This is a genomic window from Niveibacterium sp. COAC-50 (assembly GCF_013184235.1).
GTDB classification, from domain to species: domain Bacteria; phylum Pseudomonadota; class Gammaproteobacteria; order Burkholderiales; family Rhodocyclaceae; genus Niveibacterium; species Niveibacterium microcysteis.
Window position 1 is genome coordinate 112,819 of record NZ_JABCJM010000004.1, and the last position, 55,969, is coordinate 168,787.

At 65.5% G+C, this 55,969-nt stretch carries 55 protein-coding genes and 2 tRNA genes (2 of these 57 running past the window's edge); 42 read left to right on the forward strand and 15 right to left on the reverse strand.

The window, feature by feature from the left end:
- From HH302_RS16060 to HH302_RS16145, 18 genes are all read left to right on the forward strand, one after another.
- A protein-coding gene (locus HH302_RS16060; protein ID WP_172203263.1) for an RDD family protein crosses the window boundary here: on the forward strand, positions 1-652 show its 3' portion. The gene continues 35 nt to the left of window position 1, outside the view; only the last 652 of its 687 coding nucleotides appear in the window; the start codon falls outside the window, past its left edge; its stop codon occupies positions 650-652.
- Entirely contained in the window at positions 649-1,632 is a 984-nt protein-coding gene (locus HH302_RS16065) for a stage II sporulation protein M (RefSeq protein ID WP_172203264.1), read from the forward strand. The genes HH302_RS16060 and HH302_RS16065 overlap by 4 nt, the downstream gene beginning before the upstream one ends.
- Complete coding sequence (locus tag HH302_RS16070) at positions 1,622-3,127, forward strand: DUF4129 domain-containing protein (RefSeq protein WP_172203265.1); 1,506 nt, start codon at positions 1,622-1,624, stop codon at positions 3,125-3,127. Before HH302_RS16065 ends, HH302_RS16070 begins: the two co-directional genes overlap by 11 nt.
- The gene (locus HH302_RS16075; RefSeq protein WP_172203266.1) at positions 3,124-4,341 is read left to right on the forward strand and encodes a DUF4350 domain-containing protein; all 1,218 of its coding nucleotides are present in this window, start codon (positions 3,124-3,126) and stop codon (positions 4,339-4,341) included. The genes HH302_RS16070 and HH302_RS16075 overlap by 4 nt, the downstream gene beginning before the upstream one ends.
- On the forward strand, positions 4,338-5,309 hold the full coding sequence (locus HH302_RS16080; RefSeq protein WP_172203267.1) for a MoxR family ATPase: 972 nt from the start codon (positions 4,338-4,340) through the stop codon (positions 5,307-5,309). The genes HH302_RS16075 and HH302_RS16080 overlap by 4 nt, the downstream gene beginning before the upstream one ends.
- A 7-nt stretch (positions 5,310-5,316) precedes the next feature.
- The gene (locus HH302_RS16085) at positions 5,317-6,624 is read left to right on the forward strand and encodes a DUF58 domain-containing protein (RefSeq protein ID WP_172203268.1); all 1,308 of its coding nucleotides are present in this window, start codon (positions 5,317-5,319) and stop codon (positions 6,622-6,624) included.
- A 31-nt stretch (positions 6,625-6,655) separates the two neighbouring features.
- Positions 6,656-7,954 (forward strand): DUF6445 family protein, encoded by a 1,299-nt coding sequence (locus HH302_RS16090; RefSeq protein ID WP_172203269.1) that lies wholly within the window; start codon positions 6,656-6,658, stop codon positions 7,952-7,954.
- A 64-nt stretch (positions 7,955-8,018) separates the two neighbouring features.
- Positions 8,019-8,462 (forward strand): tol-pal system-associated acyl-CoA thioesterase, encoded by a 444-nt coding sequence (gene ybgC / locus HH302_RS16095; RefSeq protein WP_172203270.1) that lies wholly within the window; start codon positions 8,019-8,021, stop codon positions 8,460-8,462.
- Entirely contained in the window at positions 8,459-9,136 is a 678-nt protein-coding gene (gene tolQ, locus HH302_RS16100) for a protein TolQ (protein WP_172203271.1), read from the forward strand. The genes ybgC and tolQ overlap by 4 nt, the downstream gene beginning before the upstream one ends.
- Positions 9,137-9,215: 79 nt before the next feature.
- Positions 9,216-9,635 (forward strand): ExbD/TolR family protein, encoded by a 420-nt coding sequence (locus tag HH302_RS16105; RefSeq protein ID WP_172203272.1) that lies wholly within the window; start codon positions 9,216-9,218, stop codon positions 9,633-9,635.
- Between the two features lie 12 nt (positions 9,636-9,647).
- Positions 9,648-10,490 carry a cell envelope integrity protein TolA gene (tolA, locus tag HH302_RS16110; RefSeq protein ID WP_253946180.1) on the forward strand — a complete coding sequence of 281 codons (843 nt, stop codon included), beginning with the start codon at positions 9,648-9,650 and terminating at the stop codon, positions 10,488-10,490.
- An 18-nt stretch (positions 10,491-10,508) separates the two neighbouring features.
- The gene (gene tolB, locus HH302_RS16115) at positions 10,509-11,804 is read left to right on the forward strand and encodes a Tol-Pal system beta propeller repeat protein TolB (protein WP_246479685.1); all 1,296 of its coding nucleotides are present in this window, start codon (positions 10,509-10,511) and stop codon (positions 11,802-11,804) included.
- Between the two features lie 45 nt (positions 11,805-11,849).
- Positions 11,850-12,368, forward strand: a complete 519-nt coding sequence (gene pal, locus HH302_RS16120) for a peptidoglycan-associated lipoprotein Pal (protein ID WP_172203273.1) — start codon at positions 11,850-11,852, stop codon at positions 12,366-12,368.
- 2 nt (positions 12,369-12,370) lie between these two features.
- Positions 12,371-13,108, forward strand: coding sequence for a tol-pal system protein YbgF (gene ybgF / locus HH302_RS16125; RefSeq protein ID WP_172203274.1), 738 nt, complete (start codon positions 12,371-12,373; stop codon positions 13,106-13,108).
- Positions 13,109-13,140: 32 nt separating this feature from the next.
- Complete coding sequence (queE, locus tag HH302_RS16130) at positions 13,141-13,773, forward strand: 7-carboxy-7-deazaguanine synthase QueE (protein WP_216661947.1); 633 nt, start codon at positions 13,141-13,143, stop codon at positions 13,771-13,773.
- Positions 13,774-13,815: 42 nt separating this feature from the next.
- Complete coding sequence (gene queC / locus HH302_RS16135; protein WP_172203276.1) at positions 13,816-14,502, forward strand: 7-cyano-7-deazaguanine synthase QueC; 687 nt, start codon at positions 13,816-13,818, stop codon at positions 14,500-14,502.
- 72 nt (positions 14,503-14,574) lie between these two features.
- Positions 14,575-14,650: transfer RNA gene (locus HH302_RS16140), tRNA-Lys, on the forward strand.
- Between the two features lie 23 nt (positions 14,651-14,673).
- Positions 14,674-14,749: transfer RNA gene (locus tag HH302_RS16145), tRNA-Lys, on the forward strand.
- Positions 14,750-14,802: 53 nt separating this feature from the next.
- On the opposite strand, the gene HH302_RS16150 is transcribed toward HH302_RS16145, so the two are convergent.
- Positions 14,803-16,335, reverse strand: coding sequence for a helicase HerA-like C-terminal domain-containing protein (locus HH302_RS16150; RefSeq protein WP_172203277.1), 1,533 nt, complete (start codon positions 16,333-16,335; stop codon positions 14,803-14,805).
- Positions 16,336-16,494: 159 nt separating this feature from the next.
- Here HH302_RS16150 and HH302_RS16155 point away from each other — a divergent pair, with 159 nt between their 5' ends.
- From HH302_RS16155 to HH302_RS16205, 11 genes are all read left to right on the forward strand, one after another.
- The gene (locus HH302_RS16155; protein WP_172203278.1) at positions 16,495-17,220 is read left to right on the forward strand and encodes a YebC/PmpR family DNA-binding transcriptional regulator; all 726 of its coding nucleotides are present in this window, start codon (positions 16,495-16,497) and stop codon (positions 17,218-17,220) included.
- Between the two features lie 50 nt (positions 17,221-17,270).
- Positions 17,271-17,510 (forward strand): hypothetical protein, encoded by a 240-nt coding sequence (locus tag HH302_RS16160; RefSeq protein ID WP_172203279.1) that lies wholly within the window; start codon positions 17,271-17,273, stop codon positions 17,508-17,510.
- A 7-nt stretch (positions 17,511-17,517) separates the two neighbouring features.
- Positions 17,518-18,375: a DMT family transporter gene (locus HH302_RS16165; RefSeq protein ID WP_172203280.1), complete on the forward strand. Its 858-nt coding sequence runs from the start codon at positions 17,518-17,520 to the stop codon at positions 18,373-18,375.
- Positions 18,376-18,939 carry a crossover junction endodeoxyribonuclease RuvC gene (gene ruvC / locus HH302_RS16170; protein ID WP_172203281.1) on the forward strand — a complete coding sequence of 188 codons (564 nt, stop codon included), beginning with the start codon at positions 18,376-18,378 and terminating at the stop codon, positions 18,937-18,939.
- A 73-nt stretch (positions 18,940-19,012) separates the two neighbouring features.
- Positions 19,013-20,086, forward strand: coding sequence for a hypothetical protein (locus HH302_RS16175; protein WP_172203282.1), 1,074 nt, complete (start codon positions 19,013-19,015; stop codon positions 20,084-20,086).
- Positions 20,087-20,572: 486 nt separating this feature from the next.
- A complete protein-coding gene (locus tag HH302_RS16180; protein WP_172203283.1) occupies positions 20,573-21,541 on the forward strand; it encodes a hypothetical protein in 969 nt (322 codons plus the stop codon).
- Between the two features lie 153 nt (positions 21,542-21,694).
- Positions 21,695-22,456 carry a (Fe-S)-binding protein gene (locus HH302_RS16185; protein ID WP_172203284.1) on the forward strand — a complete coding sequence of 254 codons (762 nt, stop codon included), beginning with the start codon at positions 21,695-21,697 and terminating at the stop codon, positions 22,454-22,456.
- Positions 22,453-23,865, forward strand: a complete 1,413-nt coding sequence (locus HH302_RS16190; protein WP_172203285.1) for a LutB/LldF family L-lactate oxidation iron-sulfur protein — start codon at positions 22,453-22,455, stop codon at positions 23,863-23,865. Before HH302_RS16185 ends, HH302_RS16190 begins: the two co-directional genes overlap by 4 nt.
- Positions 23,862-24,470 (forward strand): LUD domain-containing protein, encoded by a 609-nt coding sequence (locus tag HH302_RS16195; RefSeq protein WP_172203286.1) that lies wholly within the window; start codon positions 23,862-23,864, stop codon positions 24,468-24,470. The genes HH302_RS16190 and HH302_RS16195 overlap by 4 nt, the downstream gene beginning before the upstream one ends.
- A 97-nt stretch (positions 24,471-24,567) precedes the next feature.
- A complete protein-coding gene (gene nirJ / locus HH302_RS16200) occupies positions 24,568-25,770 on the forward strand; it encodes a heme d1 biosynthesis radical SAM protein NirJ (protein ID WP_172203287.1) in 1,203 nt (400 codons plus the stop codon).
- Positions 25,770-27,317, forward strand: coding sequence for a cytochrome D1 domain-containing protein (locus HH302_RS16205; RefSeq protein ID WP_172203288.1), 1,548 nt, complete (start codon positions 25,770-25,772; stop codon positions 27,315-27,317). Before nirJ ends, HH302_RS16205 begins: the two co-directional genes overlap by 1 nt.
- Positions 27,318-27,362: 45 nt before the next feature.
- Here HH302_RS16205 and HH302_RS16210 read toward each other — a convergent pair whose 3' ends face one another.
- Positions 27,363-32,240 carry an EAL domain-containing protein gene (locus HH302_RS16210; protein ID WP_172203289.1) on the reverse strand — a complete coding sequence of 1,626 codons (4,878 nt, stop codon included), beginning with the start codon at positions 32,238-32,240 and terminating at the stop codon, positions 27,363-27,365.
- 245 nt (positions 32,241-32,485) lie between these two features.
- On the opposite strand from HH302_RS16210, the gene HH302_RS16215 reads away from it, so the two are divergent.
- Positions 32,486-33,292 (forward strand): mechanosensitive ion channel family protein, encoded by an 807-nt coding sequence (locus tag HH302_RS16215; protein WP_172203290.1) that lies wholly within the window; start codon positions 32,486-32,488, stop codon positions 33,290-33,292.
- Positions 33,293-33,336: 44 nt separating this feature from the next.
- On the opposite strand, the gene HH302_RS16220 is transcribed toward HH302_RS16215, so the two are convergent.
- Positions 33,337-34,677 (reverse strand): AmpG family muropeptide MFS transporter, encoded by a 1,341-nt coding sequence (locus HH302_RS16220; RefSeq protein WP_253946181.1) that lies wholly within the window; start codon positions 34,675-34,677, stop codon positions 33,337-33,339.
- 230 nt (positions 34,678-34,907) lie between these two features.
- Here HH302_RS16220 and HH302_RS16225 point away from each other — a divergent pair, with 230 nt between their 5' ends.
- From HH302_RS16225 to HH302_RS16235, 3 genes are all read left to right on the forward strand, one after another.
- Positions 34,908-36,950 carry a ribonucleoside triphosphate reductase gene (locus HH302_RS16225; RefSeq protein ID WP_172203291.1) on the forward strand — a complete coding sequence of 681 codons (2,043 nt, stop codon included), beginning with the start codon at positions 34,908-34,910 and terminating at the stop codon, positions 36,948-36,950.
- Positions 36,951-36,971: 21 nt separating this feature from the next.
- Positions 36,972-37,163, forward strand: coding sequence for an anaerobic ribonucleoside-triphosphate reductase (gene nrdD / locus HH302_RS22770; RefSeq protein WP_172203292.1), 192 nt, complete (start codon positions 36,972-36,974; stop codon positions 37,161-37,163).
- A gap of 108 nt (positions 37,164-37,271) precedes the next feature.
- Positions 37,272-38,000 (forward strand): anaerobic ribonucleoside-triphosphate reductase activating protein, encoded by a 729-nt coding sequence (locus HH302_RS16235; protein ID WP_172203293.1) that lies wholly within the window; start codon positions 37,272-37,274, stop codon positions 37,998-38,000.
- A 56-nt stretch (positions 38,001-38,056) separates the two neighbouring features.
- On the opposite strand, the gene HH302_RS22495 is transcribed toward HH302_RS16235, so the two are convergent.
- Complete coding sequence (locus tag HH302_RS22495) at positions 38,057-39,484, reverse strand: carbonic anhydrase (protein WP_172203294.1); 1,428 nt, start codon at positions 39,482-39,484, stop codon at positions 38,057-38,059.
- A 77-nt stretch (positions 39,485-39,561) separates the two neighbouring features.
- The gene (locus HH302_RS16245; protein ID WP_172203295.1) at positions 39,562-40,428 is read right to left on the reverse strand and encodes a DMT family transporter; all 867 of its coding nucleotides are present in this window, start codon (positions 40,426-40,428) and stop codon (positions 39,562-39,564) included.
- Positions 40,429-40,501: 73 nt separating this feature from the next.
- On the opposite strand from HH302_RS16245, the gene HH302_RS16250 reads away from it, so the two are divergent.
- Entirely contained in the window at positions 40,502-41,191 is a 690-nt protein-coding gene (locus HH302_RS16250; protein ID WP_172203296.1) for a Crp/Fnr family transcriptional regulator, read from the forward strand.
- On the opposite strand, the gene HH302_RS16255 is transcribed toward HH302_RS16250, so the two are convergent.
- The 5 genes from HH302_RS16255 to HH302_RS16275 form a co-directional block, all read right to left on the reverse strand.
- Positions 41,179-41,841, reverse strand: a complete 663-nt coding sequence (locus HH302_RS16255; RefSeq protein ID WP_172203297.1) for an HD-GYP domain-containing protein — start codon at positions 41,839-41,841, stop codon at positions 41,179-41,181. The two genes, HH302_RS16250 and HH302_RS16255, sit on opposite strands and share 13 nt — an antisense overlap.
- 152 nt (positions 41,842-41,993) lie before the next feature.
- Positions 41,994-43,286: an ABC transporter substrate-binding protein gene (locus HH302_RS16260; RefSeq protein ID WP_172203298.1), complete on the reverse strand. Its 1,293-nt coding sequence runs from the start codon at positions 43,284-43,286 to the stop codon at positions 41,994-41,996.
- 172 nt (positions 43,287-43,458) lie between these two features.
- Positions 43,459-44,733 (reverse strand): hypothetical protein, encoded by a 1,275-nt coding sequence (locus HH302_RS16265; protein WP_172203299.1) that lies wholly within the window; start codon positions 44,731-44,733, stop codon positions 43,459-43,461.
- Between the two features lie 11 nt (positions 44,734-44,744).
- Complete coding sequence (locus HH302_RS16270; RefSeq protein WP_172203300.1) at positions 44,745-44,966, reverse strand: DUF2249 domain-containing protein; 222 nt, start codon at positions 44,964-44,966, stop codon at positions 44,745-44,747.
- Positions 44,966-45,418, reverse strand: a complete 453-nt coding sequence (locus HH302_RS16275; RefSeq protein WP_172203301.1) for a hemerythrin domain-containing protein — start codon at positions 45,416-45,418, stop codon at positions 44,966-44,968. Before HH302_RS16275 ends, HH302_RS16270 begins: the two co-directional genes overlap by 1 nt.
- A 188-nt stretch (positions 45,419-45,606) precedes the next feature.
- On the opposite strand from HH302_RS16275, the gene HH302_RS16280 reads away from it, so the two are divergent.
- From HH302_RS16280 to HH302_RS16295, 4 genes are read left to right on the forward strand one after another with little or no spacing between them, the layout of a single operon-like run.
- Complete coding sequence (locus HH302_RS16280; RefSeq protein WP_172203302.1) at positions 45,607-46,032, forward strand: cytochrome c; 426 nt, start codon at positions 45,607-45,609, stop codon at positions 46,030-46,032.
- Between the two features lie 12 nt (positions 46,033-46,044).
- On the forward strand, positions 46,045-47,445 hold the full coding sequence (locus HH302_RS16285) for a cbb3-type cytochrome c oxidase subunit I (RefSeq protein WP_172203303.1): 1,401 nt from the start codon (positions 46,045-46,047) through the stop codon (positions 47,443-47,445).
- Between the two features lie 39 nt (positions 47,446-47,484).
- Positions 47,485-48,099 (forward strand): cytochrome c oxidase subunit 3, encoded by a 615-nt coding sequence (locus HH302_RS16290; protein WP_172203304.1) that lies wholly within the window; start codon positions 47,485-47,487, stop codon positions 48,097-48,099.
- The gene (locus HH302_RS16295; protein ID WP_172203305.1) at positions 48,096-48,413 is read left to right on the forward strand and encodes a cytochrome C oxidase subunit IV family protein; all 318 of its coding nucleotides are present in this window, start codon (positions 48,096-48,098) and stop codon (positions 48,411-48,413) included. Before HH302_RS16290 ends, HH302_RS16295 begins: the two co-directional genes overlap by 4 nt.
- 6 nt (positions 48,414-48,419) lie before the next feature.
- Here HH302_RS16295 and HH302_RS16300 read toward each other — a convergent pair whose 3' ends face one another.
- Complete coding sequence (locus HH302_RS16300) at positions 48,420-49,034, reverse strand: pyridoxamine 5'-phosphate oxidase family protein (protein WP_172203306.1); 615 nt, start codon at positions 49,032-49,034, stop codon at positions 48,420-48,422.
- Positions 49,035-49,141: 107 nt separating this feature from the next.
- Between HH302_RS16300 and HH302_RS16305 the strand changes: the two genes are divergently transcribed.
- Positions 49,142-49,828 carry an alpha/beta hydrolase gene (locus HH302_RS16305; protein WP_172203307.1) on the forward strand — a complete coding sequence of 229 codons (687 nt, stop codon included), beginning with the start codon at positions 49,142-49,144 and terminating at the stop codon, positions 49,826-49,828.
- 48 nt (positions 49,829-49,876) lie between these two features.
- Here the strand turns inward: HH302_RS16305 and HH302_RS16310 are convergent, their stop codons facing one another.
- From HH302_RS16310 to HH302_RS16325, 4 genes are read right to left on the reverse strand one after another with little or no spacing between them, the layout of a single operon-like run.
- Positions 49,877-50,848, reverse strand: a complete 972-nt coding sequence (locus HH302_RS16310) for a TIGR00266 family protein (RefSeq protein WP_172203308.1) — start codon at positions 50,846-50,848, stop codon at positions 49,877-49,879.
- 17 nt (positions 50,849-50,865) lie between these two features.
- On the reverse strand, positions 50,866-51,546 hold the full coding sequence (locus tag HH302_RS16315) for a TIGR00266 family protein (protein WP_172203309.1): 681 nt from the start codon (positions 51,544-51,546) through the stop codon (positions 50,866-50,868).
- An 11-nt stretch (positions 51,547-51,557) separates the two neighbouring features.
- Positions 51,558-52,220, reverse strand: coding sequence for a TIGR00266 family protein (locus HH302_RS16320; RefSeq protein ID WP_172203310.1), 663 nt, complete (start codon positions 52,218-52,220; stop codon positions 51,558-51,560).
- A 53-nt stretch (positions 52,221-52,273) separates the two neighbouring features.
- Positions 52,274-53,434 carry a M48 family metallopeptidase gene (locus HH302_RS16325; protein WP_172203311.1) on the reverse strand — a complete coding sequence of 387 codons (1,161 nt, stop codon included), beginning with the start codon at positions 53,432-53,434 and terminating at the stop codon, positions 52,274-52,276.
- Between the two features lie 446 nt (positions 53,435-53,880).
- Between HH302_RS16325 and HH302_RS16330 the strand changes: the two genes are divergently transcribed.
- The 3 genes from HH302_RS16330 to HH302_RS16340 form a co-directional block, all read left to right on the forward strand.
- Complete coding sequence (locus tag HH302_RS16330) at positions 53,881-54,687, forward strand: PEP-CTERM sorting domain-containing protein (RefSeq protein ID WP_172203312.1); 807 nt, start codon at positions 53,881-53,883, stop codon at positions 54,685-54,687.
- Between the two features lie 101 nt (positions 54,688-54,788).
- The gene (locus HH302_RS16335) at positions 54,789-55,592 is read left to right on the forward strand and encodes a CbbQ/NirQ/NorQ/GpvN family protein (protein WP_172203313.1); all 804 of its coding nucleotides are present in this window, start codon (positions 54,789-54,791) and stop codon (positions 55,590-55,592) included.
- 13 nt (positions 55,593-55,605) lie between these two features.
- On the forward strand, positions 55,606-55,969 hold the 5' portion of the coding sequence (locus tag HH302_RS16340; RefSeq protein ID WP_172203483.1) for a hypothetical protein. It continues 2 nt past the right edge of the window; only the first 364 of its 366 coding nucleotides appear in the window; the start codon lies at positions 55,606-55,608; its stop codon straddles the right edge of the window (only 1 of its three bases is visible, at position 55,969).

Here is a 55,969-nt window from a genome sequence, read left to right on the forward strand (position 1 = left end):
GCTGATCGCCCTGCGGCTGCATTGCGCGGGGCCGGTCGCCCGGGCGCTGGCATGGTTTGTCGACCTCGCGATCCGATTCGGCATCTATCTGGCGCTGGCCTTCCCGCTCAGCGCCTTCGGCAAGGCGGGCACCGGTCTGATCTTGGTTGGTGCCTTCCTGATCGAATGGTTCTACCCGGTTTTGTTCGAAGTGCTTGCCGGCGGCGCAACGCCCGGCAAACGTGCAGTCGGGCTGGTCGTGCTGAATGCGGACGGCAGCCCGATCGGATGGGCTGCATCGATGACGCGCAACCTGTTGCGCGTGGTCGACTTCCTGCCCTTCTTCTACGCCATCGGTCTGGTTTCGATGCTCGCCACGCGGGAATTCCGCCGCCTCGGCGACATCGTTGCCGACACCGTGGTGACCTACCGGCGTGCCGCGGTCGCCCTACCGGTCGCGCCCGATGCGCCCCGCTGGCGGCCACACCAGCCGATGTCGCGCACCGCGCAGCGTGCGGTACTGGCCTTCGCCGAGCGCGCACCGCGACTCTCACCGGAACGCGCGGAGGAACTCGCTGAGCAGGCGCCGATGCTGACCGATGACGCCCACGGCGCGCTTGCGGTGTCACGGCTTTACGGCCTCGCACACTACCTGAGTGGGCGCGAGCAATGAGGCAGGAACAGTTCGAAGCGCGCTTCGGTGCGCGCTGGGACGCCTTCGAACAGTGGCTCACCTTCGCGCGCCTGCCGCGGCGCCAGCGCGCCAAGCAGCCCGCCCCCTTCGCCGATGACAATATGGCACCGCGCTACCGCGAGATCTGCCAGCACCTGGCGCTTGCCCAGTCGCGCGACTACGGTCCCGCGCTGACTGAGCGGCTGCATCGGCTGGCCCTTGAAGGGCACGATCGCCTGTATGGCACGCCGGGGGGTGGCATGCGCCGTTTCGGCCAGTACCTCGCTGGCGGCTTTGCGCGCGATGTGCGGCGTGAATGGCGCGTCGTGCTCGCTGCGCTGCTTGCCTTCGCGCTGCCCTATGTCGCCACGATGATTGCAGTGCGGCTATCGCCCGATTTCGCCTACATCGTGTTGCCGGCGGAGCAGCTCGCACAGTTCGACACGATGTACGGCCCCGACGCCGCGGAGCTCGGCACGGCGCGTGGCGCACGCGACGACCTGACGATGTTCGGCTTTTACATCTACAACAACATCGGGATCGGCTTCCGCACCTTCGCGAGCGGGTTGTTCGCAGGCCTCGGCACACTGCTGATGTTGCTCTACAACGGTGTGTTCATGGGCACTGTCGAGGGCCATGTGGTCAACCTCGGCCATGCGGTGCGCTTCTATTCCTTCGTGGCCGGACACAGCAGTTTCGAACTGAGCGCCATCGTGCTCTGCGGCGCTGCCGGCCTGCGGTTGGGGCTCGCGCTGCTGGCGCCCGGCGAGCGTATCCGCGGCGCCGCGCTGCGCTTGGCGGCGCGCAGCGTGATCGGCGTCGTGGCGGGCGCAGCCGCAATGCTTGTCATCGCCGCCGCGCTGGAAGCCTTCTGGTCACCGCGCACGCTGCCGCTGCAGATCAAGATTGCTGTGGGCTGCTTCAACTGGTTGCTGGTGCTGGGCTATCTGCTGCTTGCGGGGAGACGCGATGCGCCCTGAGCAGTTGGCGCTGGTGCTGCGCCCACGCAGCGGCCTTGAAGCGGTGGACCTCGGGATGCGGCTGGTGCAAGCCCATGCGCGCAGCATCTTCGCAAGCAGCTTCGCGGTCGTTCTGCCGCCTGCGCTGCTGATCATCGCCCTGGTTGGTTACGGGCTGGAAATGCCCACCCTGGCCGGGATGCTGATCTGGTGGCTGAAGCCGCTCTACGATCGCGCGCTGCTGCACGGCCTGTCACACGCCGTGTTCGGCGAACAGCCCGGCGTGCGCCAAACCTGGCGCGCACTGCCGGGGCTGATCCGCCGCAGTGCGCTGTTGCCGGCGCTGCTCTGGCGACGGCTCGACCCGCTGCGCAGCACGCGGCTGCCGGTGGATCAGCTCGAAGGGCTCAAGGGCCGCATCGCGCGCGATCGCCGCCGCATTGTCGCCAACCGCGTTGGCGGCGCCGGGTTCGGCCTGATGTTCTGCTGCACCAACTTCGAGTACGTACTGTTGCTGGGCGTCATCGCGTTGATCGAGAACCTGCTGCCCGAACGGGTTTCGATCCTCGAACACATCTGGCCCGCGATGACTGGCAACGACGTTGTCGATCCGCAGCAGGTGCTTTGGGTTGAGCTCGGCTTCAACCTCAGTTACGCCTGCGTGGTCGCGCTGATCGAACCGTTCTATGTCGCAGGGGGTTTTGCGCTCTACCTCAAGCGCCGCACCGACCTTGAGGCCTGGGACGTGGAGCTGCTGTTCCGCCGCCTTGCGAGCGAAGGTGCCAAGCGGCTCACCATGCTGGCGCTGGCGGTAGCTTGCGGCACCCTGATGCTGCCGCTGCCAGACGCCCAAGCGGCCGAGCCGCAACGTGAGGCCGCCATCAGAAAGGCCCCGTCTGTCATCGCCGATGTCCTGAAAGCGCCCGAGTTCGGCAAGCACCGCAAGCGCCAGGAGCTCCAACTGCGCACAGAACCGGACGCGCCCGCCAAGGACGCGCCGGGCTGGTTCAAGCGATGGCTCGAGTTCTGGCGCGGCGCGGGCCGCTGGATGGCCGAAGGCCTGCGCGTTGCGGGCTGGATCGGCATCGCGATTGTGGCCGCGATACTGCTGCGTCTGCTGCTGCGACAGCTCGGCGTGGTTCGTGCCCGTCGCACCCCTCCGCCACCTCCGGCAGAAGTCGCGGGCCTGGACATCCGCCCTGAATCGCTGCCCGACGATGTGGCCGACGCCGCACGCCAGTTGCTCGCCGCCGGCCGTCACCGCGAAGCGCTGGGCCTGCTCTACCGCGGCGCCCTGTCGCGTCTGGCGCATCAGGCACACATCCCCTTCGCACGTGGCGATACCGAAGGCGATTGCCTGATGCGCGTAACCCGTGCGGGCAGTGGCATGCGCGCCTACTTCGCGCTGCTGACGCGCACCTGGCAAACCGTCGCCTACGCCCATGCCGAGCTGGCCGAAGGCGAAGGCGACGCGCTCTGCGCCGGCTGGCGCGAGGCCTTCGGAGGCCGCCAGTGAGCCGCGACCGTCGCCTGGCGATCTTGCTGGTGATCGGCCTGATCGTGATCGCCAGCGCCTGGCTACTGCCGCGCCTCGAATGGGTCGAGGTCGATGTGCCGGCCCGCCCGAGCGGCGAGGCGCTGCGCGATGACGCGCTCGCCGCGCGACGCATGATTGCGGCTTTGGGCTACCGCACCCGCGTCATTCAGGACGCGACCGAGCTGGCCCGCCTGCCGCAACACGCCACGCTCTGGCTCAACCAGGCTTTGCCGGACGCCGCAGCGGGGCGAACCAGTGAGCAGATCGCCGCCTGGGTAAATGCCGGCGGCCACGCAGTGATCGCCGTGCCCGGTTCGTGGCAACCCCAACGCCTGTCAAAATCGTTTGGCATTCAGGCGCTCGGCATGCACGTGGCCAAATCCGGCGCACGCATCGACATTGAGGGGCGCCCGATGCTGGTCGGTATCCGCCAGTGCGACGTATTCACCACGAGCCACCCTGTCATGTGGCAGGCCACCGTAAAGGGCTACAAACCCCGACGCGGTGACGACGAAGACGATGAGCCCGACGAGAGCAACGCGCACGCCAAGGCGCCTGCCGGCAAGGCGCTCGACACCGCAGAAGCGATCGCCGTCGCCCGCTTCCGCGTTGGCAAGGGCGCGTTGACCGTGCTGTGTGACGACCGCCCGATGCTCAACCCCAACATCGGCCAGCAGGACAACGCGCGCTTCGCCGCAGCGGTGCTGCTCGAGGGCGATCGTGACGAAGTCATCTTCGCCACGCAACCGGAATACCCAGCCCTGCCACTATGGCTGTGGCAGCGCGCGCCGCTGCTGATTCTGTCACTTGGCACACTGGTGATGCTTCTGTTGTGGCGAGCCGGCATACGCTTCGGCGCCTTGCAGGCGGTTCCCCCTGCTTCACGCCCCGGCCTGCAACTTCACTTGCGTGCGCTCGCCGCCTTCCTGCTGCGTCAGCGCCAATATGAGGCCCTCTTGCGCGGCCCGCGCGACGAAGTCCGACGGCTGCTGGCCAAACTGCCCGGCAACACCGCCGAACAAATCACCGACGCGGCGAAGCGCGCGGCACTCACGCCAGAAGCCATCACCGAAGCGCTGGAAACGACGCCGCGCGACGCCCATCACTATCTGCGCCAGGCAACCACCCTGGCGCAGCTCGACACTCGGCTGCGCGCTGCGCGCCCCGGTTCTGCACGAAGGAAGACACGATGACATCTCCGCTTTCCCTCAGCGATGCCCACCGCCTCGCCCGCGCGCTGCACGACGAAGTCAGCCGCGTCTTCATCGGTCAGCGGCAGGTGGTGGATGAAACGCTGTGTGCGCTGTTCGCGGGCGGCCATGTGCTACTCGAAGGCGTTCCCGGTCTGGGCAAGACCTTGCTGGTGAAAGCGCTGGCGAAGGCCTTCGAAGGCAGCTTCTCGCGCATCCAGTTCACGCCCGATCTGATGCCGGCCGACGTAACCGGCCATACCCTCTACGACGCACGCAGCGGCCAGTTCCTGACGCGACGCGGGCCGGTCTTCGCCAACCTGCTGCTGGCCGATGAAATCAACCGCGCCCCGGCCAAGACACAAGCCGCGCTGCTGGAAGTGATGCAGGAGGGCCAGGTGACGATCGATGGCAAGGCCGAGCCGCTTCCGCCGCCGTTCCTGGTGCTCGCGACACAAAACCCGATCGAGCAGGAAGGCACCTACGCGCTGCCCGAAGCCCAGCTCGACCGCTTCCTGCTGAAGGTGCTGATCGACTACCCGGCGCACGCCGACGAACGCGCGCTGGTTGCCTGGGCGACCGGCGGGCGTGTTGCGGACCGGCTCGAAGTCGATGCGGTCAACACCGTCACCAGCACCGACCAGTTGCTAGCGATGCAGCAACTGGTCGCCCACCTGCCGGTCGACGACGCGGTGCTCGACTATGCCGTTCGGCTCACCCGCGCAACGCGTGACTGGCCCGGCATCGCGATCGGCAGTGGCCCACGCGGCGCGATTGCACTGGTGCGCGCTGCGCGCGGCCGTGCGCTGCTCGCTGGCCACGACTATGTGCTGCCCGACGACATCAAGGCCGTCGCGCCCGCCGCGCTGCGTCACCGCGTATTGCGCTCGGCCGAGGCCGAAATCGAAGGCGTCGAAATGGCGGCATTGCTGGACGACCTGCTCACGCGGGTCGACGCGCCACGCACCTGAGCGCTTGATGCTGCTGCCCTCCCGCCCCCTGCTGCTGATCGTCGCCGCACTGGCCGCCGCCGCGCTGGCGCCGACGCTTTGGCCCTGGCTGCTGTCGGCGTGGCTGATCGTCGCCGCGGGCCTTGCCGCGCTGGCGGCCGTCGACGCCGCGCTGAGCTGGTGGGAACACGCACCCAGCGCCGCACGACGGGTTGAACACGCCCTGCCGCTGGGCGAGAGCTCGCCCGTGACGCTGACGATCGGATGGCATGGCAAGCGGCCGCGATCAGCTTCCGTCTGCGACCATGCGCCGGCCGCCTGTGATATGCATGGCATGCCGGTGGCGATCGAACTCTCGGCCAGTCGCGCGGCTGTCGTTACCTATCGGCTGCATCCGAAAGCGCGTGGCGAGCACCATTTCGGCCCGGTCGCGCTGCGCGTCCGCTCGCCGCTCGGGCTCTGGCAACGCCAGCACCGCATCGAGGTTGCCAACCGCGTGCGCGTCTATCCCAACTTCACGGTGTATAGCCGCCATGCCTTGCTCGCCGCCGATGCTCGCAGCGCCGCCAGCGGCGTGCTCAAGCGTCGCCGTCGCGGCCAGGGGCTCGATTTCGAGCAGTTGCGTGAGTACCGCGAAGGCGATAGCCCGCGCCAGGTGGATTGGCGCGCCACCTCGCGGCTGGGCAAGCTGATCTCTCGCGAGTACCAGGACGAACGCGACCAGCGCATCATCCTGATGCTTGATGCCGGACGCCGCATGGGCGCACGCGATGGCAGCCTGTCGCATTTCGATCATGCACTCGACGCGCTACTGCTGCTCGCCCAGGTCGGCCTGCGGCACGGCGACGCTGTCGGCTTGCACACCTTGGGCGGCCACAGCCGCATGCTGGCGCCGCACAAGTCACGCAGCACGCTGACGCGCATCCTCGACGCGGTGTACGACCTCGAACCGACGCTCGAAGCCTCGGACTTTGAAAAAGCCGCGCAGCAGTTGCTGGCGCGCGACAAGAAGCGGGCGCTGGTGGTGATTCTCACGAACCTGCGCGACGAGGACGACGACAACCTGCTCGCCGCGGCACGCCTGTTGGGCAGCCGGCATCTGGTGCTGGTGGCCAGCCTGCGCGAACGTGCATTGGACGCGATCGTCGATATGCCGGTCGGAGATCTCGACAGCGCGGCGCTACACGGCGCCGCCCACGATTACCGCAGCCGCCGCGAGGCGTGCTTTCGCCGCTTGCGCCAAGCCGGCGTGCTCTGCCTCGACACCACGCCCGAATCGCTCGCAATTACAACAGTCAACCGCTATCTGGCGGTCAAGGCAGAGGGTCGCCTCTGAGACTTTCCGGCGCGGTGGGTAAAATGCGCCGATGAAAGCACGTCAGCCAGATCCGAATCTGTTCCTCGCGCAAGGAATGGCCTTGCATCAGCGGGGCCGCCTGCCAGAGGCGGTTCAGGCCTACCAGGCCGCTCTTCGCGCCGCCCCCAACCTGCATGCTGCGAGCAAGTACCAGGGCCTGGCGCTTTTCCAGATGGGCTTAAGGGAGCCCGGGCTGGCGATGATGCGCCGCGCTGCAGAACAACTGCCGGACGACGCATCGGCCTTCTTCAACCTCGGGCAGGCGCTGTGCGAAATCGGACGTGATCGCGAAGGCCTCGCAGCGTTTGTACGCGCAGCCGAGATCGACCCGACGGAGACCGATACGCGGCGACGCATCGCCCAGCTTGCTGAGCGACTGGGCGACCGAGCGCTTGCGATCACGCATCTGCGCGCCGTCGCCGAGCAACAGCCGGACGCCGCTGATGTGTGGGACGCGCTGTCGCAGCTTTGCTATTTTGAAGGCCAGCTCGAAAGCGCCGTGGATGCACATCGGCGCGCGGTGGCACTCAATCCAAAGATTCTCGATCAGCGACGCATCGGCTACGCGGATCCGGATCCGGCGCTCGCGCCACGGACCATCCAGTTGCAGCCGGACGCAGCACGCCATCCGTCGATGGCCAAGCCGGAGGCGCTTGCCGCCTTCGCCGAGGCAACCGGCCTCGCGATCATCGACGACGCACTCAAGCACCCGCTCGGCTACCGCGAACACGCGCTGGAGCAGGACTTCCAGCCCATCGTCTACGCCGGCCAGAATTTCCCCGGCTTGCAGACCAAGGGCACTGATCCGCAGGACATCATGGCCCTGGTCGCCAGCGCGCTGGGGCGGCGGGTCAAGTGGATATCTCCCGACACCGGCGCTTACCGCGTGTCTTACGCAGGCTCGACCGCACGAACCGACATCCACGTCGACAACGAAGACGGCGACAACTGGGATCGCTTCGCTGCAGTGCTCTACCTCAACCTGCCCGGTCAGGAACAGGGCGGCACGATGTTCTGGCGCCATCGCGATACCGGCTGGGAACGCCGTTTGCCGGACGAAGAAGTCCGGGCCGCGGGCTTCCGTAGCTTCAAGGCATTCCAGGAGCGCTGGCTGCCCAATCAGGCGAGCCGCCCGTTCAATGAGATCGCCGACGGCCGCGACGCTTGGGAGCCTATCGTCGAACTGCCGATGCGCAACAACCGCCTCGTTCTGTACCGCGGCCATTTCTTCCATTCGCTGTCGAACGTATTCGGCTCGACCCTGCAGGACGGGCGCCTGGTGCAGCTCTTCTTCTTTGAGCCGGCCTGAACGGACAAACCGTTGGTTACGTGTGGTTACCAGTGAGTAGGTGCCGGGCGTGTAAAATTGTGCGATGCATCGACACCACGCCCCGGCGCATCGCTTCGCGGTGCGCGTCTATTACGAGGACACCGACGCCGCTGGTGTCGTGTATTACGCGAACTATCTCAAGTTCTGCGAACGTGCCCGCACCGAGTGGCTGCGGGCACTTGGTTTTGAGCAGCAGATGCTGCGCGAGGAACGCGGACTGGTTTTCGTGGTCCGCAACGTCGAAGCCGAGTACCTCAAGAGCGGTGTGCTCGACGATGCGCTAACGGTAGAAACCTACGTTGCCGAAATGGGCCGCTCGAAGATCGTATTCGCCCAGACCGTCATGCGCGGCAGCGAACGCTTGTTTGAATCCCGTGTCAGCGTTGTCTGCGTGGACTGGAACAAACGCAAGCCCACGTCGGTGCCGCCTGACATCCGGACGCTGATGGCGTCCAACCTTGACTCTCATTCGGAATCCCATCGATGACCGGAAACGACGACCTTTCCATCCTTTCGCTGATCGCGCACGCCAGCATCGTCGTCCAGTTGGTGCTGCTGCTGCTGATCGTTGTGTCGCTGATGTCGTGGTACTGGATCTTCCGCAAGGGCATCGCAATCCGCGCCGCGCGCGCGCGCACCACCGAGTTTGAACGCGAGTTCTGGAGTGGCGGCGACCTCGGCGCGATCTACCGCAGCGCATCGGCCTCGCGCGAAATGGTCGGGCCGCTGGGCCGCATCTTCGAAGCCGGCTATCGCGAATTCGCCAAGCTGCGCGGCCAGAACAACCTCGATGCCTCGGACATCATCGACGGCGCCCGCCGCGCGATGCGCGCCACCTACCAGCGCGAGCTCGACGACCTCGAAGCCCACACCGCGTTCCTCGCCTCCGCCGGTTCGGTGAGCCCGTATGTCGGCCTCTTCGGTACGGTGTGGGGCATCATGCACGCCTTCAAAGGTCTTGGTGACGTCGGCTCGGCCACCCTGTCGCAGGTCGCGCCCGGCATCGCTGAGGCGCTGGTTGCCACCGCAATCGGCCTCTTCGCTGCGATCCCGGCGGTGGTTGCCTACAACCGCTTTGCCTACGACATCGACCGCCTCGCCACCCGCTTCGAGAGCTTCCAGGAAGAATTCTCGAACATCCTGCAGCGCCAGTTGAAGTGATGGCACCGCACTCAAGCATTCGTTCGCGCGCCCTCCAAGGCTCGCGCGCCGCCCGTGGGGCGACCCGGCAGGAGGCCTCATGAGCCGTCGTCCGCGCCGCATGATGAACCAGATCAACGTCGTGCCCTACATCGACGTGATGCTGGTGCTGCTGATCATCTTCATGGTGGCCACACCGATGATGACCACCGGCAATGTGAACCTGCCCTCGGTCGGCAAGGCGCCGCAGCCACCCGCTCAGCCCATCGAAGTGCATCTGGACGAGAACCTCCAGCTCTCGGTCGTCGACCGCGCACGCAAGGGCGCACAGACGAAGGAGGTCAGCGAGAACGAGCTAGTCGGTCTGCTGCAGGACGCGCAGGCTCGTAACACCGAACAGCCAGTGCTGATCGCTGCCGACAAGCGCGTGAAATACGAAGCCGTGATGAACCTGATGGATCTTCTGCAGAAGAATCAGGTGCAGAAGGTTGGCCTGCTGGTCCAGCAGGGCAAGCGCTGAGGACCGCCCGGCATGGAGTTCAACCCCGCGCTGCGAACGCCCGAGGAGCCCGGCAAATGGCTCTCGGCGGGCATGGCCGCGCTGGTCCATCTGGTGCTCCTTGGCATCCTTTTCTGGGGCGTGAACTGGCAGCGTAAGGCGCCGGAATCCTTCGAGGTTGCACTGGTGCGTGCCAACACGCCGAGCGTTGCCACGGAACCGCCACCTCCCCCGCCGCCAGCGCCGCGCGAAACCGCGCCGACGCCACCCCCGAAGCCCGAGCCCAAGGTGGAAGCCGAAGCACCCAAACCCGTCGCCAAGCCGGATATCGCGCTGCCAACGCCCAAGCCCGAAAAGAAGCCAGAGAAGAAACCCGAGCCTAAGCCGGAACCCAAGCCTGAGCCCAAGCCAAAGCCTGAACCCAAACCAGAACCCAAAACGAAGGCCGACAAACGCGAAGCGCAGCCGGATCTGCGCGCCGCAGCGGAAGCCGAATCCCGCGCGGTGCAGGCAAAGGCCGCCCGTGAAGCCGCCAAGGCTCAGCAGGATCGCGCACTGAAGGAAGAGATGGCACGCCTGTCCGGCGCCAAATCCGATCGCGCACGCGACGACTGGGGTGACAAGATTCGCAGCAAGGTGCGAGGCAATATTGTTCTACCCCCCGGGCTAACGGGAAATCCGTCTGCGGTCTTTTCCATTGAACTACTCCCTACCGGGGAAGTGCTTAGCGTGACTTTGTCGCGATCCAGCGGCAACAAGGTTCTGGATGACGCAATCGAACGCGCGATTCGCAAATCCAGTCCGCTACCTCTCCCTGAAAAGCGAGAAGTGTTTGAGCGAATCATTGAACCCACCTTCCGCCCGCTCCAGCAGTAGGAATCCCGAAGGCCTGCAATGACTTATAATCGCAAGATGCTCTCCCGACGTGACTTCCTCCACACCGGCGCCGCTGTCGCCGGTCTTGCGGCAGTTCCGGCACACGCGCAGCTGCGCATCGAGATTACCGGTGCCGGCGCAAGGCAGTTTCCGATCGCAGTCGCCGCGTTCGATGGCGAAGGCCTGCTGCCGCGCTCGATCTCGGATGTAGTGCGTGCCGACCTTGAGCGCTGCGGGCTCTTCCGCATCGTCGAAACCGGCCCGCAGCCGGTGGGCGAAACCGCCAAGATCGATTTCGGAAACTGGAAATACCGTGGCGCCGACGCCTTTGTGGCGGGCAGCGTCACGCGCATGGCCGATGGCCGGCTGGCCGTGCGCTTCCGCCTGTTCGACACGACCAAGGCGAGCGATCTGGGCGGGCTCGAACTGACGATCCTGACCGAACAGTTCCGCTACGCAGCTCATCGCATTGCGGACTGGGTCTACGAAAAACTGCTCGGCGAGCCGGGCGTTTTTTCAACGCGGATTGCCTACGTCGTCAAGAACGGTCGCCAGTATCAGCTGCAGATCGCCGATGCCGACGGCCAGAACGCCAACGCCGCGCTGGTCTCGGACGACCCGATCATTTCGCCGGCCTGGTCGCCTGATGGTACGCGTCTGGCCTATGTGTCCTTCCAGACCAAGAAGCCCGTCATCTACATCCATACCCTGGCGACGCGGCAACGCACGGTGCTCTCGAACTTCAAGGGTTCGAACTCGGCGCCGGCCTGGGCCCCCGACGGTAGCCGCCTGGCGGTGGTGCTGACCAAGGACGGCTTGTCGCAGATTTACGAATTGCGCACCGATGGCAGCGGGCTGCGGCGCCTGACGCAATCGAACGGCATCGACACGGAACCGCACTACTCGCCGGACGGTCAATTCCTCTATTTCACGTCGGATCGGGGCGGTTCGCCGCAGGTTTACCGGATTCCGGCGAGCGGCGGCGAAGCGGCACGCGTGACTTTCGATGGCAGCTACAACGTCAGCCCGCATGTATCGCCGGACGGCAAGACGCTCGCCTACCTGACACGCAGCGAAGGCCGCTTCCGTATCGCATTGATGGATCTGGCCTCGCAGCAGGTTCAGATCATTACCGACTCGGACAAGGACGAGTCGCCGAGTTTCGCGCCAAATGGCCGTCTGATCCTCTATGCCACCGAGGTCGGCGGGCGCGGCGTTCTGTCTGCGGTGTCCGCCGACGGGCGCGTCAAGCAGCGCCTCTCGGGTTTCTCCGGCGATGTCCGGGAACCCGCGTGGGGCCCGCTGCCAAAATGAGTGGCATGGGCACTAAATTTTTGAATAACACAGGAGCTTCACATCATGCGTAACCTGCTTCTCCCCTCCCTGCTCGCAGCTGCTCTCGCCGCTTGTAGCACCGCCCCGACCGAGACCACCGCGCCGGTCGCCGACACCAAGCCGACCAAGCCGGCCGAAGTCACCAAGCCGGCCGAACCGGTCAAGGTTGACCCGCTGGCTGCGCTCAAGGATCCGAACAACATCCTGTCGCACCGCAACGTCTACTTTGACTTCGACAAGTACGACATCCGCGTGATCTATCAGCCGATGATCGAAGCGCACGCCAAGTTCCTGGTTTCGAACCCGCAGCTGAAGGTCCTGATCCAGGGTAACGCCGACGAGCGTGGCTCGCGTGAATACAACCTCGCGCTCGGCCAGAAGCGTGCGGAAGCCGTCAAGAAGGCGATGGGCCTGCTCGGCGCTAAGGATGCTCAGATGGAAGCAGTGTCGCTCGGCGAAGAGAAGCCGAAGGCTACCGGCCATGACGAAGCTTCGTGGGAGCAAAACCGTCGCGCAGACGTGCTGTACTCGGGCGAGTACTGATAATGCGCGGCATTGCGCTCGCAATGCTGCTCGGCGCGGTTGCCCTTCCGGCCCGCGCCGGGCTTTTTGACGACGACGTCGCGCGCAAGCAGATCGAAAGCGTGCGGATCGATCATGAAAACCGGCTGGGAACGCTCGAAGCCTCGGCCCGTGGTCAGATCGAACTGGCCAACCAGATCGAAGCACTGAAGCAGGAACTCGCAAAGCTGCGAGGCCAGATGGAAGTGCTGACGAACGATCTGGATCAGGCGCAGAAACGTCAGCGCGATTTCTATGTCGACCTCGACACGCGACTGCGCAAGTTCGAGACCGCTGCGGTCGCACCTGACGCCTCGCAGTCGGCACCGGCTACCCCTGCCGCCGACCCGGCCAACGAAACACGCGACTACGAAGCCGCGTTGAATCTGGTCAAGGCGGGCAAGAACAAAGACGCAGCAGCAGCCTTCATTGCCTTCACCAAGGCCTACCCGAAGAGCAGCTTCCTGCCCAGTGCCAACTTCTGGGCCGCTTCCGCGCTCTACCAGCAACGTGAAGTCGCCGAAGCCGCGCGCTACTACGGCAAGACCGCCGAAAGTTGGCCCGATGACGCTCGCGCACCGGACGCCTTGCTTGGCCTGTCGAACTGCCAGACGGAGCTCGGTGACAAGAAGGGCGCACGCGCATCGCTCGAGAAGATCGTATCGAAGTACCCGTCCAGCCCTGCCGCACAAACCGCGAAGCAGCGCCTGGGCAAGAAGTGAGCAGCCCCGTATCGTCGGTCGGCGCAACACGATTGCGCCTGACCGAAATCTTCTTTTCGCTGCAGGGTGAATCCACCCGCGTCGGCTTGCCAACCGTCTTCATCCGCCTGACCGGCTGCCCACTGCGCTGCGTGTGGTGCGACACGACCTACTCCTTTACCGGCGGCGAGTGGTACACGATCGACGCGATCCTCGCCGAGACCGCGCGCCACGGCACCCGCACGGTATGCGTCACCGGTGGCGAACCGCTTGCCCAGAAAGCCTGCCTGCCGTTGCTGACCGCCCTGTGCGACGCAGGCTACTCGGTGTCGCTGGAAACCTCGGGCGCGCTCGATATTGGCGCGGTCGACCCGCGTGTGTCGCGCATCATGGATTTGAAGGCGCCAGGATCCGGTGAGGTCGCGCGAAACCTCTTCGCGAACATCCCGCTGCTGCGATCCGACGATGAAGTGAAAATCGTCCTCGCCGACGAAACCGATTACCTCTGGGCGCGAGAGCAAATCGCCAGCCATAAGCTGACCGAGCGCTGCACGGTGTTGCTGTCGCCGGTCCAGGGTGCCTTGTCGCCGGCACAGCTGGCCGAATGGGTACTGCGCGATCAGCTCCCCGTTCGCATGCAGGTACAACTGCACAAGGTGATCTGGGGCAACCAGCCCGGACGCTGAGCCCTACGGCTCAAGACGCACACAATGCATCAAGGAACGACCATGACCGAACGACGCGCCGTCGTCCTGCTTTCTGGCGGACTCGACTCGGCAACCTGCCTCGCCATTGCTCGCGCAGAGGGCTTCGTCCCGTATGCGCTATCCGTCTCATACGGCCAACGGCACGCCGCCGAGCTGCAGGCCGCGACACGCGTCGCCGCCGCACTGGGCGCGCGCGAACACCGCACCGCGCAGGTCGACCTCGGCCAATTCGGCGGCTCGGCGCTCACCGATGCAGCTATCGCCGTACCCACCGGCGGCATCGAAGCCGGCATACCGGTCACCTACGTGCCGGCCCGCAACACCGTGATGTTGTCGCTCGCGCTCGGCTGGGCCGAAGTGCTCGGCGCCAACGACATTTACGTCGGCGTGAACGCTGTCGATTACTCCGGCTACCCCGACTGTCGCCCGGAGTTCATCGCCGCCTTCGAAGCGATGGCCAATCTCGCCACCAAGGTCGGCGTTGAGGGCGCGCGCATGCACATCCACGCCCCGCTCATCGAATTCTCGAAGGCTCAGATCGTGCAGCGCGGCGTGGCGCTCGGCGTCGATTACGGCATCACCGTATCGTGCTACCAGGCCGACGACGAGGGCCGCGCCTGCGGTAAGTGTGACGCCTGCAGGCTGCGCCGTGCCGGTTTCGAGGCGGCAGGAATCTCGGACCCGACCCGTTACCGCCCGTCACGCTGATTTCCGCCGGCGCTGTCGGCGGTGTTGACAGGCGAAAGTCCGGGACCTATAATTATTTGCTCTGTTTGGCCTGGGTCGGTAGCTCAGTCGGTAGAGCAGCGGACTTTTAATCCGTTGGTCGCGAGTTCGAGTCTCGCCCGACCCACCAGTCCGAACAATGCAAGACCCTTTGGGGGTATAGCTCAGTTGGTAGAGCAGCGGACTCTTAATCCGTAGGTCCAAGGTTCAAGTCCTTGTGCCCCCACCAGATACAAGAAAAAGCCCAGTCTTCGGACTGGGCTTTTTCGTTGACGCTTGTCGTCAGCGGCGGCGTGAAGACGAGCCGCCCAGAATTGACCCGAGCACCCCACGGACGATTTCGCGGCCAACCTGGCTGCCTAGCGTGCGGGCGACGCTCTTCGCTGCGGTCTGCACCAAACCATCGTGCTGCGCGCCACGCGGGCCGGTTGTACCGAACAGAATCCCACTCAGCACGCTGCCGAGTCCGCCGCCTTCGGCGGGCGCTTGGCCCGGTGCCTGCGTGCCAATCGCGGGCTTGCCTGCCCCATTGCCGCCAGCCGGGGCGCCACGCAGACGCTCATAGGCGGATTCACGATCGAGGACTTCTTCGTAGTGGCCGTACAGTAGCGAACCTTTGATCACCGCATCACGCTCGGCGGCGGTCAGCGGGCCGATGCGCGTACCCGGCGCGGTGATGAACGCGCGCTCGACCACCGCTGGACGCCCCTTGTCGTCGAGGAATGACACCAGCGCCTCGCCAACACCCAATTCGGTGATTGCAGTTGCAGCGTCGAACTTCGGATTCGCGCGCAGCGTCTGCGCCGCTGTCTGTACCGCTTTCTGGTCGCGCGGCGTGAAGGCGCGCAGCGCATGCTGCACGCGGTTGCCAAGCTGGCCCAGCACCGTATCGGGAATGTCGAGCGGGTTCTGCGTCACGAAATAGACGCCCACGCCCTTGGAGCGAATCAGGCGCACCACCTGTTCGATCTTCTCCAGCAGAGCAGGCGGCGCCTCGTTGAACAGCAGATGCGCCTCATCGAAGAAGAACACCAGCTTCGGTTTATCGAGGTCGCCCACTTCCGGCAGATGCTCGAACAGCTCGGCCAGCATCCACAGCAGGAAGGTGGAATACAGCCGCGGCGAGCCATACAGCTTGTCTGCCGCCAGGATGTTGATGACGCCGTGGCCCTTTTGATCGGTCTGCATCAGGTCGGCGATGTCGAGCATCGGCTCGCCAAAGAACTTGTCCGCCCCCTCCTGCTCGATCGACAGCAGACCGCGCTGGATCGCGCCGATCGACGCCGCGGAGACGTTGCCGTACTCGGTGGTGAATTGTTTCGCGTTATCGCCGACGTGCTGAACCATCGCGCGCAGGTCTTTCATGTCGAGCAACAGCAGGCCGTTGTCGTCGGCAATCTTGAAGACCAGCTGCAGCACGCCGGCTTGCGTGTCGTTGAGGTTCAGCAGGCGCGCAAGCAACAGCGGGCCCATGTCCGAAATCGTTGCCCGCACCGGATGCCCGGCGGCGCCAAAGACATCCCAGAACAAGGTCGGGCAGGCCTCGAAGGCTGGCAAATCAATACCCAACTGCTCGGCGCGCGCCTTGAGCTTGGGCGTTTCAGTGCCGGCTGCGCCAAGGCCGGAGAGATCCCCCTTCACATCGGCCATGAACACCGGTACACCGATGCGCGAGAAAGATTCGGCGAGCTTCTGCAGGGTCACCGTCTTGCCGGTACCCGTGGCGCCAGTGATCAGGCCGTGGCGGTTGGCAAGCTGGGGCAGCAGGGCGATGTCCTGCTGGTCGACGCGGGCAATGACGAGCGGTTCGGTCATGGCGGACTCCGGAGGGCTGCGAGGATTTGGCCGCGAGCGTAGCACGAGCAGTGGGCCTCTCCGCCAGCCCGCCATGATGCAGCGCAAGCCGCACCGGCCGCGCCACCCTGGCCTGCGGTGTAGAATTACCGGCTTTGCGATTAACCGGAAATCTGGATCATGGCGGGTCACTCGAAATGGGCCAACATCCAGCACCGCAAGGGCCGTCAGGACGCCAAGCGGGGCAAGGTGTTCACCAAACTGATCAAGGAAATTACGGTCGCGGCCAAGATGGGCGGCGGCGACCTTACGGCCAACCCGCGTTTGCGGCTGGCCGTCGACAAGGCGAAGGCCGAGTCGATGCCCAAGGACAACATCGAGAACGCGATCAAGCGCGGCACCGGCCAGCTTGAAGGCGTCACGTATGAAGAATGCCGCTACGAGGGCTACGGCATCGGCGGCGCGGCGGTGATGGTCGATTGCCTCACCGACAACAAGGTTCGCACCGTGGCGGACGTGCGCCATGCCTTCTCGAAGTACGGCGGAAACATGGGCACCGACGGCTGCGTGGCGTTCCAGTTCAAGCACTGCGGCACCCTGCTGTTCGCACCGGGCACCAGCGAAGACGCGCTGATGGATGCCGCGCTTGAAGCGGGCGCGGAAGACGTTGTGACGAACGACGACGGCTCGATCGAAGTCGTGACCGGTCCGTGGGAATTCTCGGCCGTGAAGGAAGCGCTGGAAGCAGCCGGCTTCAAGGCAGAGTTCGGCGAAGTCACGATGAAGGCGCTGAATGAAACGGTGCTCGCAGGCGACGAAGGCGAACGCATGCAGAAGCTGCTCGACGCACTCGACTCGCTGGACGATGTGCAAGAGGTCTACACCTCGGCCGCAATCGACGAGTGATTCACCCCCAGCCGGGCGCACCCTGCGCCCGGCAAACCCGGAGCTTCCGGATGAGCAATGCCCCGGTGATTGAACGGCGTACGGACAGCGCACTGCGCGCCAAGGTCGACGCCGCTTACGCGCTGATCGCGCCGTTCTTCGACCCCTCGAACCAATGGGCCGGCCGTTCGCAGGACATGCTTGCCTATCGCACGCTACGCGACCGCATGCCCGAGCTCGACGCGAGCCAGGCACATCTGATCGTCAGCGTTGCCCGACGCATGGCGCGCGAGCGCGGACAGCCGAGCTGATCGCCGCATGGCACGCCTGACCCCGCTGCTCTTCGTGCTGCTGTGGAGCAGCGGCTTCATCGGCGCCAAGCTCGGCCTGCCCTACGCCGAGCCCCTGACCTTTCTGCTGCTGCGCTACCTGCTGGTGATTGCGCTGCTGTCGCTGCTTGCCTTCGCCACCCGCGCGCCGTGGCCACGTGACGCGCGCCAGATCGCGCATATCGGCGTAAGCGGGCTGTTGGTCCATGCGCTCTACCTTGGGGGTGTATTCACCGCGATCCACCATGGCCTGCCGGCGGGTATCACGGCCCTGGTGGTTGGCATACAGCCCCTGCTGACGGCGCTTGTTGCCGGCCTGTTGCTCGGCGAGCACGTGAGCAGGCGGCAGTGGGCCGGCCTCGCGCTTGGCTTCGCCGGCGTAGCGATGGTGGTCGCACACAAGACCGGCAGTGTTGAACTGGCCACGCTGGGCGGCATGATCCTGCCCGCGCTCGCAGCCCTGCTGGGCATTACGCTCGGTACGCTGTATCAGAAGCGCTTCTGCCCGCACTTCGATCTGCGCACTGGCGCCGTCGTGCAGTTCGGCGCCAGCGCGCTGGTGACCTTGCCAGTCGCGCTCGCCACGGAGTCGATGCATGTGCAGTGGCATGGCGCCTTTGTCTTCGCGCTCGGCTGGCTCGTTCTGGTGCTGTCGATCGGTGCGATCACGCTGCTGAACCTGCTGATCCGCCGCGGCAGCGCAGTTAACGTGGCGCGGCTGTTCTATCTGACGCCGCCAACGACCGCGCTGCTCGCATGGGCGATATTCGGCGAAACGCTCACCGGCCTCGCGCTCGCCGGCATGGCCGCGGCGGTCACCGGCGTGTGGCTCGCAAAGGGGCGCTGAATGGAGTCGATCGAAGCGATCCGTATCCTCGGCATCGACCCGGGCTTGCAGAGCACCGGCTTTGGCGTGATCGACAAGCGCGGGTCAAAACTCAGCTATGTCGCCAGCGGCTGTATCCGCACCAACGAGCGCGAGCCACTGCCGCAGCGCCTTGGCGTGGTGTTCGACAGCATCCGTGAAGTGATCGCCAAGTACGCCCCGCACCAGGCAGCGATCGAAGAAGTCTTCCTCAACAAGAATCCGTGGTCGACGCTGTTGCTGGGCCAAGCACGCGGCGCCGCGATTGCAGCGATGACGACCGCCGGCCTGCCGGTGGCGGAATACGGCACGATGCAGATCAAGAAGGCCGTCGTCGGCCAGGGGCGTGCCACGAAGGATCAGGTGTCGCACATGGTGGTACGCCTGCTCACCCTCGGCGGCGTGCCACAGTCGGACGCGGCCGATGCTTTGGCGTGCGCGATTTGCCATGCGCATACCGGGCACGGCTTCGGCATTGCCACGCCAGCAGGCGGCCGTCGCCGCGGAGGGCGCGTGCTGCCGCCGGGCGCGAAGCCGCGCAGGTGACAAGACTCACGCTTGGCAACAGCCGTCCTGTGTCACGATCGCGCCTGCATATTCAGTCACGGAGTTTCACAGAATGAACCAAGCATTCCTTATTCGTCGCCTGTTTGGCGGTGCGACCTTGTGCGCAATGCTCAGTGCATGCGGCGGAGGTGGCGATACCGAGCCTCCGCCCCCGCCACCGGAGCAGCCGGCCGCCGCGACCGAGATTACAGCCAGCAACATGGATACCATTACCAGTGCGGCCCTGTTCAGTGCCAACACCGCTGGCTATGGCGCCAACCTTGGGTCGATTCCATTGACGACGAGCGCGACGTCATCGACGCCGCTCGGAATCGCGGTGCAGAAACTCCTCCCAGCGCTCGCAACGGTCACCGCAGGCGCCGTGCCCACCGCGGCGCGCTCCACGCCGCCAACACTGGCCATGTCGCCCCCCCCTCCGCCATCGACCCTTCCACCGATCGACGAACAAAGCTGTAGCGGCGGAGGCAAGACGTCCATCTCGGTGATCGATATCAATTCGAATAAGGTTGCAGACCCGGGCGAGCCCTTCCGGTTTCAGGCCGTCGCCTGCCAAGAAGGCGATACAACCCTGCAAGGCAGCATGGATTTGACTGTAGTCTCGCTGACCCAATCGAATGGCAGCGTGACTTCGGCGAAGCTCGAGGTTATCTATAACTTCAACACCGTAATCGGCGGGCGTAACGACTACATAGGCGGCTCACTTAGCGTCGACCTGGTCAGCGCACAAGGGGTTACAACCACTACCATGCGCGGAACGCCGATTCATACGCTGGGAGTGGGCGATCAATGGCTCGCGCTCCAGCATGACAGCTACACGGCCACCATGACCGATTTGCTGTCTGGCGCATCCAGCCTCGACTTCTCGAGCAAGTTCCACTTCACGGGTGTTGGGGTCACGCGCCCGATCGCCGGCTCGGTCGTCACACGCACGACCTCTCCGCTGGTATTCGACGCAAACGGCAACATCACGTCGGGCGCCGTCCGGGTCACCATCGACGGCAAGCCTGCAATCATGGATGTGAATGTGACCAACGGCGTCGCGAACATCTCGCTCGATACCGACGGCAACGGTTCGATCGACACGACGCACAACGTCACGATCGATTCGCTCAAGCCGCTGTTGTGATCGTCGTGGCGCCGCGGTATCCATGCGGCGGCGCCACGCATTCCCTTTAGGCCTCGCCCCAGCCCGCCTGAACTAGAGGCCGTTCACGGCGGGTCGGACAATGCCGCACGAAACACCGCAGGTCCGGGAGGCGCGCCGACCCGATGAATATCGCGGGGCGCGAGCGGCCCGGCAATCGGCAACGATGAGCTGCAATGAGCGCGCTACGGCAGCCTCAATTTTCCCGCTGTCTCTCTACGCGAGAGCCTTCCGCAATGAGGCGCCGTGGATGCGCCCCCATGCGATCCGCCAAGCGCACACCAATCGCCAGCTCGGCGCCACCGCCAACAGACCAAACTCCGCCCGGCCAAGTTATTGCACGGGCGAGTCTGCGACGCATCCAGCCCTGATTTGACGAATCGCATTGCGCAGCGGACCCGCACCGAAATCGGCGCAACGTGCGGCCTAAGCTGTAGGTGTGATCGCTTCACCCATCGGGGGTTCCCAATGACTTCATCACGCCCGTACCTCATCTCAGCCAGCGCCTTGCTGCTTTCGGCCTGCGGCGGCGGTGGTGGCGGCAGTTCGTCGACGCCACCGGTGTCACAGGAAATTACCGCAGCCAACATGGAGACGACCGCGGCGGTTGTCGTCAATACCGTCGATGCCGGTGCATCACTGGCGGATCTCTCCGACTCCTTCGTGACCGGCTCGCCAGCATTGGCGCGGGTGCGGGTGGCCGAACGCGTCATCGGGCTCGCGCCCAAGGTTGCCGCACAGGTGTACGACGCCAGCCGACCCTGCACCGGCGGCGGCAGTGTTGCGGTCAGCCTCAACGACGCCGATAACAACCTGGCATTGACTGCGGGCGACTCGGCCCGCCTGAGCTTCGCAAACTGCACCGAAGACGGCGCCAGCTTCAACGGCATCTATGACTTGTCGATCACCGCTGCGTCGGGCGACTTCCTTGCCGGCACCGGCGCGATGGGCATGTCGCTCGGTATCCACAACTTGGTTGGCGTGTATGGCACCGAGCGCATCAGCATGAACGGCAACGCCACACTCAGTCTGATCCAGAGTTCAACCACCTACGCCACGGCGACAATGACCATGAGCAACATGCTCGTCGCGACGTCGGGCGGTACGGCCGGTGACGCGAGCGTCTCGATCCCCTCTGCGACCATCGCCGCCGTGCGCAATGGCGCAAGCGCGAGTCTGACGTTCTCTGAACAACTCGGCATTCAGCACAGCGCGTACAGCGGCAGCGTCTCGGTCGTGTCCGAACAAGCGGTGTACTACACCAGCCGGAGCGACCTTTACCCGAGCGCCGGACGCATCCGCACCAGCACCGGCAAGAGCACGCTATGGCTGACCTACCTGGGGGGTGACGCGGCCCAGCTGGATCTGGATGCAAACGGCGACGGCGGCGTGGATACGACCAAACAAGTAAAGCTCAGCGAGCTCGACAAGCTCTGACGATCACCGACACAGCAGCCCTGCCGCCCCGCATCGCCGGGGCGGTTTTGTTTATGGCGATGCCGCTTTATCTTCGCCGCTACGGTTTCGCTTGAGGCCCGCGCGGCAGCGGCCTAGCATCGACCCACGTCGACGCTTCCTGAGGGGCCTTGCATGTCCGAATCGCCGCGGGTCGGTTTGTTCGCCACCTGCCTGATGAACGTCTTCCGCCCGAACATCGGCTTCTCGGCGGTCGCATTGCTCGAACGCGCGGGCTGCAAGGTATCGGTGCCGATGGCGCAGACCTGCTGCGGCCAGCCGGCCTGGTCGGCGGGTAATGACGAGACTGCTCGCGCGCTGGCGCGTCAGGTAATCGAACAGTTCGAGGGCTTCGACTACGTCGTCGCGGCCTCGGGTTCCTGCATCGGCACGCTGCGCAAATACCCCGAGATGTTCGCGTCCGACCCGGACTGGGCGCCCCGCGCACTGGCGCTGGCGGGCAAGTCACACGAGCTGCTGAGCTTTCTTGCGGATGAGCTTAAGGTGAATGTCGATAGTGCCTATCCCGGCCGCGCGAGCTACCACGATTCCTGCAGCGGCCTGCGAGAGCTGGGCGTGAAATCGCAGCCCCGTTCGCTGTTGGGCAAGGTGAAGGGCCTGTCGCTGCTGGAGATGGACGACGCGGAGGTGTGCTGCGGTTTCGGCGGCAGCTTCTGCGTGAAGTACCCGGCGATTTCGGAAAAGATGGTGGACGACAAGATCCGCTCGCTGGAAGCGACCGGCGCGGACACCCTGCTGGGCGGCGATCTGGGCTGCTTGCTGAACATCGCCGGGCGGCTCAAGCGCAAGGGATCGCGCATCCGCGTGCTGCATACCGCCGAGGTGCTCGCCGGCCGCGCAGATGGCCCCGCGATCGGGGACGAGGAGCCGCGATGAATCCCGCCGCCGGCAGCTTCGAATCGCGCGCGGCGCTCGCACTGAAGGACGCCTCGCTGCAGAAGGCACTCGGCAACTTCAAGCCACTGTTCGTCGCCAAGCGTGCCAGCGCAGTAGCCGAGCTTGCGGACTTCGAGGCGCTGCGCGAGCGTGCGGCGCAGATCAAGAATGCGGTGCTCGGCGAACTGGACGTCTGGCTGGAACGCTACGCCGCCGCGGTAGAGGCCGCTGGCGGCAAGGTGCATTTCGCCAGTGATGCGGCCGAGGCGCGCGAGATCATCCTCGGCATCTGCCGCGACGCCAACGCGAAGACGATCTGCAAGGGCAAGTCGATGGTCAGCGAGGAGATTGCGCTGAACCCGGCACTGGAAGCGGCGGGCTACGAGGTCGTCGAGACCGATCTGGGCGAGTACATCATCCAGCTCGCGCAGGAACCGCCCTCCCACATCATCGCGCCGGCAATCCACAAGACGCGCGAGCAGGTGGCGGATCTGTTCGAGGCGCACCACCCCGGTCGGCCGCGCGAAGAATCCGTCGCCGGGCTGGTGAATGAAGCGCGCCATGTGCTGCGCGAGAAGTTCTTCCGGGCCGACGTCGGCATCACAGGCGGCAACTTCCTGATCGCCGAAACCGGGAGCAGCGTCATCGTCACCAACGAGGGCAATGGCGACCTGTCGCAGACGCTCGCGCGGGTGCATATCGTCACCTCCGGCATCGAGCGCGTGCTGCCGACGCTGGACGATCTCTCGGTGTTCCTGCGCATTCTCGCGCGCAGCGCGACCGGGCAGGACACCGAGTGCTACACCACGATCTCGACCGGCCCGCGGCGCGCGGGCGACCCGGACGGGCCGCAGGAATACCACGTCGTACTGGTCGACAACGGCCGCTCGAAGATGCTGGGCGGCAAGTTCCGCGACATGCTGCGCTGTATCCGCTGCGGTGCTTGCATGAACCATTGCCCGGTGTACAGCGCCATCGGGGGGCACGCCTACGGTTGGGTTTATCCGGGGCCGATGGGCGCAATCCTGACGCCGCTGTTCAACGGCATGGCCGAGCACTACGACCTGCCCAACGCCTGCACGCTCAACGGCCGCTGCCAGAGCGTGTGCCCGGTGAAGATTCCGCTCACCGAGCTGATCCGCACGCTGCGCAGCGAGCAGGTGAAGGTGGGCCTGATGCCGGCGCGGCAGCGCACGCTGCTGGCCGCCTGGGGCTGGGTCGCGCGCCAACCTGGCCTCTACCACGCGCTGGAGCGCTTCGGCAGCCGGCTGCTGCGGGCACGCGCCGGCCGTGCCGGCCGAATCCGCGCCCTGCCCGGCGCGAAGGCCTGGACGCAAGGCCGCGATCTGCCAGCGCCGGCGGGTGAGACCTTCCTCGAACAGTGGCGCAAGCAACGAGGTGAGGCATGAGCCGGGACGCCGTATTCGCCAGCATTCGCGCATCGCTCAAGGGCGCAACGCGCGTCGAGCAGCCAGCACCGGTCTGGCACCACCCGGCGCCAAACGAACCCGCATCTTTGCCGCGCTTCCTCGAACGCGCCGCCTTCCACGCCTGCACGCATGAGCGGATCGCAACACTGGATGAGCTGCCAATGCGCGCACTGGCGTGGCTGGAATCGCGCACGCCGCTCACTACCTTGTGGATGGCGGCGCCGCTTGCTGAGCTTGCATGGCCGGCAACGCTCGCGCGCAGAAGCGATGCCGCCGCAAAGGACACCATCGCCGCCGTATCGCTCGCATTCGCCGGCATTGCCGAAAGCGGCACCTTGGTGATGTGCAGTGGCCCGGAATCGCCGATCACGCACAACTATGTGCCGGAATTCCATGTGATCGCGCTGCGCATCGCCGACCTCGTCGCGAATCAGGAAGCGGTCTGGGCCCGCCTGCGCGAGCGCGGCGCAATACCCCGCGCACTGAACCTGATCGCCGGACCCTCGCGCACTGGCGATGTCGAGCAGACGATACAGATCGGTGCGCACGGGCCGCGCGCAGTTCACATCGTGCTGGTCGGCTGACGGCCCACACCCATCGCGTTTGCGCCGTTGATGGCAGTCAAGGCTGGCCCGGGGGCCGCCGCCTAACCTGCATCGAACGACAGGGGGAGCCGGCGGTATGTTTCGCATCAGCCAGTACATGCAATTGATCGCCGCGCTCGAACGCGGCGAGGCCCCGCCGCGTACTCGCGCCGGACAGCCCAGCGGCCCGGTGGTGATCTGGAACCTGATCCGCCGCTGCAATCTCACCTGCCGGCACTGCTACTCGATCTCGGCCGATACCGACTTCCCCAACGAGCTGAGCACCGAAGAGGTGTTCCGCACGATGGACGATCTTCACGCCGCAGGCGTGCGGGTGCTGATCCTCTCCGGCGGTGAGCCGCTGCTGCGGCCGGACATCTGGCCGATCGCCGACCGCGCGAAGGCGATGGGCTTCTATGTCGGGCTGTCGACCAACGGCACGCTGATCGACGCAGCCCTTGCCGAGCGCGTCGCGGCACAGGGCTTCGACTATGTGGGCATCAGCCTCGACGGCATCGGCGCGACGCACGACCACTTCCGCCGCAAGGAGGGCGCGTTCGACGCCTCGCTCGCCGCAATCCGCCTGCTTCACGCGCGGGGCGTGAAGGTCGGCGCTCGCTACACGATGACCGAGGGCAACGCGCACGATTTCGAACCGCTGCTCGATCTGTGCGAGCGCGAGGGGATCGACAAGTTCTACTTCTCGCACCTGAACTACGCCGGCCGCGGCAACAAGAACCGCAAGACGGATGCGCAGCACGCGACGACGCGGCGCGCGATGGTGACCTTGTTTGCGCGGGCCTTGACCGACGCTTTGGCCGGCGGCACCCGCGAATACGTCACCGGCAACAACGATGCCGACGGCGTGTTCCTGCTGCAGTGGGTGCATCGCCACTTCCCGCAACACCATGCGATCGTCGCCGAGCGACTGGTGCGCTGGGGCGGCAACGCGTCGGGCGTGAATGTCGCGAACATCGACAACCTTGGCGTCGTGCATCCGGACACGATGTGGTGGCACCACCCGCTCGGCAACGTGAAGGATCGCGCCTTCGGCGAGATCTGGGCCGACACGTCCGACCCGCTGATGGCCGGCCTCAAGCAGCACCCGCGTCCGGTCACCGGCCGCTGCGGCGCCTGCGCCTACATGGCGATCTGCAACGGCAACACCCGCACCCGCGCGCAGCAGCTGACCGGCGACTTCTGGGCCGAGGACCCGGGCTGCTACCTGAGCGATGAGGAGATCGGTGTGGAGCCGGCAACCGCCGTGCGTAACGCGGTCCCTGTCGTCGAGGCCCGCTGATGCGCCACCTGCTCGCTGCCGCGCTGCTGAGCGCCGCCGCCCTCGCGCAGGCCGCCGACCCCGCCGCGCTGTTCCAGCAGCACTGCGCCAGCTGCCACGGCGCCGACCGGCTCGGCATCATGGGCCCGGCGCTGCTGCCGGAGAGCCTCGAACGGCTGAAGAAGCCGGAGGCGATCAAGACCATCCGTGACGGCCGCGCCGCGACGCAGATGCAGGGCTTCGCCGACCGCCTCGCGCCCGCTGATATCGAGGCGCTGGCGGGCTGGCTCTACACGCCAGTGGAGCCCGCGCCGCATTGGACCGAGGCCGACACCGCCGCGTCGCGCGTCGTGCACTTCGCACCGGGCAGCCTGCCCGACACGCCTCAGTTCAAGGCCGATCCGCTGAACCTCTTCGTCGTCGTCGAGGCCGGCAACTCGACGGTCAGCATCCTCGATGGAGACCGCTTCGAGCGCCTGGAGCGCTTCCCGTCGAAATTCGCGCTGCACGGCGGGCCCAAGTTCACGCCGGATGGCCGCTATGTGTTCTTCGCCTCGCGCGATGGCTGGGTCTCGAAGTACGACCTCTACAACCTCAAGACCGTCGCCGAAATCCGCGTCGGCCTCAACACGCGCAACGTCGCCGTGTCCGCCGACGGCAGATTCGTCGCCGCCGCCAACACCCTGCCGCGCACCATCGTGCTGATGGATGCCGACCTCAAGCCGATCAAGACCATCGCCGTCGCCAACCTCAAAGGTGATCAGCCCTCGCGCGTTGCCGCGATCTACGACGCCGGCCCGCGCAAGAGCTTCGTCGCCGCGCTGCGCGACATCCCCGAGCTGTGGGAGATCAGCTACGACCCGAAGGCCGAGCCGATCCACGACGGCTATGTGCACGACTTCAAGATGGGCGAGGCGATCGCCAAGCCCGGCTATCTGAACGTGCGGCGCATCCCGCTCGAAGAGTCGATGGAAGACTTCTTCTTCGACCCGCCCTACCGCAACGCGATCGGTGCGGCGCGCAGCGGTGGCCGCGCGCAGGTCGTTAATCTCGACGCCCGCATTAAGGTCGCCGAGCTGCCGGTCGCCGGCATGCCGCACGTCGGCTCGGGCATCACGTGGGCCTATGAAGGCACGACCGTGCTCGCCACGCCAAACCTGCGCGAGAGCGTGATCTCGGTGATTGACCTGAAGAGCTGGCGCGAGATCGCGCAAATCCCCGCGCTCGGCCCCGGCTTCTTCCTGCGCAGCCACAGCAGCACGCCCTACGCCTGGGCCGACGCGATGATGAGCCCGAAGAAGGACACGATGCTCTTGATCGACAAGGCCACGCTCAAACCCGCCGGCACGATCACGCCCGCCCCCGGCAAGACCGCCGCCCATGTCGAGTTCGACCGCAGCGGCCGCCACGCGGTGGTCAGCATCTGGGAGCGCGAAACCGACGGCGGCGCGCTGGTGATCATCGACGCGAAGACGCTGAAGGAAGTCAAACGCCTGCCCGCCGACAAGCCGGTCGGCAAGTACAACGTCTGGAACAAAACGCAGAAGGACGAAGGTACGAGTCACTGACCTGTACTGCCTCGGCACGCGGAAATACACCGCATAACGGGGAGATCACCGCGCGACACCGAGGCACAAGCCATCAGTCGGTGGCCGCCTACCTCCGACGATGCCAATCAACGCACGCACGCGCCCGAAGAGTTGGTCACGTGTCGCCTGCATCAGCTTGAACTCGCGCTGCGCAAAGTCCCGCTCGCCAGCGTTCAGATGGGCGGCGATGGTGTCGGCCTGAACATGCAACTGGTCGTGCAGCGCACGTATGCTGGCCACGCCCGCGCGCTGCGTTGCGCCCTCGTGCGCGAGCCAGCGTCCGAGTCGGCACTCGGTCACTTCCAGATACGGGAAGTGGGCTGCGCCGTCGGGCTGTACCAGCACGGCGCGAATGCGATCCATCCACTGGTAGTGCTCAACTTCGGCGCCGAGCAGGGCAAAGTCCTCGCGCGCGAGGTGCGGCACCTGCTCGCCCCAGCTCGGGAAGGGCCGATAGTCGCGCGCCCACGCGACCAGCTCGTGAGCCGGCATCGGGCGCGCGATCGCATAGCCCTGTGCCTGGTCGCAACCCAGCGCGAGCAGGATCAGGCCGTGCTGCTCGGTCTCCACCCCCTCGGCGACCACCGTGCGGCGGAACACGCGGGAAAGGCCGATCACCCCTTCCACGATCGCAAGGTCTTCGGGGTCATGCAGCATGTCGCGGATGAAACTCTGGTCGATCTTGATGACCTCCGCCGGCAGGCGCTTGAAGTAGGAGAGCGAGGAATAGCCGGTGCCGAAGTCGTCGATCGCAGCACCAATGCCGAGCCGCTGGCAGGCTTCGATAACGCTGCCGACGTGCTGCAGATCTTCGATCGCCGCGGTTTCGAGAATCTCCAGCTCCAGCGACTGCGCCGACACCTCCGGGTACGCCAGCAAGGCTTGCTCGATGAAGCCGACCAGGTTGGCGCTCTGCAGATGGCGCGCCGCGATGTTCAAGCTCACACGCAAGCGGAGGCCTTCTGCCTGCCAGGCACGCAGGCAGCGCAGCGCCTCGCCGATCACCCACTCGCCCAGCGTGATCGACAGCGGGTGGTCCTCGATCTGGGGCAGGAAGGCGGACGGCGGCAGCAGTCCGCGCTCGGGATGTTGCCAACGCACCAGCGCTTCGGCGCCAACCACCTTGCCAGCGCGAAGGTCGACGCGGGGCTGGAAGTGCAGCACCAGCTCGCCAGCAGCGATGGCCGCGCCGATCCGGCTGATGAGTGCGCGCTCCTCGCGCGCGCGGCGGTCGAGTTCGGCATCGAACAGGTGATAGCGATTGCGCCCGCCCTGCTTCGCGACATACATGGCCTGGTCCGCGTGGCGCAGCAAGGTGTCGGGATCGGCGCCGTCGGCCGGAAACACCGTGACACCGATGCTCGCCGAGATTTCCACCACCGAGCCTTCGAGGCGATATGGCGCCGCCACTTCAGCGAGCACGCGCCGCAGCGCCTGTTCGCATTCGCCGAAGTCGTCCAGGTCGCGCAGCAGCAGCACGAATTCGTCGCCGCCGATGCGTGCGACGGTATCGCCACCACGCAGCACGCCGCGCAGCCGACCCGCCACATCCACCAGCAGCACGTCACCCGCCTCGTGGCCCAGATGGTCATTGACCGCCTTGAAGCCATCCAGATCCAGATAGGCCACCGCCAGCATCGCCTGCGAGCGCTCGGCCTGCTGCAAGGCCATCTGCAGGCGGTCGGCCAGCAGCACGCGATTCGGCAGCCGCGTCAGCGCGTCGTAGTGGGCCAGATGGGCGAGCCGCTGTTGCTGCTCCTTGATCAGCGTGACGTCGTTGAACACCACGATGCCGGCAATCACGCTGCCGTCCGCAGCGCGAACCGGTGCCGCGTTGGCGGTGATCCAGCGGTCCCGCCCCTCGGCATCGCGCACGATCAACTCGGCGTTCTCGGTGACCTCCTCACCCTGCACCGCACGCGCGATCGGCCAGTGCTCCATGGCGCACGGGCTGCCATCGGAGTTGAACACCTGCCAGCCTTGCATGAACGCGCTGACGGACTGCTCGTCCTCACCCGGCGCCATGCCGCGCAGATGAATCGCTGCAGGGTTGGCAATGCGCAGACGCATGCTCGGCGCATCGACAATCACGATGCCTGCAGGCGATTGCGCGATCGCCGCCTGAAGCAGCGCCCAGGCGCGCTCGCGCTCGGCCTCGGCTTGGTGGCGGGCGGTCACATCTTCCCCGATGCTGGCGACACCGATCACCGCGCCATCGGCATCGCGCAGCAAGGTGTTGTTCCAGGCGATGTGGCGTACGCTGCCATCGCGGCAGCAGATCTCGTTCTCGAACTGGTCGACGCCGCGCCCTTCAGCCAGGAGCGCCCTGAACACCCTTCGCACCGTGTCGCGCTGCGCTACCGATACCGTATGTTCGAACCAGTCCTGGCCGACCAGCTCATCTGTGCGGTAGCCCAGCAACTCAAGCAGGAAGGCGTTGCAGAAAGTGACCCGCCCCTGCAGATCGAGTTGCACCGCTGCAAGCTTCACGTTCGCCAGCATCTCGCTGAAACGTCGCTCCGACGCACGCAGTTGTGCCTCGACCCGCTTCACGCCGGTGATGTCGGCCGCCGAGAGCACCACCGCCAACACCCTCCCGTTTTCGAACACCGGCGTCAGCTCGGTCAGGTAGTCGTGCGAGCGCCCTTGGGGGTCCGACAAGGCGTACTCCAGCGTATAGCTGGTGGCGCTGCGCCAGACTTGCTGAAGGCTGGCCGTGATGCGCCCCTGCATGGCCGGCGGGAACCATGAAGCCAGCCGGGTTCCCAGCACCTCCGCCTCGGTGACACCCTCGTAGGTGCGGTTCACGAAACGGATCACGCCAGCGGCATCAATTTCGTAAAGATAGGCCGACGCGCTCGAAGTGATCGCCCTCAGGCGCCGTTCGCTCACCGCCAGCTGTTCCGATACCGCGTGCCGCGCCGTGATGTCGAGCGCAACGCCACGCAACAGGCTGTAGCCCTCGCGTTCCGGCATGCGCGTGACGATGTTCTGCAGCCACAGGTAACGCCCATCCTGTGCCTGGACTCGGAACTCCAGCTCGAAAGCGGATTCGTTGCTCTGCATTGCTTCGGACAGGCGCGCTTTCACCGCTTCGCGGTCATCCGGGTGGGTGCGCTGCAGCCAGAAATCCGGCCCCTGCCAGTCGGCCACCGGGTAGCCCAGCAGCGGCACCACCCGCTCGCTGATGAAGAGCATCCCGCGCGGCCCGCGCTCGGCTTCCCAGATCACGCCGTTGAGTGAATTGACCAGCTCGACGTAGCGGCGCTGCGCGGCGCTCAACTCGGCGGTGCGACGCTCCACGAGCTCTTCGACGCGCCGGGTGCGCCCCGCCGAGGTGAGCACGAACGCGACAAGCAGCGCGCTGCCCACCAGCCCGAAGAGCGGCGCCCACCAGCGCAGAACCCCGCTCTGCGCGGCAAGGTAGGCATGCTGCGCGGCAACCCGCAGCGTCCAGGATCGATCGGCGACGTTGAACGACGCGCGCGATACGAATGCGCCGTCGTCGAGCGTTTCACAACCGGCCGCACCGGCAATCCGCAATGGCGCCCGGTCGCTGGTGTCGGACAGGCAGACCAGCAGGCCGGGTGGTGTGGATGCGGCCAGGTGCTGAACGAGGTCATCTAGCGAGAAGGCGACGAAGATGACGCCTCCCGGCTCACCGCCAACCTTGCCATCGCCGCCAGCGCGGCCGTGGGGCAGGTACACGACAATGCCGCGTTCATCCGCCCGCCGCTGCTGAGCAAGGCGGAAGGGTTGCGTCGCCGCCGCGCGATCGCTCTCCAGCGCGCGCGTGGACGCTTTGCGGGAAGCATCGACGGTGAACACGTCCAGGCCCAAGGCATCGCGGTTCCCGCCAAGCGGCTCGACCGCCGTGATGACCAGCCGCTGCCGCGCCTCGCCCGGCGGAGCGGGGCGGCGCACCCCGGCGGCATCGCGCACGATGATCCGGAAGTCCGCCAGTCCCGACGCACGCTGCCGTGCAACCAAGGCCGGCAGATCACGCGCCGCAACGATCTCGGCACGCCCAAGCGCCAGCACGGCGGCATCGCGCGCAAGCCATGGGCGGACAAAACGGCTGAACTCCTCGCGCGTCACATCATCGGAGTTCTCGATGAACTGACGCATGCTGAACAATGCATCGACGGGTGACTGCAAGCTGTCGCGCAAGCCACGCAGCATGAAGGCCGCGTCGCGCTCGAGTGCGCGATCAACCCGGCTGCGCTCCCACGCGCTGAACTGCAGGAAAAGCACCACCAGCGCGACCAGCGCCACGGCAATCGGCAAGCCGACAGCAAGACGCCGGCCATGCCAGCTGTCGCCACGGCGGGCAAGAACCAACAGCGTCAGCGGCGCAAAGCTGATCGCGCCAAGGGAATCGCCGAGCCACCAGTTCCACCACGAGAAAGGCAGTTCGCCCATGGGAAGCCGGCCAAGGCCGTAAAGCGCGGGCAACGCCAGGCTCGCCGCGACGGCGCAGCTCAGGATGACTGCCCCCAGAAAGCGCATCACGTCGAGCGGCTCATCGAGCCGCAGCGAACCGCCCACCAGCCGCATCACCAGCCCGCGGCCGCACCAGGCCTGCAGGGTCACGGCCAGTGCCACCGCGCCGGCCGGGACGGGCAGCAGCGCCGCGGAAAGCGCGTAACCGTGGGCAAGATTGACCAGCAGCGCGCCGAAGAAGACGCCGGGCAGCAGCCGGCATCCGAAGATCAGCACCACGCCCAGCGCGATGCCCGCCGGCGGGAACAGCGGCGAGGCATAGCCCGGTGGCACGGCGAGCATCAGGCTGAGCAGCCCCGCGATGAGGTAGGCGCTTGCCAGCGCGGCGTTGGCGCGCAGCAAGGCAAGGCCGCCGATCTCGCGCTCACTGCCCTCCGGTTCGCAGAGCTCTCCGACCATGCCCGACCTGACTCCCAATGAAACGGCGTAACGCGATCATCGGCTCAAATGCGGCTGCTACGCCCCTTAGCCCAGACCTGAATTAACGTCCGCCAGCCCCGGAACTGAAGCGAGTCAGCGGGCCGCCGCGCCAGCGGGGAACGACAAGCCTGCAAAGCTCGCCCACCGCAGACTATTCTTGTCTGTGCGGGCCCTTACCGTACGCCCGACTTCCGCCGTGCCTCAACCCACCCCAGGAGTGCAGGATGAACTTTCAGAACATCATCGATACCGTGAGCACCCAGCTCACGACCTTTGGCCTCAAGATTCTTGGCGCGATCGCGGTCTGGATCGTCGGGCGCTGGCTGATCGGCCTTGCGGTGCGGGGGATCTCCGCCGCGATGACCCGCCAGCATGTCGACCCCACCTTGCTGCGCTACATCGGCAACATCGTCAGCGTGGCCCTGAACATCGTGCTGGTGGTGGCCATCCTTGGCTACTTCGGTGTTGAAACGACCTCGTTCGCCGCCCTCGTCGCCGCCATGGGTATCGCGATCGGCGCAGCCTGGGCCGGCTTGCTGGCCAACTTCGCGGCGGGCGCCTTCCTGGTTGTGCTGCGCCCGTTCAAGGTGGGCGACTACGTGAAAGTTGGCGGCGTTGAAGGCACCGTGATGGAGGTCGGCCTCTTCGCCTCCGCGATCAACACGCCAGACAACGTGCTGACCATCGTGGGCAACAACAAGATCTTCGGCGACACGATCCAGAACTACTCGACCAACCCGTATCGCCGCGTCGAGCGCACCGCCCAACTCAACCACGCGGTGGATGTGAACGACGCGATCACGCGCCTGAAGGCTGCGCTCGCGAACATTCCAAATGTGGTGACCGAGCCGGCCCCGACCGTCGAAGTGCTGGATTTCACGCCGATGGGCCCGGTCTTGGCAGTGCGCCCGTTCTGCCATACCGACCATTACTGGCAGGTGTACTTCGACACCAACAAGGCGATCCGCGACACCTGCGGCGCCGCAGGCTACCCGGTGCCGGAGCAGCACTTCCACGTACGCCAGGGCTGATCGGCCCCACCCAGCGAAACGGCGGCCCGCGGGCCGCCGTTGTTTTATCCGTTGCTGGACTCTGGCGCGGGTTCTCGCCAGGGCGCCACCTGCACCAGCAGCAGCATGCCGGGCAACGCCAGTGCAAAGCACAGCGCGAAGAAGCCCACCCAGCCCAACTGCTCCACCAGCACGCCGGCAAACGCGTTGATCACCGTGCGCGGCACCGCCATCAGGCTGGTGAACAGCGCGAACTGCGTCGCCGCGTAGGCCGGATTGGTCGTGCGGGCGATGAAGGCGACGAAGGCCGTGGTGCCAAGGCCGACGCCGAACGCCTCGACGCCGATCACCAGGCCGAGCTGCAACACATGCAGGCCGGCGGGCTGCTGCCACAGCATCGCCCAGGAGAAATCCGGCAGCGCCAGCATCGCCGCGATGTCGCCGGGCCCTGGCCCCAGCCATGCGAGCCATGCGAAACCCAGAATCGCCACCGCCTGCGCCACGCCAAAGACCCACAGCGCCCGGTTGATGCCAAGGCGGATCATCCACACGCCGCCGAGCAGCCCCCCCGCCACACTGCACCACAGGCCGGCGTTCTTCGCGACGATGCCGATGTCCGTTTTGGTAAAGCCCATCTCAAGGTAAAACGGCGTCGCCAGCGCGGTGGCAAGTGAATCGCCGAGCTTGTAGAAGAAGATGAAGCCGAGCACCAGCGCCGCACTGCGCCAGCCATGCCGCTGCATGAACTCGTGAAAGGGCTCCACCACCGCATCACGCAAGGTGCGCGGCGCCGACCTGGCGGCCGCGGGTTCGCTCACTGCCAGCGACAGCAATGCGCCAGGAATCATGAAGGCCGCGGTGATCGCGAAGACTTCGAACCAGGGCAGATGGTCGGCAAGAAACAATGACAGCGAGCCGGGCACAAGGCCGGCAATCTTGTAAGCATTGACGAAGACCGCGTTGCCGAAGCCCAGCTCCGTTTCGGCCAGCAACTCGCGGCGGTAAGCGTCGATGGCAATGTCTTGCGTTGCCGAAAGGAAGGCGACGAGCGCGGCGAGAATCACGACGGCGCTCAGGTCCGCGACCGGGTTGAGCGAGCCCAGCGCCACTACCGCACCAATCAGCGCCAGCTGCGACAACAGCATCCAACCCCGTCGCCGGCCCAGGCCCGGCACGCCGAAACGGTCGGCGAACGGCGCCCACAGGAATTTCCAGGTGTAGGGAAACTGCACCAGCGCAAACGCGCCGATGGCCTTGAGCGACAGCCCTTCCGTTTTCAGCCAGGCCGGCACGAGATTGAAGAGCAGGAACAGCGGCAGACCTGAACTGAAACCTAGCACGATGCAGATCAGCATCTTGCGGGTCAGCAGGGTCTTCCAGATCGAGGGGGCGGATGCGGTACTCATGGGCGAATTAGAGCATGGCGCCCGCACCGGCCGCGATGCGCTCGCCCGACGCCCGTCATTCTGCAACGCTGCGACGGAGCCGCCGACCCGCGAGCCGCAACCCGAAGAAAGGCGCCACTTGACCGCGATCAAGTGCCCCTGTCATTTCGGGCGACGATGGGTTTTCCGAACTCTGTATACGACATATAGTGCGCCGGAACACAATTCAACACTACAGGTAGTGCATCACCATGAGCACACTTTCGGCCACATCCCAGCCTCTACTCGGCGCCCTGCCCGCGCAAGTCCTCAAACGCGACGGGCGAACCCTGCCCTTCGACGTCGCGAAAATCCGCAAGGCGATCGTGGCCGCCGGCGCGGCATCTGGCGAGTTCGAGGCGGGTGAGGCGGCGCGGCTGACGGCCACGGTGGGCAAGGTGATCGCACACCGTTTCCACGGCGAAACGCCGACGATCGAGGCGATCCAGGACATCGTGGAACAGGTACTCGTCGCCGCGGACTGGTTCGCCACGGCGCGCGCCTACATCGTCTATCGCGAGCAGCGGGCCAAGCTGCGCACCGACCGCCGTGCAGTGGTGGATGCGATCGGCTCGATCAACGAGTACCTCTCGCAGAGCGACTGGCGGGTGCGCGCGAACGCGAACCAGGGCTACTCGCTGGGGGGGCTGATCCTCAATGTCTCGGGCAAGGTGATCGCCAACTACTGGCTCAACCATGTGTATCCGCCGGAAGTGGGCGAGGCGCACAAGCAGGGCGATGTGCACATCCATGATCTGGACATGCTGGCCGGCTACTGCGCCGGCTGGTCGCTGCGCACGCTGCTGCAGGAAGGGCTCAACGGTGTGCCGGGCAAGGTCGAATCGGCGCCGCCAAAGCATCTGGGCAGCGCGGTGGGGCAGATCGTTAACTTCTTCGGCACGCTGCAGAACGAGTGGGCGGGCGCGCAGGCCTTCAGTTCCTTCGACACCTACCTCGCCGCCTTCGTGCGCAAGGACCGCCTCGGCTACGAAGAGGTGCGCCAGTGCATGCAGGAGCTGGTCTACAACCTCAACGTGCCCTCGCGCTGGGGCACGCAGACGCCCTTCACCAACCTGACCTTCGACTGGGTCTGCCCGGAAGACCTGAAGGAGCAGATCCCCTACATCGCGGGCGAGGAAATGCCCTTCGCCTACGGTGATCTGCAGGCGGAGATGGACCTGATCAACCGCGCCTTCATCAACGTGATGATGGAAGGCGACGCCAAGGGCCGTGCCTTCACCTTCCCGATCCCGACCTACAACATCACGCCGGAATTCGACTGGGACCACGCCAACTGTGTGCCGCTGTTCGAGATGACGGCCAAGTATGGTCTGCCCTACTTCCAGAACTTCGTGAACAGCGAGCTCAAGCCGAACATGGTGCGTTCGATGTGCTGCCGGCTGCAGCTCGACCTGCGCGAACTGTTGAAACGCGGCAACGGCCTTTTTGGCTCCGCCGAGCAAACCGGTTCGCTCGGTGTGGTGACGATCAACTGCGCACGCCTGGGCTACCTGCACCGCGGCAACGAGGCCGCGCTGTTCGCGCGCGTCGACGAACTGGTCGAGCTGGCACGCACCAGCCTCGAGATCAAACGCAAGGTGATCCAGCGGCACATGGATGACGGGCTCTTCCCCTACACCCGCCGCTACCTGGGCACGCTGCGCAACCACTTCTCGACCATCGGCATCAACGGCGTGAACGAGATGATCCGCAACTTCACCGACAACGCCGACGACATCACCACCCCCGCCGGCGAAGCGCTCGCCCTGAAGCTGCTCGATCACCTGCGCGCGCGCATGAGCCAGATCCAGGAAGAAACCGGCCACCTCTACAACCTCGAAGCCACGCCGGCCGAGGGTACGACCTACCGCTTCGCAAAAGAAGACCGCAAGCGCTGGCCCGAGATCCTGCAGGCCGGCACCGAGGACCACCCGTACTACACCAACTCGACGCAACTGCCGGTCGGCTTTACCGGCGACCCCTTCGAGGCGCTGGAGCGTCAGGAGGCGATGCAGTCGAAGTACACCGGCGGCACCGTGCTGCACCTGTATCTGGGCGAGCGCATCGATTCCGCCGAGGCCTGCAAACAACTGGTGCGCCGCTCGCTCGAACGCTTCCGGGTGCCCTACATCACCATCTCGCCGACCTTCTCGATCTGCCCCAAGCACGGCTACATCGCCGGCGAACACAAGTTCTGCCCGAAGTGCGACGACGAACTGCTGGCGAAGAAACGCGCTGCCGCGCCCTTGCACTGAACCCCACACAGGAGCCCGAACATGATTCACGAGACCCGTACCGAACGATTCGCCAGCCACCCCGAACTCGACGATGCCGAGCGCCAGCCCTGCGAGATCTGGACCCGTGTGATGGGCTATCACCGCCCGGTCGCCTCCTTCAACCGCGGCAAACAGGGTGAGTTCTACGAACGCCAGTACTTCCGCGAAACCGCGTGCTGCGGCAAGGTCTGAAGCACATGCCGACCGGTGCGTGCGCACCAGCAAACCACCGCGCACGCCGAAGCTGACGCACGCCGAAGCTGACGCACCCCGGCCGTGCAGCGGCCGTATCCGAATCCGATGACTCCGCACGACGATCTCCCCCGCCCGCCCTGGCAGCAACGCATCCAGGTGGGCGGTTTCAATCCGTTCTCCACCGTCGACTGGCCCGGCAAGCTCGCGGCCGTGATCTTCCTGCGCGGCTGCCCGTGGCGCTGCGGGTATTGCCACAACCCCGAACTGCAGACCCGCGTCGGACCCGCGCCCATTGCATGGGACGAGGTGGAGGCCCAACTCGCACGCCGACGCGGCTTCATCGACGGCGTGGTGTTCTCCGGTGGCGAACCGACCGCGGATCGTGCGCTACCGGAAGCCATCGCGCGCGTCCGCGAACTGGGCCTCGCCGTCGGGCTGCACACCGGCGGCGCCTACCCCGAGCGGCTTGAAGCTTTGCTTCCACAGATCGACTGGGTGGGCTTCGACCTGAAGACCGACCCGGCCGATTACGCCAACGTTACCGGAGTGAGCGGCAGCGGCAGTCGCGCGTGGGCGTCAGCAAACGCTGTCGCGCGTTCAGGTGTCACCCACGAGTTTCGACTGACCTACCACGGCGCGCTGGTATCGCCCGCCGCGGCACAACGCGCAGCACAACTCGCTGCCCACCTGGGCGTTGAGCAGTTTGCGCTACAGGCGTTCCGCGCGCAGGGTTGCAACGAGGCATGGCTTGCACGCGAGTCGGCGCTGCCCGATGAACTGGTTGCCCGGATCGCGCCACTGTTCCCGCGTTTCAAGCTGCGTAGCGCCAGCTGACTTTTTACCTGCCGAGGTCTAATCAACCAGCGCTCTGGATTCGCGCGCTCAATTGCTCAGCGCGATTCCTTGATGATGCGGTCACCCGCCTGCTGAATCGGCCGCGCGTTGTTGCGGTAGAAGCGCGAGAAGATCGCAATCTGCTCCGGTGAAACCTGCACCGGTTGCTTCATCACCATCCATAGCACGCCTTCGGTGCAGGGCGGTGTCGTCAATGAACCCATGTAGGTAATGTAGCCACGGTCAGCCGGCAGCAGGTCGGCGGGATTGATCGCGACCGGCGGCTGGTAGGACTCGTTCTTCTCCAGCGGCAGGTTGTTCCACAGCGTCTGGATCACCGGGTGCGCCGTGCCGCGGTCGAGCAGTACCGCGATCACGGCGAGCTTGCCGTCGAGATCCTTGTGCACCAGATGCACCACCATGTCGAAGGCGCGTCCATCGATCCGTTCCTCGGCCGGGCGGTGGAAGTGGAACTGCTGCAGCTCGTAGGTCTTGCCCATCACGGTGATGTTGAGCCCGGGCCCGACGGTCACCTGAATCGTGTGGCCGTTATCGACGATGCGAAAGTAGCTCGGTTTGTAGTCGACCTTGATCGGCTCGAGATCCACCTTGATGCCGTCACGAACGTCGATCGGCGACTGCCGCGCGCCGCTCGCGCAGGCGGCGAATTCTGGCTTCATGCGGCCCCAGTTCTGCGGCCCGGTTTCGCCTTCGTAGCTCCAGTGGGCATGTGGATTGATCGCAGGCACTGCCATCTGAACGGGAGACGCGTCATGGCTGGCCGGCGGTGGCGCCGGGCGCCGCGGCGGCGGCGGGCGGTAGTAGCGTGGCGCAGTCGTCGGCGGAGGCGGTGGAGCCGCCTCGGCGTGTGCTGCCTCAGCCGCTTTCGGTGCCGGCTTGGGCGGCAACTGGATCAGCGGCTTGCCACCGGTGATCGGCTTCTCAGATGGCGGTTCGGGATGCGCCTCTTCCTTCACCATCTGCAGGTCGGCATGTTGAACCGGCGCAGTGGGCGGCGTGATGCGCGGCGCCGGCGCAACCTGGCTGCGGGCCCGCGCCTCGGCTGCCTCAGCCACTTTGGCCAGTTGCTGCAACGAGGCAGGCTTGCAGACTTCCTTGAAGAAGCGGTCGTCCAGCGTGCCGGGCTGGATTGCGATCGGCTTCTGCGTGCCTGCCGGTTCTTCACGGATCGTCAGCCCCGCCCGATCGAGGTACACCCGCTTGACGGTCAGGAAGGTCTGGCTGCGACAGTCGTAACGGTTGAGCGCCTTGATCGTCTTGTAACCCGCCGCATCCACCTCCTCGTCGGCGAGCACGATGCGGCCCCAGGCGACCTTGGTACCCGCATCGGAGTCGAGCACGCTTGCGCGGTCGAGATCGACGCTACGCCCCTTCTCGCGTGCGACGTGCAGCCAATCCGCCGCCTGCGCAGTCGGTGTCGCGGCAAGGCCCAGCAGTGACAGGCAGAAAACGGCGGTACGCATGGTGCTACTCCGGCAAACCCTCTACCGGTGTTTTCGGCCGCAGCGGCCAATGCTTGAGCGGCAAAGGCCGCGCGTCGCTAATCACTGCGCACGACGAGCACACCCGCGAGCAGGATCAACCCGCCGCCAAACAGCGTGCCGGGCCCGAGCGGTTGGCCGAGGAAGGCGACGCCCGCCAGGGCAGTAACGACCGGCTCGAAGGTCGACAGCGTCGCCGCGCGCGTCGGGCCAAGGCGGCGCAGACCAGCCAGAAAGCTGCTGACGCCCAGCACCGTCGACACCACCGCGAGTGCGAACACGCCAGCCCAACCCGCCGCGCTGTGCGGCCAGCGCAGCCCTTCGGGCAGCGTCAGCACACTCATCGCCAAACAGGCCGCGCTGCTGACAACCGCCGCTTGGGCCAGCGCCGGCACGCCGTGCGGCACACGGCGCCCCGCCAGCGTGTAGAGCGCGTACATCAAGCCGGAGGCCACACCGAGCGCGACGCCAAGCGGTTTGGCACCACTCGCGTAGCCGATCGTCAGCGCACAACCACACAGCGCGCAGGCAAGCGCAAGCAGCCGGCGCCGGTCGGGCCGCTCGCCATGCAGCAACCAGGCCAGCAGTGTGACGAAGGCTGGGTAGAGATAGAGCAGCAACGCAACCACCACTGCGGGCGCCAGGGTCAGCGCCGTGAAGTAGCACAGCGCGAGCCCCGCGTAGCCCAGCGCCCCCATGCCTGCGAGCACCCACAAGGCCGGCCCGCGCGGCACACCGAGCCCGCGCACGGCGACAATGCCCCACAAGATCAGCGCTGCCAGCGCGAAACGCAGCGTCAGTAGATCGGCCGGGCGCAGGCCGTCTTGCCAGCCGTAAGCGCTGAACAAGGGCATCAGGCCGAAACACGCCGCGGCAAGCAGGATCAGGAGCACGCCGCCGAGGCGGTCGCGTGTGGGCAATGACATCGAGAAAGCGTCCTGTTTTCGTATGAGCGGTGCGCTAGTATTCTGCCTTTCCCGCACCGTGATCCCAATTCGCATGGAAACCCGTCGCAAGGCCGATATCAACGGACTGCTCTCCCGCCTGCCGCTTTTCGCCCAGGTGGAACCGGAAACCATTGCCACGCTGGCTGCAAATACCGTCGAGGTGCGGCTAGAGAAGGGCAAGCTGCTGTTCCAGCAGGGCGATGCCGCCGATGGCTTCTATGTGGTGGTCTACGGCCAGGTGAAACTGGGCTTCGCGGCGCAGTCCGGTCACGAGAAGGTGATCGAGATCCTTGGCCCGCAGCAGAGCTTCGGCGAAGCGGTGATGTTCATGGGCCGGCCGTACCCGGTGTTCGCACAAGCGCTGTCCGACACGCTGCTGCTGCATATCCCCGGCGACCCGATCTTCTCGCTGATCGAGCGCAACGGCAGCTTCGCGCGCCGCATGCTCGCCGGCCTGTCGATGCGGCTGCACACGCTGGTGCAGGACGTTGAATCGTATTCGCTGCGTTCGTCGACCCAGCGGCTGATCGGCTACCTGCTGCGCAATGCCGATGAAGCCGACGGCAACACCGCCGAAATCGACCTCGAAACCAGCAAACAGGTGCTTGCCTCGCGCCTGAACCTGACGCCCGAGACCTTCTCACGCATCCTGCATGCCCTCTCCGAATCAAAGCTGATCTCGGTGAACGGCAAACACATCACGATTCACGACATCGCGAAGCTCAACGCCTACGAAGGCTGAGCGGGGTCGCCAACAGGCGACAGACCCCACGCGGCGATGGCCGGCGGCGGGCTTTTCACCGCCAGCGCCGGATCGGCCTGCATCACGGCCTGGAAGGCGAGGAAGACCTGCGGATCCCAGCGGATACCGACCTCGCCACTCAACACATCCATGATGCGCGGATGCGAGCTGGCGAACCGGTACGGCCGTGGCGCCGACATCGCGTCGTACGCATCCGCCAGGGCAATGATGCGCGAGATAAGCGGAATGCGTTCGCCAACCAGACCATCCGGATAGCCCTTCCCGCACATGTATTCGTGATGCGAGCGGACATACGGCGCAATCTCGGTAAGCGCCGGATCACCGCTTTCGGCGAGCATGCGCGCGCCGATCGTGGGATGCGCACTGATCATGTCCCAGGCTTCGCGGTCGAGCGAGGCCGGGCTGGTCAGCACCGCATCGGGGATCTCGCATTTGCCCAGGTCGTGCAGTTCGGCGGCCAAGCGGACCGCCTCGATATCGTGCTCGGACAAGCCCATGCGCCGGGCAATCCGCTCCGCGATTACGACCACGCGTTCGCCATGGCCCGCGCAGCACGTTTCACGCTGGGCGAGATCCGCGATCAGCGCACGCGCATGAGCCAAAGGGTTTGATGCGTTCAGGCGGACCATGATGCACCCCCGTTCAACGAAGTCCCCACCTCCTGCGGCGCCTCGCGCGAGTGCACGCGGCGCCCAACCAACTCGACGCATATCCCTGATTTCAGAATAGCAAGCGAACGCCCGGTCGGCAGGTAGCCTCATGCGGCTGGGCGAGCCCGGTGTTAGTGCGGGGTTTTGGGCGCCGGAGGGGGCAGCTTCGCCATCTGTGCAGCGGTTTGCTTGAGCAGCGCAGTCGCCTGCTCGGGCGCGTCGACGAATGCGGCAAACAGGTTCAAGCCGATTTCGGCGCGCTCGGGCGGTGTGGCGAGGTCGTAGTTGAAGGCCCAGGCATGGTTGCGCGCGATCTCATCGCGGAGCACCTGCTTGGACGGCGAGTAGTGCCGATCGAGAACGAGCAGATTGGGCGCCAGGGCACCCATCGCGCGACTGATCTCGACTTGCGATCCCGCCAGCGCGAACTGCCGCATCACCGCCTTGGCGCCGTTGGGGTGCTTGGCCTCGCGCGGTAGCACCAGGCCATCGATCGGCCCGAGCGCCACCGGCGCGATCGATGGATCGATCTGCGGGAAGGGGAAGAAACCGAAGTCTTCGCCCTCGTGCCAGTTGACCTCGGGTGACTCGTAGAAGCCCGTGAGCCACGTTCCCATCAAGGTCATCGCAGCTTCGCCGCGGCGCACCATGAGCCCCGCGCCAGAATCGAATTCGAGCTCATTCGGCTTCGCATTGAACAAGCCCGCCTGCAGGAGCTCCCGCCAAAGATCGAACACCCGCCGGACCTCGGGGTCGTCGAAAGACGCACGCCCGTCCATCAGGCGCTGCCGGTACTCCAGTGGCGCGGTGCGAAGCAGCAGGTAGTCGAACCAGAATTGCGCCGGCCACCGCGCCTTTGAACCGAGCGCAAACGGTGTCACACCATTTGCTTTCAGGCGCTTGGCGAGCGAGACCAGCTCGGGCCAGGTCTTGGGCGGCTGCAAGCCGAGCGCGGAAAAAACCTTCTTGTTGTAGACGAAGGCCACGTAATGCTGCGCGATTGGCAGGAAGTAAACCCGGCCGTCATACACGCTGGCGGATTTCACGATCGCCGGGCCGAACAGCTTGTTCATCTCGGCCTGCGGCAGCACATCGTCGATGGGTTGCAGTTGATCGAGGATCGAGGCCACCCGGGCGCCGGCCCAGTAACTGTAGAGGTCTGCCGGTCGATGCTCGGCCAGCTCGCTGCGGATCTGGCGCTTGAAGGTCTCATGCTCGACGGGTAGCACCTGGAGCCGGTAGCGGGTATTCGCATCGTCGAAGCGTTTGGCGATCGTATCCACGGTGCCGGCATAGGCGCCGCCAAACGAAAAATAGTGCTTGAACGCCACCACCTCACGGGCCGGCGCGGGCGGCTCGCTGGTGCGCTGGCAGCCAAGGAGCAACGCAACACCGCACAGGAGGGCAAGCAGCCGGCTTTTCATGACACACCATTCAAACATGGATCGGGATTCCAACATGGGCCGTGCCGCGGGGTTCGACAGCTGATCTGGCGCGCGTTCAAAACGAAGGCATCGGCCCATCGCGACAGACCCGCAATGCTTTTATCGCACCCGGCCATTCTGGGCGAATCGCCGAATCACGCTCAGCGCCAGATCAAGCGTGTGGTTCGTTGGGCTGTCGCGTTGCGCGAGTGTGGCGGTACGCGAGCGCGAAACGCCACACGTTCCACGCAAAGCTGCATTGCGCCAGCAGCAGCACCGCACCGGCGAACACCGCCACGCGAGGCAGGCAGATGGCGATCAGTAGAAGAAGCACTGCTGCCGATTGCAGCCAGGTCTGCGCGCGCAGTGCACGCTCGCCCGGCCCGCCGGTCAGCCTGGCACCCAGGCCCAGTGCCGCCAGCCGAAGCGTGATCAGGAAGGGCAGGATCTTCTGCAGCATCGCGCCGATCACGCCACTGAACACGCCGATCGCCAGCACCACACCCAAGGCCATCGCCGCCCGTTGCGCGGTATCCGGATCGCTCGCCAGCATGGCGAACGCGAGCAAGGCCGCGCCGCCGGCCAGCGCCACCATCGCAGCGCGCCAGCCGCTGCCCGCCGCATCGGTGCGGGTACGGCGGCGCAGCAGGAACAGGCGGTAGGTGATGCCAGCAAAGCCTAGCGCGAATACGCTGACGCCGAGCGCCAACCCGCGCGCGAGGCCTTCCGCCCCGAGCCATGCGGCGGTGCTGATCGCCGCAAGCAATACAGGCAGCGCGATCGCGGCGAGCGACAGCAGCGTCTTCGGATACGGCGGCGTGATGTAGAACATCGGCACCACCAGCACCGCAACCCCGGCGACCAGCGGCAGGGCCCAACCAGCCAGGGCCCACAGCGCGTGCAGATTGACCAGCGTGACAAAACGCGCACCCGCGCCGTGCTCAAGCTGGTGGGCCAACCCGAAGCCGAGCGCAACCGCTACGGCAAGCCCGGCCACGGCAACCCGCATCAGCCGGCGCGCAGGATCGCGTGCGGTGGCGTGCAGCAGACCCGGTGCGATCGCGACGACGAAAACACCGCAAGCCAGCGCCAGCAGTGCGGCGCCGATACCGGTGAGGTGGTAGCCGGGCAGCAGGAAACCCGCAACCAGCAGCACGGCACCGAGCACACTGGCCGGATGCACGACACCGGCAAGCAGCCGTGGGCGCGGCACCAGGCTACCCGCGGCAACCGGCAGCACCTGGAACAGCGCGCCGAGCATCGCCTGCAGCATCAAACCGGCGGTGAAGCAATGCAGCACCGCCACCGCGTGTGGATGCCAGCGGCTCGCGAGCGCAGTATCGGGGTACATCAATAACAACAGCGCGCCGGCGATGCCGAACAACGGCGCGCCGAGAAAGAAGCGCAGCGGTACCGACAGCGGCGGTGCGTCGCGCACTTCCAGCATGGCGGCGGGCGTCAGGCGTGGCGGATGTGGATCGACACGGTGCCGTCCTCGGCGAACTCGGTGCGGTGCGTGAAGCCGTTCTGCTTGAGGATGCCGTACAGGGGCACCGGCTCACGATAGAGCAGCAACACCGCCTCTTCTCCACGCGGCAGCGTATCGAGCGCTTCGAGGATCAGGTGCAAAGGCTGCGGGGGCTCTAGGCCACGTGCGTCGACAATGCGTGGTGCGTTCATCAGGAAACCTCCGGCATACCAAGGCGGGCAATCGCATCGGCCACGACCTGCGGGTGGGCGCTGAGCACCTGATCGCACATCGGGTAGAGGATCTGCTCTTCCTTCATGTTGTGGGCTTGCATGATCGAGAACAGCGTGTCGGCAAGGCTACCTGCCTCGTCGAAATCGCCCGCCATGATCAGGCGACGTACATCCTCGCACAGCCCGAGCATCTCGCCATGCTCGCCGCGCATCACGGCGCTGGGGCCGGCCGTCATGCCGGTGGCCGCCTCGAAGGCGGGGAAGATCACCTCTTCCTCGGCACGGAAGTGGGCATCGAGCAGCAGATGAAAGCGCGCGAAGGCGTCGGCTGCCTGCAGCTGCATCCGCTGCGCAATCGCCTGTTCGGCCCGCGCGAAGACCTCATCGCAGGCGCGGTGGTCGGCCGCAAAATGTTCGATCACGCTCGCCATGACAGAGTCCTTTCACTCGTTCCGTCCAGTGTCGCGGCGCGACGCCATCGGCAGCCTTGACTCGCATCAACACGGCAACCGCCATGGCAACGCGGGTAGCCGCTTGATTGCAATCAATGTCGCCGACCGGCCCGGATCACGAGAATGCGCCCACCTTGCAAGCTGCATCCACAAAGGGGAGACGCACCATGAGCGGAGGACTATCGACCTCGATGGCGCGGAATGTTTTCTACGGCGGAACGGCGTTCTTTGCCTTCCTGTTCATCGCGCTGACCGTAGACACCAACCGCACATTGCCCAAGCGCGATAACAGCGCAAACATCACGCCGGCCGTCGCGCATGGCAAGAAACTCTGGGAGACCAACAACTGCATCGGCTGCCACAGCCTGCTTGGCGAGGGCGCCTACTTCGCGCCGGAGCTGGGCAACGTCTACAAGCGCCGTGGCCCCGAGTTCATCAAGGCCTGGATCAAAGGCCAGCCGACCGGTGCACCGGGTCGGCGCCAGATGCCGAACTTCCACCTGTCCGACAAGGACCTCGACGACATGGTCGAATTCCTCAAGTACAGCTCCGAGATCAACACGGCGAAGTGGCCGCCGAACATCGAAGGTTGAGGAGAGCGCACCATGCAATACAAATCTCAAGCGGTTGCGAAGCCCTACTTCATCGCGGCGATCGGCCTATTCGTAGCGCAGATCCTGTTCGGCCTGGTCATGGGCCTGCAGTACGTCATCGGCGACTTCCTGTTCCCGGCGATTCCGTTCAACGTGGCGCGCATGGTGCACACCAATGCGCTGATCGTGTGGTTGCTGATGGGCTTCATGGGCTCGGCCTACTACCTCGTGCCCGAGGAAGCGGAGACCGAACTGCACAGCCCGAAGCTCGCCCTGGCGCTGTTCTGGATATTCCTCGTCGCGGCCGCGCTCACCGTGCTCGGCTATCTGATGGTGCCGTACGCGACACTCGCGAAGATCACCGGCAACGACTTGCTGCCGACGATGGGGCGCGAGTTCCTTGAGCAACCAACGATCACCAAGATCGGCATCGTCGTGGTCGCGCTGGGCTTCCTGTTCAACCTCACGATGACCTTCCTGAAGGGCCGCAAGACCGCCATTTCCAGCATCCTGCTGCTGGGCTTGTGGGGCCTGGCGATCATGTTCCTGTTCTCGTTCTACAACCCGGACAACCTGGTCAAGGACAAGTACTACTGGTGGTTCGTTGTGCACCTGTGGGTGGAAGGTGTGTGGGAGCTGATCCTCGGCGCAATCCTCGCCTTCGTGCTGATCAAGGTGACCGGCGTGGACCGCGAGGTGATCGAGAAGTGGCTCTACGTGATCATCACGCTGACGCTGATCTCCGGCATCCTCGGTACTGGCCACCACTTCTACTGGATCGGTGCGCCGGAGTACTGGCAGTGGATCGGCAGCGTGTTCTCGGCGCTCGAACCGATTCCGTTCTTCGCGATGACCGTGTTCGCCTTCAACATCGTCAACAAGCGTCGCCGCGAGCACCCGAACAAGGCGGCGGTGCTGTGGGCGCTGGGCACCAGCGTGATGGCCTTCCTCGGCGCAGGGGTGTGGGGCTTCCTGCACACACTGGCACCGGTGAATTACTACACCCACGGCACGCAGATCACCGCAGCGCACGGCCACATGGCCTTCTACGGCGCCTACGTGATGGTGGTGCTGACGATGATCAGCTACGCGATGCCGGTGATCCGCGGCCGCGCCGCCAACAGCGAACGCTCGCAAGTGCTGGAGATGTGGAGCTTCTGGCTGATGACGATCGCCATGGTGTTCATCACGCTGTTCCTCACCGCCGCCGGCATCCTGCAGGTGTATCTGCAACGCTTCTCCGATACCCCGCAGCCCTTCATGGTGGTGCAGGAAAAGATCGCGCTGTTCTACTGGCTGCGCGAGTTCACCGGCCTCGTGTTCCTGCTGGGGCTGGTGCTCTACATCGCGAGCTTCTTCGTCAAGGGTGAAGCACCGGCCACGAGCGGCAAGCTCGCTGGCGCAACCCGATAGAGGAGGCGCGGGCGGCGCCGGCGTCGCCCGCCACATCGAATGTCTGTAGTGGATCTTTGCCCGGCCCCCGCGCCGGGCTTCTTTTTCCGCAAGGCGCGCGAGACACACCCGCCGGGAGACCTCGCGGTGTGGATATTCATCCTCGCCGAGTTGCTGGTGTTCGCGGTGCTGCTCGTGGCCTACGCCTTCGCGCGTGCGTCAGACCGCGCCTTGTTCGATGCGATGCAGGCCGGGCTCGATCGCCGTGGCGGCGCGATCAACACCGTGCTGCTGATCAGCGCAAGCTGGTGCGTCGTGCGAGCGGTGCGCAGCGTGAACGCGGCGCGCCTTGCCGCCGCCGCGCGCTGGCTGGCTGCCGCGGTGGTCGGTGGCAGCGGTTTCGTTCTGGTGAAGCTGCACGAATACGCCACCGTGTTCGGGCAGGGCTATTCGCTCTCGTCCGACCGCTTCCACATGTTCTACATCGGCCTCACCTTCTTCCATTTCATGCATGTGCTGCTGGGCCTGGCGGTGCTCGTCGTGCTGCTTCTGCAAACCCGGCGCGGCGCCTATCGCAGCGGACACATGAACGGGCTGGAAAGCGGCGCGGCCTACTGGCACATGGTGGACCTGGTGTGGATCGTCCTCTTCCCCCTCGTATACGTGTTGCGATGAAAACACCTTCAATCCATCGCGAGGACATCGCCTTCGCAGTGCTGCTGCTCGCCACGCTGGTGACCTATGCGCTCGGCGAATGGGACGGCAAGTACCGCGAAGTCTGCCGCAGCGGTCATGTGATGATCGTCAGCGCACAAGGCGCGGTGGCGGTCGTGCTCGCGCTCGTCACGCTGATCAAGGGCACGTTGGTGGCGCGCGAATTCATGGTGCTGCGCCATGTCAGCCTGCGCTGGCAAGCGGCGGTGCTCGGCTGGCTGCTGCTGGTGATCGCGTTGATTGCCGTCGGGTGGCGCGCGAGCCTCTCCGCCTGACCGAGATCAGTAGAGCGTTGCCTGAATCCGAGCCGGCTGAAGGCGATCGAACTCCGTGGCATCGATCGCGCCGCCGGTAATCTGTGCATTGATCTGGCCGGCGCTTGGCACCCCGGCGGCGGGCGGCGCGGTCCACAGCTGCGAACGGACAATCGCCCGCGAACACTGGTAGTAAGCCGTCTCGACGGTAATCACCAGCACGCACTTCGGCATCTGCTCTCGGACCACGAAGCGGGCCAGCAAGTCCGGCGCGACCGAGATCTTTGCGTGACCATTCACCCGCAGCGTCTCACCCACGCCTGGAATCAGGAACAGCAAGGCCATGCGCGGATCTGCGATCAGGTTTCGCAGGCTGTCAGCGCGGTTGTTGCCGCGCCGTTCGGGCAAGAGCAGAGTCTGCTCGTCTTCAACCACCACGAAACCCGGTGCATCCCCCCGCGGAGAAGCATCCAGTCCACCCGGCCCGCTGGTGGCCAGGATCGCGAAGGGTGACGCCTCAATCATGGCGCGGTAGGCCGACACGATGCGCGGCAACTCCTTGCGTATCGAAATGTCGCTGACCGGCCCGAGCAGCGCGTTCAACTGTTCCACGGTATCGATCGTGTCGAGACTTTGCGTCATCGGTCGGCTCCAGTGGCAGGAGGCACGATTATCCGTGAGTCCGCACGACCGAACCTAACGCGTTAAGCTGCACCCAACACAAACTCAAACTCGCGCGAGCCCAAACCATGTCCGACGTTCTACCTACCCTTGAAGTCGAAACTGCCGCCGAGGCTGATTTCAGTGTGATCTGGCTGCATGGGCTGGGTGCCGATGGCAGCGATTTCGAGCCGGTGGTGCCGGAACTGGGCCTGCCGGGCAATGCAAAGATCCGGTTTGTGTTTCCGCACGCGCCGGTGATTCCGGTGACCTGCAATGGCGGCTACCTGATGCGCGCGTGGTACGACATCAAGTACCTCGACGGCAGCACGCGCGATGTGGACGAAGCTGGCGTGCGTGCGTCGTGTGAGGCTGTGCGCGCGTTGATCGCCCGCGAGAACGCGCGCGGCGTGCCGACGCACCGCATCGTGCTGGCCGGTTTCTCGCAGGGTGGCGCGATCGCCTACACCGCGGCCCTGTCGCACCCGGAGACCCTGGCTGGCGTGATTGCGCTATCCACCTACCTGCCTGCGCGCCAGTTGCTGCTCGACTCATTGACCGAGGCGAACCGGTCGACGCCGATCTTCGCGGCGCACGGCACGCAGGACGATGTGGTTGGGTTGCGACTTGGCGAAGCGGCGCGCGACACCTTGCAGGCTGAGGGCTACGCAGTGGAATGGCGCACCTATCCGATGCCGCACTCGGTTTGCCTTGACGAGATCCGCGCGATCGGCGCCTGGCTCACGACACGCTGGCAGACCGCGCAGCGGGCCTGAAGCAGCACAAGAAACGCGGGCGGGGTCGCCCCCACCCGCCTTGGTCGCTCAGTCGGCGCTCTTGGCCTTGCGGAACTGCTGCGCCCAGGTGAGCAGAGCACCCGAGGTGCGCGTCTGGATCCACACCCGGCCCTTGCCGCGGAAGCGGCAGACAAAGCCCTCGCCGGAGAAGAACAGCGATTTGTAGCCGCCGAACTTCTCGACGCTGTAGTTGAGCCCCTCGGTGAAGGCCACGATGTTGCCGGTGTCGACGACGTATTCGCCATCCACATCCTTCGCGATCATGCCGCCGTAGGTGTTGAACCACAGATCACCAGTGCCCGATGCGCGGATCAGGAAGAAGCTCTCGCCCGAGAAGAAGCCTTTCGTGAAACCCTGCCACTTGCTCTCGATCGTGACATCCGGGTCGCACGCCACGAAGGCGCCGTTCTGCAGGTAGATCACGTCACCGTTCAGGTAGACATGCCCGATGTCGCCCGGCGCGCCCGGCGCGATGCCGATTTCACCCGGCACCTTCTCGGCGCTGAACTCATTGATGAAGATCGATTCGCCGGTGATGAAACGTCCGAGGCCGCCGCCAAGCTTGGTCTTCATGCGGATGTGGGTGTCCATCGTCGCCATCGCCGAGGCTTCCACCTTGATCGTGTGGTTGGCCGGCAGCTTCACGGTCAGGAAGGCAAAGTCAGGCGCACCCTCGATCGTAAACTTGAAACCGGGTTGCTCCGCTTCCGGTTCGATCACCGCTGCGGGCGCAACGGCAGCGGGTGCGGGTGCGGGCGACGGTACCGCCGGCGCGGCAGGCTGCATCGGCGCAGCAACGGCCGTCAGCCCCATCTTCAGCAACGCAGCGCAGTAACGCTGGGCCGTAGCCTCGTCGAGGTCCACCTTGATCGCACGCGGCAGCGTCGCCAGCACCTCGGCAGCCTTCTCCGGCGTGATCTTGAACGCCGTGGCGAATGCCGCCTGGGCGCCCGCAACATCCGCCACGGCGTAGCCGGTCACGCTCACTTTGAATGACATCTCGTGTCCCCTTCCTGTTACTTGCGCGGCTTGAGCGTCGGGCGCAGCGACATGCCGAAGCTGCCCGGGTTATGCGACTGGCACCACACGGTGCCACGCCCCTTGAACTTGCAGACGAGGCCTTCGCCACCCAGCATCGAATGCAGCCAGCTCTTGCCCGCCTTGGTCAGCGAGAACTCCAGCGTCTCCTGGAAGGCGACGATATGGCCGGTATCGACGATGTGCTCGCCGTCGACCTCGATCGGATAGATCGCCCCAAAGGAACTCAGCACCACCTTGCCGCGCCCGGAGAGCTTGAGCCAGAACAGGCTTTCGCCCGACAGCAGGTTCTTGAAGCCCTGCCAGGTCGTATCGATGTCGACACCCTGCTCGCAGGCGACGAACGAGCCGGCTTGCACCAGCAGCGCATCGCCATCCAGCGTGTAGTCCATCATGTCGCCGGCCAGTGCCGTGCCCAACACCACTTCGCCGGGCCCGCTGCGCGCAGTGAAGTGGTTGAGGAAGAACGACTCGCCACCGAACAAGCGCTTGGCCGCCTTCAGCAGCCCGCCTTTGCCGCGTTTGTGCGTAGTGGTTTCGATATCGAGCTGGCCGCTCATCGCGATCATCGCGCCCGATTCGGTCGTGCAGCTCTCGCCTGCGGCCAGCAGCAGCGTTGCTGCGGTATTGCCCGGGCGATGAATGAATTCGACTTGCATGCGCGCCTCGCTCAGCTCAGTTTCGGGTTGATCCAGCCGGTCAGGCCGGAGAGGCTGCGCGTCTGGATCACCACGCGGCCCTTGCCGCTGACACGCGTGACGAGCCCTTCGCCGCCGAAGAGGCTGGAGAAGATGCCGCCGGCCAGTTGCAGGCGCAACTTGATCCCCGGTTCGTAAGCAACAAGGTGGCTGTTGTCGACGATGTACTCACCGTCGATCTCCCTATCGAGCAGCGCGCCGTAAGCGCCGTACCACAGCGTGCCGCTGCCTTTCACGACAGTGCGGAACAGCCCTTCGCCGGCGATCCACGAGACGAAGCCGGCAAAACCGACGCTGAGCTTGAGCCCTTCGGTGCTGGCCAGATAGGCGCCGGGCTGCAGGTAGAAGGTGTCGTTGTGCAGTTCCAGCGCACGGATACCGCCCGGTGTGGGCTGCACCAGCGTCAGCGAACGCGGGCGCTTGGTGTTGTTCTTGAAGACGTTGACGAACAGCGTCTCGCCGGCGAGGTACTTGCGCAGCAGGCCGGCTAAAAAACCGCCATTTAAGCGCGCCTGCAAGTCGAGGTCGGCCGACATGCTGCTCATCGCATCGGATTCGGCGACCACGCTGTCGCCGGGCTCCAGTGTCAGGTCGACATAGGAAAAAGCATCACTGCCGCGGATTTCCGCTTTCATCGTCGTCTTTCGTCGTGGTTGTACTGGCCAGGCGTCTCGTTTGACGCCGGCATTCATTCCGGGGTCTTCACAAACGCTTGAACCTGCGCCTTCAGCGCCGCAAAGGCCGCGCGATCGTCGCGCCAGGTCTGGGCTGGCAGCTTCGCCAGCCGAGCCTGCAGCTTGGCAATGCGCTCATCGGTGTCGGGGTGGGTGCCGAGGTAGGCCATCGCGCCGCGCGCGGCATCCTGCGCATCGGCATCGCCCAATTGCTTGAGCTGTTTGCGCTCTTCTTCGCGAATCGTGCGGAAGAATCCGATCAGGCCGGCCGGGTTGATCTGCGCACGCGTCAGCAGGTCGAACCCGGCACGGTCTGCCTCGCGCTCGAAGTCGCGCGAATACTTCTGGTTGATCAGCATCGGCGCCGCACCGGCGACGGCGGCAATCAGGCCGGAGGCATCGCCGATCAGCGCCTGCGCCACCGCATAGACGCCGACGCTCTTGATCACCGAGCGCAGGCCGTGCTGCTCGGTCACATGCGAGATCTCATGCGCGAGCACGCCCTGCAGCTGGTCGGGCGAAGTCGCCTTCAGGATCAGCCCGGAGTGAATCACGACCTCGCCGCCCGGCAGCGCGAAGGCGTTGAGGCTGGGGTCGTTGATCACGTGGAAGTGGTAGCGATAGCGGTCACCAGCCTGCGCCACCAGGGGTGCCACCAGCGGTTTGAGCAAGGCCTCGGCCGTCTTGTCCGGCATGAAGGTTTTCTGCACGCGGAACTGCTTGATCGCCGTCTCACCGAGCGATTGTTCCCAATCGGCCGGCAGGCGCCGCGCCACCACGGCACTGAGACCATCGAGCGAGAAGTAGAGCGCCAACGGCAGCAAGACAATCAGGCCCAGCACCGTGGCAAGACTGCCCCAGCCGAGCAAGCGGCGCTTGCGACGATGCTGCCGCAGGCGCTGCACGGCCGGGTGGTCGGCCAGCGCGGATTCCGCCAGCAATGCATGGTCGCTGGTATAGAGCTGCCACGCCGGCAGCGCCGGATGGGTGATGAAGACCAGGCGATCGCTCGCACCGCCGAGGCTGAGCTGCAAGCCCGCCAGAGGCAGATCCACCGCTTCGCCGGCGCCCTCGAAGCGAAGCTGGCCGGCGTGCACCGCCAGCCGCCCGGCACAGCGCCCACCGGGCAGGTTTTCGTTGAAGGCTTGCGCGTCGAATGCGCGATCGGCAGTCATCTGAAGCGTCGATTCCTGTTTGCTTTACTTGTGCCGCCGACTGCACGTGCCACGGAGATCGCGGCAGGAGCCACGACAGCTCTTCAGGCGGAAACCATAGAACAAGCCAAGCAAAATCGCAGCGCGCGCTCGGCAAACGGCGTGCGCAATTTGGGTAAGCGCGCACGATTTCCGCTGCGGCCCAACCAAAATCGCCAAAATTATCGAAGTCGCATTTTCTTACAGCTTTGGCGCGCTTGAAACTGCGCTTGATCAAGCGAATCGGCCCTCTGGGCAGCCAGCACGACCGGGTGGTGTGCCAAACATCACGGCGCACCGGCCGAATCGTGAATTTGTTCCTGTCGACAGAACTATCAAAGTCGCCTGATCGCCCAGCCGAATCTACGTTTTTGTTGAACTGGCACGATTGCTGCTGGTGCAGCGCATCACGACAACGTGGATTCACCATGTCATTCCGCGCACTCACCCTGCTCTGCTGTGCCCTCGTCTCGCACTCTGCCGCCGCTTATGTCATCGACGGCAACCTTCAATCCGACTGGTCGATCAACAGGGCGACCATGACCCCTGGCGCCAGCGTCAAGGGCTATACGGTGGAAGACTGGACACGCAACAGCAGCGGCTACCTCGACCCGGGCTACGGCGGGCAGGCCTACGACGCCGAGGCGCTGTACGTCGACTACGACGCCACCTACCTCTACCTCGGCCTCATCACCGGCCTGAACCCCGCCACGCGCATGGGCAACAACACCTACGCACCGGGCGACTTCCTGATCGATTTCGGCCGCGACGGCAAATTCGAATACGGTTTCACCACCACCGTGATCAAGAACGCGAACGGCAGCCTCTATCGCCCGACGATCCAGGTCGGATCGCTGTACCGCGTCGGCGACGCCGCCAACGGCTGGTACTTCGGCCTGTGGGACAACCAGAACAGCAGCTATGCGCGCGGGCGTGACCCGGTCGCGGTGAAGGCGGGCACGCTGGTCGGCAGCGGCCAGATCGCAACCGGCGGTGCAGTCACCGGCTACGGCAAGTACAGCACCGACACGCATTACATGATCGAGGCCGCGATTCCGCGTGCGCTGTTCGGCGCCGACTGGGGCCTGCCGTTTGATGTGCAGTGGGCAATGCTGTGTGGCAACGATGTGATCAAGGCCGATCCGCCGCTGCCCACGCCCGAGCCGATGAGCCTCGCCCTGGTCGGCAGCGCACTCGGAGCACTGGCACTGAGTCGCCGTCGGCGTTCAGTGTGAGCCGGCATACCGTCTGATCGTCACCCCGCGCGCGGCGCCCGCCGCGCGCAAATTGCCGCGAATCAAGGAAGCACCGGGGCGCGCGGCCGATGCTGCGCCCCATGAACGCACGCATCGAAACGGAAGCCACGCTTCCCTACTACGCCCCCAGCGGCGACGAGGTCGCGCTCTTCGAGCAAGCCTGGCGCAATCGCTTGCCGGTGCTGATCAAGGGGCCAACCGGCTGCGGCAAGACACGCTTTGTCGCGCACATGGCCGCGAAGTTGGGCCTGCCGCTCTACACCGTTGCCTGTCACGATGATCTGTCCGCCGCCGACCTTGTAGGTCGCCACCTGATCGGCGACGGCAAGACCGTGTGGTGCGATGGCCCGCTGACCCGCGCGGTGCGCGAAGGCGGCATCTGCTACCTCGACGAAGTGGTCGAGGCGCGCAAGGACACCACCGTGGTGCTGCACCCGCTCGCCGACGATCGCCGCGTGCTGCCGATCGAGCGCACCGGCGAGCAGCTCGAAGCGCCGCCCGGCTTCATGCTGGTGGTGTCGTACAACCCGGGCTACCAGAACTTTCTGAAGAGTCTGAAACCCTCGACGCGCCAGCGCTTCGTCAGCCTCGCCTTCGACTTCCCGACCGCCGAGCGCGAGATCGGCATCCTGACCGGCGAAACCGCCTGCGATCCGATGCTCGCGCGCCGCCTCGTGTCGATCGCCGGCAGTCTGCGTACGCTCAAGGACGTCGACCTCGAAGAGGCGGTTTCGACACGCCTGCTGGTTTACGCCGCACGCCTGATCGGCTCTGGCGTCGCGCCGCTGGTGGCCTGCCGTGCCGCAATCGTCGAAAGCCTGACGGACGACCGCGAAATCGCCGAGGCCTTGATGGAAGTCGTCGCCGCCACGTTTGGCGTCTGAGCCCATCGTGCCGATGCGCGACGCCGACGACCCCCGCCCGCTCGCGGTTGCCGCCGAAGCGCTGTACCTGATCAACCTGATGCTCGCCCCCGGCCTGGCCTTCGCGGTGCTCGCGTGGCTCTGGTGGCGCCGCCGCCGCACCGCGCATCCGGTCGCGCGAGTCCATCTGGAGCAAGCCTTCCGCGTCAGCCTGGTCGGCGGCGCGTTGATCTTTACCACGCTACTGATCGGCGCGATCGGCGGTTTTCGTGGCCCAGGTGTGTGGGTGGTCGTGATCCTCTACTTCACGGTGGTGCACTCGTCGCTGATCCTGCTCGGCGTTGTCGGCCTGGTCAAAGCGATCAACCGCGAAGCCTGGCGCTACCCGCTGATCGGCT

Bases quoted from the DNA above. Each gene is read 5' to 3' on its own strand.
- HH302_RS16305 (WP_172203307.1), top strand. From the start codon at position 49,142: ATGTCCGACGTTCTACCTACCCTTGAAGTCGAAACTGCCGCCGAGGCT.
- HH302_RS16300 (WP_172203306.1), bottom strand. From the start codon at position 49,034: ATGACGCAAAGTCTCGACACGATCGATACCGTGGAACAGTTGAACGCG.
- HH302_RS16330 (WP_172203312.1), top strand. From the start codon at position 53,881: ATGTCATTCCGCGCACTCACCCTGCTCTGCTGTGCCCTCGTCTCGCAC.
- HH302_RS16260 (WP_172203298.1), bottom strand. From the start codon at position 43,286: ATGAAAAGCCGGCTGCTTGCCCTCCTGTGCGGTGTTGCGTTGCTCCTT.
- nrdD (WP_172203292.1), top strand. From the start codon at position 36,972: ATGATTCACGAGACCCGTACCGAACGATTCGCCAGCCACCCCGAACTC.
- HH302_RS16325 (WP_172203311.1), bottom strand. From the start codon at position 53,434: ATGACTGCCGATCGCGCATTCGACGCGCAAGCCTTCAACGAAAACCTG.
- HH302_RS16065 (WP_172203264.1), top strand. From the start codon at position 649: ATGAGGCAGGAACAGTTCGAAGCGCGCTTCGGTGCGCGCTGGGACGCC.
- HH302_RS16195 (WP_172203286.1), top strand. From the start codon at position 23,862: ATGAGCCGGGACGCCGTATTCGCCAGCATTCGCGCATCGCTCAAGGGC.
- HH302_RS16160 (WP_172203279.1), top strand. From the start codon at position 17,271: ATGAGCAATGCCCCGGTGATTGAACGGCGTACGGACAGCGCACTGCGC.
- HH302_RS16070 (WP_172203265.1), top strand. From the start codon at position 1,622: ATGCGCCCTGAGCAGTTGGCGCTGGTGCTGCGCCCACGCAGCGGCCTT.
- queC (WP_172203276.1), top strand. From the start codon at position 13,816: ATGACCGAACGACGCGCCGTCGTCCTGCTTTCTGGCGGACTCGACTCG.
- tolQ (WP_172203271.1), top strand. From the start codon at position 8,459: ATGACCGGAAACGACGACCTTTCCATCCTTTCGCTGATCGCGCACGCC.
- HH302_RS16085 (WP_172203268.1), top strand. From the start codon at position 5,317: ATGCTGCTGCCCTCCCGCCCCCTGCTGCTGATCGTCGCCGCACTGGCC.
- HH302_RS16285 (WP_172203303.1), top strand. From the start codon at position 46,045: ATGCAATACAAATCTCAAGCGGTTGCGAAGCCCTACTTCATCGCGGCG.
- HH302_RS16210 (WP_172203289.1), bottom strand. From the start codon at position 32,240: ATGGTCGGAGAGCTCTGCGAACCGGAGGGCAGTGAGCGCGAGATCGGC.
- pal (WP_172203273.1), top strand. From the start codon at position 11,850: ATGCGTAACCTGCTTCTCCCCTCCCTGCTCGCAGCTGCTCTCGCCGCT.
- HH302_RS16320 (WP_172203310.1), bottom strand. From the start codon at position 52,220: ATGAAAGCGGAAATCCGCGGCAGTGATGCTTTTTCCTATGTCGACCTG.
- HH302_RS16265 (WP_172203299.1), bottom strand. From the start codon at position 44,733: ATGCTGGAAGTGCGCGACGCACCGCCGCTGTCGGTACCGCTGCGCTTC.
- tolA (WP_253946180.1), top strand. From the start codon at position 9,648: ATGGAGTTCAACCCCGCGCTGCGAACGCCCGAGGAGCCCGGCAAATGG.
- tolB (WP_246479685.1), top strand. From the start codon at position 10,509: ATGACTTATAATCGCAAGATGCTCTCCCGACGTGACTTCCTCCACACC.
- HH302_RS16280 (WP_172203302.1), top strand. From the start codon at position 45,607: ATGAGCGGAGGACTATCGACCTCGATGGCGCGGAATGTTTTCTACGGC.
- HH302_RS16080 (WP_172203267.1), top strand. From the start codon at position 4,338: ATGACATCTCCGCTTTCCCTCAGCGATGCCCACCGCCTCGCCCGCGCG.
- HH302_RS16090 (WP_172203269.1), top strand. From the start codon at position 6,656: ATGAAAGCACGTCAGCCAGATCCGAATCTGTTCCTCGCGCAAGGAATG.
- HH302_RS16180 (WP_172203283.1), top strand. From the start codon at position 20,573: ATGACTTCATCACGCCCGTACCTCATCTCAGCCAGCGCCTTGCTGCTT.
- HH302_RS16225 (WP_172203291.1), top strand. From the start codon at position 34,908: ATGAGCACACTTTCGGCCACATCCCAGCCTCTACTCGGCGCCCTGCCC.
- HH302_RS16310 (WP_172203308.1), bottom strand. From the start codon at position 50,848: ATGTCATTCAAAGTGAGCGTGACCGGCTACGCCGTGGCGGATGTTGCG.
- HH302_RS16270 (WP_172203300.1), bottom strand. From the start codon at position 44,966: ATGAACGCACCACGCATTGTCGACGCACGTGGCCTAGAGCCCCCGCAG.
- HH302_RS16155 (WP_172203278.1), top strand. From the start codon at position 16,495: ATGGCGGGTCACTCGAAATGGGCCAACATCCAGCACCGCAAGGGCCGT.
- HH302_RS16105 (WP_172203272.1), top strand. From the start codon at position 9,216: ATGAGCCGTCGTCCGCGCCGCATGATGAACCAGATCAACGTCGTGCCC.
- HH302_RS16315 (WP_172203309.1), bottom strand. From the start codon at position 51,546: ATGCAAGTCGAATTCATTCATCGCCCGGGCAATACCGCAGCAACGCTG.
- HH302_RS16185 (WP_172203284.1), top strand. From the start codon at position 21,695: ATGTCCGAATCGCCGCGGGTCGGTTTGTTCGCCACCTGCCTGATGAAC.
- HH302_RS16190 (WP_172203285.1), top strand. From the start codon at position 22,453: ATGAATCCCGCCGCCGGCAGCTTCGAATCGCGCGCGGCGCTCGCACTG.
- ybgC (WP_172203270.1), top strand. From the start codon at position 8,019: ATGCATCGACACCACGCCCCGGCGCATCGCTTCGCGGTGCGCGTCTAT.
- HH302_RS16175 (WP_172203282.1), top strand. From the start codon at position 19,013: ATGAACCAAGCATTCCTTATTCGTCGCCTGTTTGGCGGTGCGACCTTG.
- HH302_RS16335 (WP_172203313.1), top strand. From the start codon at position 54,789: ATGAACGCACGCATCGAAACGGAAGCCACGCTTCCCTACTACGCCCCC.
- HH302_RS16165 (WP_172203280.1), top strand. From the start codon at position 17,518: ATGGCACGCCTGACCCCGCTGCTCTTCGTGCTGCTGTGGAGCAGCGGC.
- HH302_RS16275 (WP_172203301.1), bottom strand. From the start codon at position 45,418: ATGGCGAGCGTGATCGAACATTTTGCGGCCGACCACCGCGCCTGCGAT.
- ruvC (WP_172203281.1), top strand. From the start codon at position 18,376: ATGGAGTCGATCGAAGCGATCCGTATCCTCGGCATCGACCCGGGCTTG.
- HH302_RS16215 (WP_172203290.1), top strand. From the start codon at position 32,486: ATGAACTTTCAGAACATCATCGATACCGTGAGCACCCAGCTCACGACC.
- HH302_RS16290 (WP_172203304.1), top strand. From the start codon at position 47,485: ATGTCTGTAGTGGATCTTTGCCCGGCCCCCGCGCCGGGCTTCTTTTTC.
- ybgF (WP_172203274.1), top strand. From the start codon at position 12,371: ATGCGCGGCATTGCGCTCGCAATGCTGCTCGGCGCGGTTGCCCTTCCG.
- nirJ (WP_172203287.1), top strand. From the start codon at position 24,568: ATGTTTCGCATCAGCCAGTACATGCAATTGATCGCCGCGCTCGAACGC.
- HH302_RS16205 (WP_172203288.1), top strand. From the start codon at position 25,770: ATGCGCCACCTGCTCGCTGCCGCGCTGCTGAGCGCCGCCGCCCTCGCG.
- HH302_RS16220 (WP_253946181.1), bottom strand. From the start codon at position 34,677: ATGAGTACCGCATCCGCCCCCTCGATCTGGAAGACCCTGCTGACCCGC.
- HH302_RS16250 (WP_172203296.1), top strand. From the start codon at position 40,502: ATGGAAACCCGTCGCAAGGCCGATATCAACGGACTGCTCTCCCGCCTG.
- HH302_RS16255 (WP_172203297.1), bottom strand. From the start codon at position 41,841: ATGGTCCGCCTGAACGCATCAAACCCTTTGGCTCATGCGCGTGCGCTG.
- HH302_RS16295 (WP_172203305.1), top strand. From the start codon at position 48,096: ATGAAAACACCTTCAATCCATCGCGAGGACATCGCCTTCGCAGTGCTG.
- HH302_RS22495 (WP_172203294.1), bottom strand. From the start codon at position 39,484: ATGCGTACCGCCGTTTTCTGCCTGTCACTGCTGGGCCTTGCCGCGACA.
- HH302_RS16245 (WP_172203295.1), bottom strand. From the start codon at position 40,428: ATGTCATTGCCCACACGCGACCGCCTCGGCGGCGTGCTCCTGATCCTG.
- HH302_RS16235 (WP_172203293.1), top strand. From the start codon at position 37,272: ATGACTCCGCACGACGATCTCCCCCGCCCGCCCTGGCAGCAACGCATC.
- HH302_RS16150 (WP_172203277.1), bottom strand. From the start codon at position 16,335: ATGACCGAACCGCTCGTCATTGCCCGCGTCGACCAGCAGGACATCGCC.